Below are 44,117 nucleotides of genomic sequence, written 5' to 3' on the forward strand. Positions count from 1 at the left end.
GATCTTGGGAGTCGGTCCTCGCGCCGATGCTCGACGGGCCCAGGGCGACCGACGGTGAGCACCTGCCGCTCGGAGGGCACCCGCTCGGGCTGGTCGTCGACCTCGTCACGCGGCCCGGACCGCCACCGGCCCGGCTCCCGGAGCGCCGCGTCGTCCTCCAGGCCACCCGCCAGCTCATCGGTGGGCAGTGGGCCAAGCGCCTGCCCTGGAACGAGATCGGTGACGCCCTGCGCCACCCGGCAGTTCCCGCCCAGCGTGAGGCCCTGGTGGCCCTGCATCGGCTCGGCTCCGCCCACCTGCCGGTCTACTCCCAGCTCTCCCTCACCGAGCTCCGGCTCGACCAGCTCGGCGGCGACGGGTGGGCGATCCTCCATCGAGCGGTGCGCGCCGGCGTCGAGCTCGTCGGTCCCCGAGGCTCCGGCCTCGAGGTCACCCTCGAGCCCGACGACGCCCAAATCGCCCTGGTCATCACCGGCGAGGACGACCTCTCCGTCACCGTCGACCTCGGCGACGATGTCTTCCCCGAGCGGGCCGAGCGCGGGCTCATCGGCGCACCGGCGCACGGACTGTGGGCGATGTGGACCGAGGGTGCCACCCGACGCCTCGCCCTGCGCGGTTTCGACCGCCCCCTGCCCGACACCCTCCGCTCCGTGGCCCTCGACCACGTCCCGCTCCACGTGCCGGCCGCGGATGCCGAGCGCTTCCGGCGACTCTTCCTGCCCCGCCTCGGGGGCGCCATCCGGATCCGTTCCGGCGACGGCAACGTCGACTCGCTGCGCGATGCGACCCCGGTGCTCGTCGTCGACGTCCGCACCAATGCCACCAACGGCCTCGACCTCGACCTCGCCCTCGCCTACGACCTCGGTGGCGACGTCCTCGTCCGGCTCGACGATCCCGCTGCCGGCACCCTGCGCGACGAAGCCGCCGAGCGCAGGCTCCTCGCCGCCCTCGACCTGCTCGACGCCCTCCCCGGAAGCCGGCAACGCGGCATGCAGAACGAGCACTGGTGGCTGGCCAAGGTCCGCCACTGCCTGTCGGCGGGCGGTCGAGTCCGCGCGCTTCGCGCTCGACGTGCTTCCCGACCTCGAGACCCATCCGCAGGTGCGGGTCCTCATCCACGGTGAGCTCCCGGCATACCAAGAGGTGACGGAAGCCCCGACGATCGAGATCGGGGCCGACGACGGCGACAACGACTGGCTGGACCTGCGGATCACCGTGCGCGTCGACGACCAGGAGGTGCCCTTCGAGCCGCTGTTCCAAGCCCTCGTGCGCGGCGACGAGGCGATGGTGCTCGACTCGGGCACGTGGTTCCGGCTCGACCACCCCGACCTGATCCGGCTGCGCGACCTCATCGGGGAGGCGCGCGAGCTCGACGACCGGCCACCGCGCGACGGGGCGCGACTCAACCGCTTCCAGGTCTCGCTCTGGGACGAGTTGGCCGACCTCGGTGAGCTGAGCGGTGGTGCCGCCTGGCAGGAGCGGGTCGAGGCCCTCGCCTCGCTCGACCTCGCCGACCGGCCGATCCCGATCGGGCTCAAGGCGACCCTGCGGCCCTACCAGGTGAGCGGTTTCCAGTGGCTGGCGACCCTGTGGGAGGCGCGTCTGGGGGGCGTGCTCGCCGACGACATGGGCCTGGGCAAGACCCTGCAGGCCCTCGCGCTCGTGCTGCACGCCAAGGATCGTGGCGAGCTCGGCCAGCCCTTCCTCGTCGTCGCGCCGACGTCGGTGCTGGAGACCTGGCGGGGTGAGGCCGAGCGTTTCGCGCCGGACCTGCGCGTGGTGCTGTTGGGGGAGACCGAGCGCCGGCGTGGGGTGGCGATCAGCGAGTCGGTGGCGGGCGCGGAGCTCGTCGTCACCTCGTATGCCGTGGCGCGGATCGACGACGTCGCCATCGCCTCGGTGCCGTGGGCGGGTGTCGTGCTCGACGAGGCACAGTTCGTCAAGAACCCTCGCTCCAAGGGACACGCGGCGATCCGGCGCCTGCGGGCGCCCTTCGTCCTGGCGGTCACCGGCACGCCACTCGAGAACTCACTCATGGACCTCTGGTCACTCCTGGCGCTGGCCGCACCGGGTCTCTATCCGCGGGCCGACGCCTTCTCGGCGGTCTATCGCCGGCCGATCGAGTCCGGCCGCGAGCCCGAGCTGCTCGACCGGCTTCGCACCCGCATCCGGCCGCTCATGCTGCGTCGCACCAAGTCCGAGGTGGCCGCCGACCTGCCGGAGAAGCAGGTGCAGGTGCTCGACATCGCCATGAACCCGCAGCACGAGCGCATCTACTCACGCCAGCTCCAGCGCGAGCGCCAGCGCGTGCTCGGCCTGCTCGACGACCCCGAGGCGAACCGGATCGCGATCCTCTCCTCGCTCACCCGGCTGCGGCAGCTCTCGCTCGACCCGGCGCTCGTCGACGACGAGCACGCCGAGGTCGGCTCGGCCAAGATCGACGCCCTCGTCGAGCACCTCACCGAGCTCCGTCGGGAGGGGCACCGGGCGCTGGTCTTCAGCCAGTTCACCCGCTTCCTGCGGCGGGTCGAGGCGCGCCTCGATCGCGAGGGCATCCCCACGGCCTACCTCGACGGCACGACGACCAACCGCCCGGACGTCATCCGCGGCTGGCGCACGGGCGACCAGACCGCCTTCCTCATCTCGCTCAAGGCCGGTGGTTTCGGCCTGACCCTCACCGAGGCGAGCTATGTCTTCGTCCTCGACCCCTGGTGGAACCCTGCCGCCGAGGCGCAGGCGATAGACCGCACGCACCGGATCGGTCAAACGAGCAAGGTCATGGTCTATCGGCTGATCTCCGGCGGCACCATCGAGGAGAAGGTCCTGGCCCTACAGGAGCGCAAGCGCGACCTCTTCGAGCAGGTCGTCGACGACGGTGGCGCACTGTCCGGTGCGATCACGGCCGAGGACATCAAGGCGCTGCTGCGCGAGGACTGAACGGCGCGTCGCTGCGGGTTAGCTCGGCCTGCCAGTGCGGCTCGTGCGCCGGATGTGCCATCGCCGCGCGCAGTCCCTTGACCGCGAGGTGTCCCGCCGTTGCTCCGGCTTTCAGTCGCGCCCCCGAAGCGTTGCGGCCCAGCATCTCTCGCGTCCACGCTGGGACGGTGGCGACAGCGGCCGCCGACAACGCGGCATACGTCCAGCGCTCGGGACCCCTCAGCGGTGGGTCGTCGAGGAGGAAGCTCGCGGTCTCCCGGGCGTCGCTCGTCCCCTCCAGCTCCGGACCGTATGCCGCGAGCGCACCCTCCAGCGCGGCCACCGTCCGCGGCGGGTCGGGCACCCCCAAGCGTGCACCGATCTCGGCCATGCTCGACACATAGGCGTCGGCGTCGCTGGGGGACAACGGTTTCGGACCGAAGCGCTGGTAGCAGGCGAGGAAGGCCCAGGTCTCGGCAACGTGGACCCAGGTGAGCAGGTGGGGGTCGCTCGCGGCATACGAACGGCCGTCGGGAGCGGTGCCGACGACGCGTTTGTGGACGGCGTTGACGATGCGCACCTGCCGTTCGGCGTCGGGGACCGGCGCATAGGTGGTGATGGCGACGTGGTCAGCGGTGATGTGGAGGCGCCGCCACGGGTCGTCGCGGAAGGAGCTGTGCCCCATGACGCCGGCCATCGCCAGTGGGTGGAGGGATTGCACGAGGAGGGCAGCGATACCACCGACGAAGATCGAGGCGTCAGAGTGGGCCCACCAGATCGGGTCGTCCGGAGTGAACCAGCGCTCGCCCGGCGCCCGCCAGATCCGGTCCTCGCGCTCCTGCTGGCTCGCCGCGTCACCGCCGGACACGCGGTCCTTGAGGGTGCGCCGGATGTGCGCTGCGAGTGGGTCGAGCAGACGGTCGCGTGTCAGCAGATGGTGGGTGTTTGCCCGTGGGACCCACCCTCTGTTGACACTCGACTGTCTGTTCACCGGACGGCGAGTGGCCGCGGGTAGCCGCGCAGGACGGCCCGCTCGAGGATGCCCAGGGTCGCCTTGAGGGCTTTGGCGTCGATGACCGGGAAGATCGGCTTCCACTTCTCGTCGATCATCGACCAGTCGCAGTAGCTCTCGACCTCGGTGCCGCCCTCGACCGCCCGCAGCCGGTAGCCGTAGCGGTGGCCGATGTCGAATCGCGGGCTCTCGATCCGCCATTCGATCTGCGTGTCCGGCCGGTATGCCGTGATGCGCACCGTGACGTCGTAGCGGCCCAGGTCGTAGTCGCCGAGCGCCTCGCGGTCCATATGGACGAGGAAGCCGTCGCCCTCCTGCTCGACCCGCTCGCCCTCGGCGGACTGGAGCATGCCGCTGGAGTCGATGGCGACGTGCCCGTCGGGGTCGCGCAGGACGGCCAGGACCCGGTCTGCGGGCGCCGGGATGACGCGGCTGGCGGAGATGCGTTCGTCGGACATGCCGTCCATTCAACTCGACCGGGGCGGCCGAGGTGCTGGTCGGGTGGTCGGGTCGGTCGGATTGTCGGGTCGTCGGATCGTCGTCCGATCGGGAGCGTCGTGCGGTGAGTGCCGCCGGACGCTTGCCGTTTGCTCGGTCAGGGCGAGCAAACCGCGAGCACGTGGCACCGCCGGGTCTGGGCCGGAGACCTTTGGGGAAGGATCAGGCCATGGAGACCCGTATCCGCCCGGCCGAGCCAACCGACATCCCCGCACTGCTGGCCTTCGTCCGTGAGCTCGCCGAGTACGAACGGGCCGTGGAGGAGGCGACCGCGACGCCGGAGCAGTTCGCGGCGGTGCTCTTTCCCACCGATGGTGCGCCCACGGCATACGGGCATGTCGCGGAGGTGCGGGTCGCGGGAGGGGAGTGGGAGGCGGCTGGGATGGCCCTGTGGTTCCTGTCCTTCTCGACCTGGACCGGTACCAACGGGATCTGGCTCGAGGACCTCTATGTCCGGGAGCAGTGGCGCGGCCTCGGGCTCGGTCAGGCGCTGCTCCAGGCGCTCGCGGAGATCTGTGTCGACCGCGGCTACCACCGACTCGAGTGGTGGGTGCTGGACTGGAACGAGCCGTCGATCGGTTTCTATCGCTCGATCGGTGCCGAGGCGATGGACGAGTGGACCCGCTTCCGACTCGACGGTCGGGCGCTGGAGTCCCTCGGACAGTAGGTGATTCAGTCCCCGGGGACCCCTCCGTCGAGCTCGTCGAGCCACGCCTTGGCGCTCGCGTCCGAGGGCATCCGCCAGTCGCCACGCGGCGACATCGTCCCGCCGCTCACGACCTTGGGGCCGTTGGGCAGGGCCGAGCGCTTGAACTGGTTGGCGAAGAAGCGCTTGAAGAAGACCTGCTCCCACCGCTTGATCGTCGCCAGGTCGTATGCCGTGTGGTCGGCCTCCGGGTAACCCGCCGGCCACTCGCCGGAGGACTCGTCCTGCCAGGCGTGCAGAGCCAGGAAGGCGATCTTGCTCGGCCGGTACCCGCGTCGCAGCACGTGGAAGAGGGTGAAGTCGTGCAGGGCGTAGGGGCCGATCGAGTCCTCGGTGGACTGCATCTTCTCGCCCGGCTTGGCAGGGATGAGCTCGGGGGAGATCTCCTGGGTGAGGATCGCGGTGAGCACGTCGTTGACGCCGCCCTTGGCATCGGCTGCCTCCAGCTGTCCCGATGAGACGACCCAGCGGATCAGGTGCTGCATGAGGGTCTTGGGGACGCCGGCGTTGACGCCGTAGTGCGACATCTGGTCGCCGACGCCATAGGTGCACCAGCCGAGCGCCAGCTCGGACAGGTCGCCGGTCCCAAGGACGATGCCGCCGCGCTGGTTGGCGGCGCGGAAGAGGAAGTCGGTGCGCAGGCCGGCCTGGACGTTCTCGAAGGTGACGTCGTAGACCTCCGCGCCCTCGCCGGCGGGGTGGCCCAGGTCCTTGAGCATCTGAGCTGCGGCCGGGCGGATGTCGAGTTCCTCCCACGTGATCGCCAGGGACTCCATGAGGGTGATCGCGTTGGACTTGGTGCCCTTGCTCGTCGCGAAGCCGGGCATCGTGAAGCCGAGGATGTGGGTGCGCGGCAGGCCGAGGCGGTCGCACGCCTTGGCAGCGACGATGAGCGCGTGGGTGGAGTCGAGGCCGCCGGAGACGCCGATGACGATCTTGGGCGCGCGCTGCGGGTCGAGGGGTTTGCCCGCCGAGCCGCCGGCGATGGCGCGCAGCCGCTGCTCGAGGCCGCTGACCTGGATGTTGTAGGCCTCGTAGCAGTCGAGGGCGAGCCGCGCCTCGTCGTCGGGCACGAAGGGGAAGCGGTCGAGCGGGCGACGCAGGCCGAGGTCTCCGCCGGCGGGCTGAAGGTCGAACTCGACGACCCGGAAGAGCTCACCATCTTCGGTGCCGATCAATTCGCTGCGTCGGTTGTCGTCGAACGATCCCTGACGAATTCGTTCCTGCCGCAACCGATCCAGGTCGATGTCGACAACTGTGGAGGCTGCCCCCTCCGGGAAGCGCGCGCTCTGGCCGAGCAGATCTCCCATCTCGTAGGCCATTGTCATGCCGTCCCACGAGAGGTCGGTGGTGGACTCCCCGGCCGACGCCGCGGCATACAGGTAGGCGGCATTGCAGCGGGAGGAGGCCGAGCGCGCGAGCAGGTGGCGATCCTCGGCGCGGGCGACGGTGATGGGGGAGGCCGAGAGGTTGAGCAGGACGTGGGCGCCGGCGAGGGCGGCGCGGGCGCTCGGGGGGATCGGCACCCACATGTCCTCGCAGACCTCGACGTGGATCGTCAGGTCGGGCAGGTCGGTGGCGCGGAAGATGAGGTCCGGGCCGAAGGGGACGTCCCCGTCCTCGTCGGCGCCGGGCCAGTGCGCGCGGGTGAGCATCGTGCCGCGGGCGTCGTCACCGGAGGCGAACCAGCGCTTCTCGTAGAACTCGCGGTAGTTGGGCAGGTTGACCTTGGGCACGACGCCGAGGACCTCGCCGCGGTGCAGGACGACGGCGCAGTTGTAGAGGCGGGCCCCGCTGCGGATCGGGGCGCCCACGACGACGACCGGGCGCAACTTGGTCGTTGCCTTTGCCAGGTTGACGACCGCGGCGTCGACGGCATCGAGGAGGACGTCCTGGAGGAGCAGGTCGTCGATGGCGTAGCCGGAGAGCGAGAGCTCTGGGAAGAGGGCGACGTCGACGCCGTCGTCATGGAGGGCCTGCACCTGCTCCGCGATCCGCGCCGCGTTGGTTGCCGGGTCCGCCATCGCCACCGGCACCGTGCACGCGGCGACGCGGGCGAAGCCATGGGTGTGGAGGTTGCGGAACTCGCGCACCGTGGTCATGACGCCCACCCTAGTTTCCGACAGTCGAGTGAGGAGAACATGCGGTATGCCGTGGCGCTGACACCGCGTGTTCTCCTCACTCGACGGTCTGGGTCCGGGGGAGGACGAGGACCTTGCCGGTGGCCCGACGCTCCTCGAGGAGGGCGATCGCCTCGGCAGTCTGCTCCAGGGTGAAGGTCTGTCCGATGACCGGCGTGAGGGCGCCGGCATTGAGCAGGGGGAGCAGGTCCTCCCATTGGCGGGCGAGGAATTCCGGGCGGCTCATCCAGTAGGCGCCCCACCCGACACCCACCACGCTGACGTTGTTGAGCAGGAGCCGGTTGACCTTGACCTCGGGGATCGACCCGGCCGTGAAGCCGATGACGAGCAGCCTCCCCAAGGTCGCCAGGGACCGCAGCGAGTCGGTGAAGCGGTCACCGCCGACCGGGTCGACGACGACATCGACACCCCGGCCGCCAGTGAGCTCCTTGACCCGGGAGAGGAAGCCGTCGGCGAGGATGGCCTCGTCGGCGCCCGCCTCCAGCGCGACGGCGGCCTTCGCGTCGTCGGACACCACGGCATACACGGTCGCGCCGAGAGCCTTGGCGAGTTGGACGGCGGCCGTCCCGATCCCGCCGGCCGCCCCATGGACGAGGACGCTCTCACCGGCTCGGAGCCCTCCGCGGGTGACGAGCGCGAAGTGCACGGTGAAGTAGTTCATCGGCAGCGCCGCGCCGGCCTCGAAGCCCACCGAGTCCGGCAGGGCGAAGGTCAACACATCGGCGCAGGCGACCTGCTCGGCGAACCCACCGAGGAAGGGGAAGGCCGCGACCCGGTCGCCCACGGCATACCGACTGCGGGGGCCGACGGCACTGACGACCCCGGCGACCTCGCACCCCGGAGTGAAGGGTGGGTCGGGCTTCATCTGGTACTCCCCGCGCGAGAGCAGCACATCAGGGAAGCACACTCCTGCGGCGCGGACGTCGATGACGACACCGTCCTCGGGAGGGGCAGGTGCGTCGAGGTCCTCGGCGGTGATCGAGGACGGTCCGGTGAGTTCGGTGATCCGGGCAGCGCGCATGAGACCTGAGCCTAGATCGGTGTGCGCCCAGCAGGTGTTCCGGCGGAATATCCGCGAGGGTCGCCCGTTGGACCCTTGGTGACCACGCCCAAGCACTCCAGCCTCGCCACGATTGCTCTCATCCTGGGTGGCGTGGCGATCGGCATCACCGAGTTCGTCACGATGGGCTTGCTCCCGCAGATCGCCGGCGGCGTGCGAGTGGACATCCCGACCGCCGGTCACGCCATCAGTGCGTATGCCGTGGGCGTCGTCATCGGTGCACCCGTCCTCGCCGCATGGGGTGCATCCAAACCACGCAAGGGCCTGCTGCTGGGGTTGGTCGTCGCGATCATCGTCGGCAACGTCCTGTCCGCCCTTGCCCCCGGCTATGGCTCGCTCGTCGGAGCCCGTGTGCTCGCGGGCCTGCCGCACGGTGCCTACTTCGGGGTGGCGACGCTGGTAGCCATCGACTTGGCACCTGCCGGGCAGGCCGGTCGTGCCGTGGGCCGAGTGATGCTCGGCATCCCGATCGCAAACGTCGCCGGCGTGCCTCTGGTGACCTGGATGGGGCAGGCGATCGGGTGGCGCAGCGCCTATTGGTTCGTCGCCGTGGTGGCGCTGGGGGCGCTGGCGATGATCGCCGTCTTCGTGCCGCGGATCGTGCAGGCCGACGCGAACTCGGTGATGCAGGAGTTGCGCGCCTTCGGGTCGATGCAGGTGGCACTGACGTTCATCGCGGGGTCGATCGGCTTCGGCGGCATGTTCGCGATGTATTCGTACGTCGCGCCGCTCATCACCGAGGTTGCCGGGCAGCCCGAGCGGTTCGTGCCGGTGGCGCTCTTCGCCTTCGGCCTCGGCGGGATCGTCGGCAACACGATCGGTGGGCGGATGTCCGACTGGTCGGTGCTGCGAACCATCGTCATCGCGTCGGTGGGCATGTCGGTCGTGCTGGTGGTCCTGGCGCTGGTGGCGAAGTGGTTCGTCGCGGCGGTGCTCTTTGTCTTCATCGCCTCGCTGTTCGCCGCGATCCTCGCGGTCGGCGTCATGATGCGCCTCATCACGGTGGCGAACTCGGCCAAGACCTTGGGTGCGGCGAGCGCCCACGCCTCGCTCAACATCGCCAATGCGGTCGGTGCCTGGCTCGGCGGCATCGTCATCGCCCGCGGCCATGGGTATGCCGCGCCCAGCCTGGTCGGTGCCGTGTTGGCGTTGGGTGGGCTGGTCGTCTTCGGCCTGTCGATCCTGTTCCACAAGCGCGAACAGGTGGCGATGGACGTCACGTCCTGACCGGCTGGGCCCGCGGCTGCTGGTTCCTCGCTGCTCGTCCCGGCGCTGCTCGTCTGTCGCGGCTCGTCCCAACAAGCCTCGTCTGTCGCGGCTCGTCGCAGTAGATGTCGCGATCGCCGCACTTACTGCGACGTAGCAGGCGAGGTCACGGTGGATACTGGCGGGTAACCTGTCGGGCATGACCGAACTCGTCACCTGCACGATCCTCGAGCGCGGGGGCGCCCGCCTGGCCGATGTCCGCCTCAACCGTCCGGACAAGCTCAACTCGCTCACCCTCGACCTGCTCGAGCAGTTGCAGGCCGTGGCGGAGTCGCTGGCCGGTGACCTGACCCTGCGCGGGGTGTTGCTCTCCGGCGAGGGTCGCGCCTTCTGCGCGGGGCTGGATTTCGCGACAGTCATGGCCGAGCCGGAGCGCGTGAACGCGGTCTTTGCGCCCGATGCGGATCGCGGCACGAATCTGTTCCAGGAGGCACCGTGGGCCTGGCGGCGGCTTGCCGTGCCGGTCGTCGCTGCCGTGCACGGTCACTGCCTCGGGGGTGGCCTGCAGATCGCCCTCGCCGCCGACTACCGCTTCACGACCCCGGACGCCACGTGGTCGGTGTTGGAGGCCAAGTGGGGCCTCGTGCCCGACATGAGTGGAGTGCAGGCACTCTCGGAACTGGTCCGCATCGATGTCGCCAAGCGGCTGGCCATGACCGGCGAGATCTTCGACGGGACCCGGGCCGTCGCCCTCGGCGTCGCCAGTGAGCTCGCCGACGACCCGTATGCCGCGGGGCTGGCCCTGCTCGACGAGCTCGCCACCCGCTCCCCGGACGCGGTGGCCGCGAGCAAGCGGCTCTTCGACGAGACCTGGACGGCGGACGCCGCGCGCACCTTCGCGCGGGAGCGTGCCGAGCAGTCCGTGCTGCTGTCGGCAGCGAACACGGCCGTGACGCAGCATCGTTCGCTCGGTGGCGACGCGCGACCCTATGGACCTCGACTGCACTGATCGGACGCTCACGAACGCCACGTTGACTCAAGGGTCAATCGACGACGTGTAACTCGATCCGATGGATGAGGGTGTTTGGGCTCAGTCCCTCTGGACCGACCTGATCCTCCTCGCCCGCACAGGAGATATCAACGAGCGATATCATCAAGGCGTGGAGACCGTCCGGGCCCTGCGGGAGCGCGCTGGCATGAGTCAGCGTGACCTCGCCCGAGCGACCGGAATCGCGCAGCCCAATCTCGCGGCCTACGAAGCAGGTCGACGCCCGACGACCGACAAGATCCTGGAGCGGGTCAGGATCGCAACCAGCCGTCGGCCCTCGACCGTCCTCGCGGCTCGCCGAGACGACCTCCTCGCGCTGCTCGAACGGGAGGGGATCGTCGATGTCCGCGTCTTCGGCTCCGTCGCGAGAGGGACCGACCACGCCGAGTCGGATCTGGATCTGCTCGTGGAGTTCCCCCGGGGGACCTCCCTGCTGGACGTCGTCCGGCTGGAGCGGGAGGTCAGTGACCTCCTCGGCATCCCGGTCGACCTGGTCTCCATCGGCGCCCTGGAGGGCCGCTTCGGCGAGCGGGTCCGGCGCGAAATGGTGCCGGTGGCCTCGTGACAAGCCAAGTGCTGGTCGCCGAGCGATTGGCGGACCTGCTCGATTACTGCGACGAGGCGGCGATCCTGGTCGGCGCGGGTCGGGAAGCCTTCTTCGCCAGCGTGATCCACCGCCGTGCTGCGGAAGCGGTCCTCAACCGGATCGGGACGACAGTTTCCGCAGGCCTGCCTGAGGAGCTGCTCGTCCGACACCCCGAGGTGGACTGGGCTGCGTTGCGCGGCATGCGCAATCGGGTTGGCCATGAGCCTCGAGCCATGGACTGGGAGATCGTGTGGACGACGATCGAGCGTGACCTCCCTGCGTTGCGAAACCATGTGGCCGGGCACACGATCGACCCGGCGGCGTCACCTGAGCACGGTCGGAAGGACTGAACCCATGAACGACAGCGCGACCGATCCCGTCGAGCGGACGGCATACATCACCTGCGTGCTCTGCGAGGCGAGCTGTGGCCTCGAGGTCAAACTGCGCGACGAGCAGATCGAGTCGATCCGCGGCCACGAGGGTGACCCGCTGAGCCGCGGCCACATCTGCCCGAAAGCCATTGCGCTGCAGGACATCCATGCTGACCCTGATCGGCTGCGCAAGCCGGTGCGGCGCGCCGGCGACGACTGGGTCGAGATGGAGTGGGACGAGGCGATCAGCCTGGTCGCCACCAGGCTCGCGCAGGTCCAGGCCGAACACGGTCGCAATGGTGTCGGTGTCTACCTCGGGAATCCCAACGTCCACTCGCTCGGGGCATTGACCCACGGCATCAACCTCGTCCGCACCCTGGGCACGAAGAACACCTTCAGCGCCACGTCGGTCGACCAGTTGCCGCACCAACTCATGGCGTGGGCCCTCTACGGCCACCAGTTCCTCCTGCCGGTGCCCGACATCGACCGCACCGACCTGCTCGTGCTCTTCGGCCACAACCCGATGGCCAGCAACGGCTCGATCTGGACGGTTCCGGACTTCCCCGCCCGGCGTCGCGAACTCGCCTCTCGCGGAGGACGATTCGTCGTCGTGGATCCGCGTCGCACGGAGACGGCCAAGGTTGCCGACGAGCATCACTTCGTCCGACCCGGCACCGACGTCTGGGTGCTCTTGGCGATGTTGCGCGAGGTGCTGGCGCTGGGCGCCAGCCCCGCGGCATATGTCGACGGGGTGGAGGCGGTGCGGCGAGCGGTCGAGCCCTTCACCCCCGAGGTGGCCGAGTCCTTCTCCGGTATGCCGGCCGCCACGATCCGGGGGTTGGCGGCGGACCTGCACGGGGCGCGGGCGGCTGCGCTCCACGGCCGGATGGGGGTGTCGACCCAGGCCTATGGCGTGGTGTGCCAGTGGGCGATTCAATGCATCAACATCCTCACCGGCAACCTCGACCGACCCGGCGGGACCATGCTCACGTCACCGGCGATTGATCTCGTCGGGCACAAGATCGTCGCGGCCGGGCACTTCGGGGCGTGGCAGTCGCGGGCAAAGGGGTTGCCGGAGTTCGGATCCGAGCTTCCTGTGTCGACACTGGCCGACGAGATCCTGACCCCGGGGGAGGGGCAGATCCGAGGCTTGGTGTCGATCGCCGGCAACCCAGTGTCGTCGACGCCCGGTGGGCACCGGTTGGACGAGGCGCTGGGCGGGCTCGACTTCATGGTCGCCATCGACATCTATGTCAACGAGACGACCCGGCACGCGGACGTGATCCTGCCGCCGACCGGGCCGCTGGAGCGGGAGCACTACGACCTGATCTTCCACACTCTTGCCGTGCGCAACACGGCGCGCTGGTCGCCCGCGCTCTTCGAGAAGCCGGATGACGCCCGCCACGACTGGGAGGTCGCGCGCGATCTGGCGCTGGCCCTCATCCGGGCCCGCGGCGAGAAGCCGTCGGTCGTGGACCAAGGGCGATTCCGCGTGCCGCCGCGGATGATTGTCGACGGGCTCCTGCGGGTCGGACCGGTGCGCGGTGGGGTCAAGAAGGTCGCGAAGCGACCCGGCGGGATCGATCTCGGGCCGCTGGAGTCGGTGCTGCCTGACCGGCTGCAGACGCCGACGAAGCGGATCGACCTGGCGCACGACGTGCCGATGTCGGCCGTCGCCGAGCTGGCCGATCACCTGGACGTGGGTCCGATCCGGCTGGCGCCCGACGAGCTGCTGCTCATCGGTCGGCGCCACCAGCGCGACAACAACTCGTGGCTGCACAACGCGCCGCGCCTGACGAAGGGCCGAGCGCGCCACCAGTTGCTCGTCCACCCCGACGATCTCGCGAAGCGTGGGATCGTGGACGGTGACGAGGTGTCGGTGCGATCCGCGAGTGGGCAGATCGTCGTCGAATGCGCGGCCAGCGAGGACATGATGCGCGGCGTGGTGTCGCTGCCCCACGGCTATGGGCACGGTCGCAAAGCTGGTGTGCGGATGCGGCACGCGGTGACGCTGCCGGGTGCGTCCATCAACGACCTCACCGACCCCTCACGCACCGAGCAGGTCAGCGCCAACGGCGTCCTCAACGGTGTGCCCGTGACTTTGGCGCCCGGACCGCCCGCCTGATCCGACGGACCCACCGAACTCCTTGCGTCCGCGTCTTCCGTCGTTATGGCAACGGAACACGCGGACGCTGGGTGGGGGTTTCCTGCAGCGCTTCCAGGGCTCGAGTGCAGTGGGCCACCAGGGCCGTGACCTCCACATTCGAGGCGTCCGCTGAGGACTCGATGGCCCGGTCCTCGACGTAGGCGACCCAGGCGTGGACCACGGGTCGCGCCGCCGCGGCATACCCACAACGCTCGATGACGAGGTCGGCGAGGCGGGCGCGCAGGGTGGTCGCGAATTCCTCCTCGCCCTCCGGCGTCGGGATCGACACCGGCCCTTGACCGAAGACGAGGGCGACATAGAAGGCTCGCCGTCGCCGGATCTGCTCGATGAAGCGGCGCGTGACCTGCTCCAGCGCGACCTCGCCGGTTGCGCCATCGTCGGGTCGGGCGTTGCGCAGGAAGCGTCGTCCGGCCGCCGCGACGACGGCCTGGTGGTAGGCCGTCTTGGTCGGGAAGTAGTGGAAGAGCAGTCCGCGCGAGATGCCGGCCTCGGCGGCCACCGCGTCGATCGACACCTCCTGCACCGGCTTGTCGACGAACATCCGCAGCCCGATGCCGAGCAGTTGCCGACGACGTTCGTCGGGGGTGAGGCGCACCATAGTGCTATTGAGCATTGCTCAACAAGACGCTACCGTCAATCCCATGGACTTCGCCCACAGCTCCCGCGCCGCCGACCTTGCCGAGCGTGTCCGCACCTTCGTCGACACCGAGGTGCTGCCCGCCGAAGAGGTCATCACCGCCGACATCCTGGCCCGGCGCGCCCGCGGCGCGGACCCCTGGACGGTGCATCCGCTCATCGAGGAGTTGAAGACGAAGGCCCGGTCGGGTGGCCTGTGGAATCTCTTCCTCCCCGCCGGCCACGAGGGTGCGTATGCCGCGAAGTACGGCACCGATGGCGCGGCGGGTCTGACCAACCTCGACTACGCGCCAGTCGCCGAGGCGACCGGTCGCAGCTATCTCGCGCCGTTGGTGTTCAACTGCAACGCGCCGGACACAGGCAACATGGAAGTGCTGCTCAAGTACGGCTCGCAGGGGCAGAAGGATCAGTGGCTCGACCCCTTGCTGGACGGTCGCATCCGCAGTGTCTTCCTGATGACCGAGCCGGGCGTCGCTTCCTCGGACGCCACCAATATGGAGGCCACCGCGCGCCTGGACGGCGACGAGGTCGTCATCAACGGACGCAAGTGGTGGTCCACCGGCGCCGGCCACCCCGACGCCAAGGTCGGGATCTTCATGGGCCTGACCGACGAGTCGGCGCCCCGCCATCAACAGCACTCGATGGTCGCCGTCCCGCTCGACGCGCCCGGCGTGAAGGTCGAGCGGCTGCTGACCGCCATGGGCGTCTACGACGAACCGATCGGCCACGGCGAGGTGACGCTCACCGACGTGCGCCTCCCGGCCGAGGCGATCATCGCTGGGCCGGGGCGGGCCTTCGAGATCGCCCAGGGCCGACTCGGGCCGGGGCGAGTGCATCACTGCATGCGCCTCATCGGCCTGGCGGAGTACGCCCTGGAACTGGCCTGTGAGCGCTCGGTCCGTCGCGTCGCGTTCGGTAAGCCGATCGCCAACCTCGGCGGCAACCGGGAGCGTCTGGCGAAGGCACGGATCGCGATCAACCAGGCCCGATTGCACGTCCTGCACGCCGCGTGGAAGCTCGACACCTATGGCACGGCGGGCTCGCTCTCGGAGGTGTCCGAGATCAAGGCAGCAGTGCCCCAAATGGCTTGTGACGTCATCGATCTCGCCATCCAACTCCACGGTGGCGCCGGGATGGGTCCGGATTTCCCGCTCGCAACGGCCTATGCGGGCGCGCGCTCGCTCCGCCTCGCCGATGGGCCGGATGAGGTTCACCTCGGCGTCGTGGCAAGGCATCTGCTCAAGCCGTATGCCGCGGCCGCAGCGGCGGAGGCGGGTGCGCGATGAGGGCGCTGGTCACCGGCGGCGCCTCCGGTCTCGGCTTGGCGCTGACGAAAGCCCTTCTCGCACAGGGAGATCTCGTCGTCGTCGGTGACCTCGCGGAGAGCCGCCCCGAGAGCGTGCCGGGCGACGCGGCATACCTCACCTTGGACGTGCGCTCCGAGCGTGACTGGGAAGCCGCCCGGGACTGGGTGGACCGCGAGTGGGGCCGCCTCGACCTGCTGGTCAACAACGCCGGCATCGCGACCGGCGGCCGGATCGACGTCGAGACGACCGAGGACTGGCAGCGCGTCCTCGACATCAACCTGATGGGTGTCGTGCGCGGCTGTCGGACGTTCACGCCAATCTTCAAGCGGCAGAGGGACGGTCACATCGTCAACGTTGCCTCATTGGCCGGCTTCATCCACGGGCCGGGAATGTCGAGCTACAACGCGACGAAGGCCGCGGTCGTTGCCGTCTCGGAGACGCTCGGATTCGAGCTCGACCCTTGGGGGATCAAGGTCTCGGTCGTGTGCCCGTCGTTCTTCCGGACCAACCTGCACGAGAGCATGCGCGGCACCGACACGGCGATGGAATCGACCGCGATCGGCCTCATCACGCAGGCGCCGTTCACTGCGGCCGAGATCGCGACCGCGGTCCTCCATGGCATCGAGGCGGGTGACGCGGTCATCGTGCCCGACGACATCGCGGTCTCGATGGTCGCGATGAAGCGCACCGACCCCGAGGCGTATGCCGTGTGGGGCCGCGACGGCGCCGCGCGCCTGGCGCGTCGGGAGCTCGGCGGATGAGCGCCGACGCCGCTGCCGCAGTCCGCGAGGAAGATGCCTTTGAGGTCGCGGCCGTGACGGAATGGCTTCGGGAGAACGCAATTGATGCCTCTGGCATCGCAGACGAGCCGATCGTCAAGCAGTTCACCGGCGGCGCGTCCAACCTGACCTATCAACTCTCCTACCCCAGCGGTCGGAACCTGATCCTGCGCCGTCCGCCCTCGGGAACCAAGGCCAAGGGTGCTCACGACATGGGCCGCGAGTTCCGGATCCAACAAGCGCTGGCACCGGTCTTTCCTCTCGTGCCACGCATGGTCGGGCACTGCCTCGACGACGCGGTGATCGGCAGCGAGTTCTACGTCATGGAACGGATCGACGGCGTGATCCTGCGCAAGGACATCCCCGTGGGCATTGGCCTCGACGAGTCCGCGACGGTGGATCGTCTGTGCGACAACGCGATTCAGGCACTCGTCGACCTCCACGGGGTGGATCCCCATGCCTCAGGTTTGGCCGAGCTTGACCGGGGTCCGGGTTACGTCGAGCGTCAGGTCGGCGGTTGGATCGAGCGGTATCGCCGGGCCCGTACCGAGGACGTGGGGGACTTCGCCGAGGTCATGGCCTGGCTCGAGGCGCACCAGCCCGCTGAGCAGCCGCACGCGATGATCCACAACGACTACCGCTTCGACAACCTCGTTCTCGACCGTGAGGACCCCACTCGCATCGTCGGCGTCCTTGACTGGGAGCTCGCGACGGTCGGGGATCCCCTGATGGACGTTGGGTCGCTCATGGCCTACTGGTGTCAGGCCGACGATCCGCAGGACGTCCGCAACATCAGGCTCCAGCCCACCGATGCCCCGGGTATGTGGACGCGCGTCCAGGTGTGGGACGCCTATGCCGAACGGCGCGGGATCACCGTGCCCGAGCAGGACCGACGGTTCTACGAGCTCTTCGGGACGTTCCGGTTGGCCGGGATCGCCCAGCAGATCTACTACCGCGCCTTCCACGGCCAGACGACCAATCCCACGGCGCGCTTCATGGGTATCGTCGTGCACGTGCTCGATGCCCGCTGTCGGGAGTTGCTCGGATGAGCCGGATCTATGTGGTGCGCCACGGCGAGGCATCTTGGCACGCAGAGGACTACGACCAGCTCACTGACAAGGGCCACGCCCAGGCAAGGGCGGTGGGGGCCGAACTGGCGGCCCGCGGCATACGCCCCGATGTCGTGGTCTCGGGGACCCTGCGTCGGCACCGGGAGACCGCGGCAGGGCTGCTCGAGGGCGCCGGGTGGGACCACGCCGTGGCCGAGGACGACCGGTGGAACGAGCTCGACGCCGACGACATCGTGCGGGCGCATGCTCCGGAACACGCGACGATGACCGCTGCGCTGGCGCACTTCGCCGGGCGGGGAGCCGCCGGGGACTTCGACGCACTCTTCGGCGAGGCGATGGTGCGCTGGTTCGAGACAGGGTCGGGCTATCTGGAGTCCTATCGCGAGTTCACCCAGCGGGTGGAGGACGTGCTGGGAGCGCTCGTTTCAGGACTCGCGCCCCTGGGTCAGGCCGTCGTCGTCACCTCCGGCGGCGTCGGCAACAGCATCGCCTCCCAGGTCCTCGGCGGGGGCGCCGAGACGTGGATGCGAATCTTCGGCACCTTCCCCAACACAGGCATCATGCGGCTCTCCCACTCGGGTGAGCGGGGGCTGCGGTTGCTCTCGCTGGGCGAGATCTCGCACCTCGAACAACGGCCCGAGTTGCTCTCCGAGCGCTGACGTCCACCGAAGGCAGCTTCTGCGTGACGCAGAAGCTGGGGTCGGGACCGGTCAGACGTGGTCGTGCGGCGGGCGCAAGTGCGTCCACGGCCGCGTGAGCTCGAAGCGGCGACCGTTGATCTCGTCGACGTCGATGGCGATGACGTTGAATTTTGCGGTGTCGACCCACGGTCGCAGCGGCAACTGGTCCAGCGCGTCGAGTTCGTGTCTCTCGAGTTGCCGGGCGCGACCGCGCACGACGACGCTGTGCGCCTCCTCATCGCCGAACTCATCGATCTCGAAGGCCACGTCGTCGTTGATCGTCAGTCCGAGAAGCTTGCTGCCCTCGGCGGTCCGGAAGACGAGGCGGCGATCGGCGTCCACCGCATAGTTCAGCGGCACGATGTGCACCTCGTCGAGCAGGTGGAAGGCCAGCCGCCCGAACTCCTGCGCGTGCAGCAACTCCCAGCACTGCTCCGTCGTGAGGTTGCTGACCGGACTGTGCTCGCTCATGGCGACCCTCCTGCTGCGTTGTCCACCAGCCTAGTCCGGGCCCTCCCCCGATGCAGCCGGTCCCGTGCGTGATGCGCACTACCCTTCGCCTCATGGCAAATGAACCGTCGTCGGTCCGGGCAACACCGGCGCCGAGATCGCCGTGGACCTCGTCGAGGCAGGAGCTCGACGGGTGCGCCTGGCGATCCGCACGATGCCGCACATCGTCCAGCGGACGACCCTGGGCTGGCCTGCGCAGGCGACCGGCATGCTCGTGCGCCATCTGCCGGCATCCAGCCGGACGTGGTCGTGGTCGCCAGTGGCTATGTGCGTGCGCTTGAATCCCTGCTCGGCGAGCACGGCGTCCTCGGAGTCGCCGCGCGCTGAGGCGCCGGTCGGTCAGACGCGCACGCAGTCGAAGGTGAAGCCGTGGGCGCGCAACCGGTCGACGAGCGGCTGGCCGATCCCGGTGGCGGGCGTCAGGACGCCGGCAGCGTCCGGCAGCATGTCGCCGTCGAACGCGAGCGCGAGCGCGGACTGGCCGAGCATGATCGCCGTGCCCGAGTAGCCGGGGTCCTCGTCGGCCGCGACGGTCGTGCGATAGCGCGCGCCGGTCGTCGTGGTCGTCTCGATCTGCAGGACGAACCTGCCACCGGCCATCCGCTCTTCACTCGGGCCTTCGCCGGGCTTGGGCAGCACCCGGTCGAGCACCTGACGGGAGGGCCCGAAGGACATGCCGGTGAAGACGCCGCCGAGCACCGCCGTCGTCAGGCCGGCCTTCACGGCGCCGCCCGGGCCCCGCCCGGTGTCCATGACCTCGTCGTAGCGGAAGTCACGGCCATAGGACCAGTTGGTCAGGGCGTTGCTGCGGCGCACGATGCGGGTGTTGTAGGACGCCATGAAGAAGGGTGCGTTCCACCGGCCGGTCACCGGGTCGAGGTTGACCGGCACCTGGCGCGAGACCTTCTCGAGGACGTTGCGTGGAGCGGGGCGCCGATTGCGGTGCGAGGGCTCCTCGTCTCGCGACGGCGACAGGCCATAGGGGTCACCGGCCCGACGGCGGGCGGACGGGTCGGCCGAGGAGACGATGGCCTGTTGCCGCATCGAGTCGATCGTGCCGCCGCTGATGCCTCCGCGCAGGGTGCGCACGTGGAGCAGGGTCTCGCCGAGCGTCCCCTCGCCGTCTGCGGCGACCTGCTGCGCCGTCACCCAGACACCGAGGTCGGAGGGGATCGAGTCGAAGCCGCACGAGTTGACGATGCGTGCGCCGCTCTCGGCCGCTTCGTCCTGGTAGGCGTCGATCGCGTCCCGGACGAAGAGCACCTCACCGGTGAGGTCGCAGTAGTGGGTGCCGGCGGCGGCGCAGGCCGCGACGAGCGGCATACCGTATTTGGCGTAGGGGCCGACCGTCGTCGCGACGACCCGGGTCGCCGCGGCCAATTCGGCGACCTGGGCCTCGTCCGAGGCGTCGACGACCAGCAGCGGCCAGTCGGCAGCCTTGGAGTCCAGCCCCGAGCGCACCTTCTCGAGGCGCTCCAGGGACCGTCCGGCGAGAGCGATCCGGGCGCCATCAGGGGCGTTGCGGGCCAGGTGTCCGGCCGTCAATCGACCGACGAAGCCGGTCGCGCCGAAGAGGACGATGTCGTGCGTGCGTTCACCGGTGGACGTCATGGAGCCACTCTAAGGACTCCTTGCGTCCGCGCGCGCCGTGCCCATGGCGACCGAACGCGCGGACGCCAGGGCGGGGTCGGCGGTTGCGCGGCCGACGCGGAAGGACTACGCACAAGGTATGACCGCCACTGACGCCTTCCGCGCCGCCCGAGACCAACTCATCGACCTGCGCGAGGACCACGAGCGCGCGGTGGCCGAGTTCGCCTTCCCCGACGTGGGGGAGCGGTTCAACTGGGCGATCGACTGGTTCGACGCCATCGCGCGCGGCAACGACGAGCCCGCCCTGGTCATCGTCGAGGAGGACGGCTCGAGCACCGAGCTCTCCTTCGACGCGATCGCGGCACGCTCGGACCGGGTCGCGGCCTGGCTGAAGGAACGCGGCGTCGGCAAGGGCGACCCCGTCATCCTCATGCTCGGCAACCAGGCCGAGCTGTGGGACCTGATGCTGGCCGTCATGAAGCTCGGCGCCGTCATCATGCCCACCACGACCGCCGCCGGCACGAGCGACCTCGAGGACCGCATCACTCGTGGCCGCGCCACGGCGGTCGTCACCACGCCCGACCAGACGTGGAAGTTCGACGGCATCGCGCCCGACCTGACCCGGATCAGCGTGGGCGAGGCCGACGGCTGGGAGGACATGCACGCGGCATACGCCATCGACGTGCCCCCGACCCCGCACCCGGGCACCGCGCCCGGCGATCCGCTCCTTCTCTACTTCACGTCCGGCACCACCAGCCGCCCAAAACTGGTGGAGCACACCCAGATCAGCTATCCCGTGGGACACCTGTCGACGATGTACTGGCTGGGCCTGCGCCCCGGCGACGTCCACCTCAACATCTCCAGCCCGGGCTGGGCCAAGCATGCGTGGTCCTGCTTCTTCGCGCCGTGGATCGCCGAGGCCACGATCTTCCTCTACAACTACACTCGCTTCGACGCGGCGAGCCTGCTCACCGAGTTGCGCGATCGCGAGGTCACGAGTTTCTGCGCGCCGCCCACGGTCTGGCGAATGCTCATCAACGCCGACCTCTCCGGCGGAAAGGGCAGCCTGCGCGAGGTCATCGGTGCCGGCGAGCCACTCAACCCCGAGGTCATCGCGCAGGTCGACGCGGCGTGGGGGCTCATCCTGCGCGATGGGTACGGCCAGACCGAGATGACGGCTGCGGTCGGCAACACGCCGGGGTCGGTGGTCAAGGCAGGTTCGATGGGTCGCCCCTTGCCGGGGATGCCGGTCGCTCTCGTCGATCCCGCGACCGGCGAGGTGGTGGTGGGTCCCGGCGAGGGGGAGATCTGCCTGGACCTCGCGCAGCACCCGCTGTCGTTGATGACCGGCTACCAAGGTGACGACAAGCGCAATGCCGAGGCCATGGAGGGCGGTTTTTACCACACGGGTGATGTCGCGAGTCGGGACGACGACGGCTACATCACGTACGTCGGCCGGACCGATGACGTCTTCAAGGCGAGTGACTACAAGATCAGCCCGTTCGAACTGGAATCGGTGCTGATCGAGCATCCGGCGGTCGCCGAGGCGGCGGTGGTGCCCGCTCCCGACGAGGTGCGGCTGGCGGTCCCGAAGGCCTACATCGCGCTCGCGCCCGGACACGAGCCGGACGCGGACACGGCCCGCTCGATCCTCGCCCATGCGCGCGAGCACCTGCAGCCGTGGCAGCGCGTGCGCCGGATCGAGTTCTTCGAGTTGCCGAAGACGATCTCGGGCAAGATTCGCCGGGTCGAGTTGCGGGCCCGCGAGGAGCAACTCGCCGATGTCGAGGGCCGGCACGGTCAGGAGTGGCGCGACGACATGTTCGAGGGTCTCAAGGGCTGACCGGCGGATTCGGTCGAGACCGAAGGACCGGCATAGCATCGAGATCATGCCTGACGTCGGCCGTTGCTCCGTGGCCTCTGCCCTTCGCGAGGAAACGCTCGCCGGGACTGCCCCCGAGGCACGCCGGTGGGTCCTCATCGAGCACCCCGGGCCGTGGGCCAAGGCGCCCCTGGACACGCCTCCGCTTGCTGGTTCCCTCGGCCAGCGGCTCGACCAGGCCCTCACCGACTTCGGCGCCAAGGTCCTCCTCGTGCGCCGCACCGGCCGTCAGGAGGACTCGCAGGCGCGCCTGTGGCGGGTCGTCGACACCGCGACCGGACTCTCGCTGAGTGGGCTCTGGCGGACCGAGCGTGACCTCGAGGTGCTCCTTCCGGCTCTCGCCGGGTGCGCGGGCCCGCTCTCCGAGCCCTGCCCCGAGATGGTCCTGGTCTGCACCCACGGTGTGCGCGATGCCTGCTGCGCCATCAAGGGCCGACCGATCGCCGGAGCTGTCGCGAAGGCGCTTGCGTCCTCCGACGTCGAGGTGCTGGAGTGCAGCCACCTCAACGGGCACCGCTTCGCCGGCACGGCGCTCACCCTCCCCGATGGCCTCTGCTACGGCCGCCTCGACCAGAGCGACGCCCCCAAGGTCATGAAGGCCCATGCCGAAGGGCGAGTGTGGCCGGACAGGCTCCGCGGCCAGACCGGGCTCGTCGGCGCGGCGCAGGCTGCGCACGTCTGGGGCCTTCGAGAACTTGCCACCCGCACCGGGAGCACCGACGTCGCCCTGAGCGACGTGCAGGTCGGGTCCGTGGCCGAGGAGTCAGGTGGCGTCACCCGTGTCGAACTCGTGGGGCTGGCCAGGCCCGGCGAGGGCACGTGGGTGGACGTGCGTCGCGAGGACCTCGCGCCCGCTCCGCTGTCGTGCGGCAAGTCGCCGGAGTCCGCTCGCGGTTACACCGTCCTGCCCCAGACCGCCCGCGCCGCGATCTGAGCACGATCAGGGGACGGTCACCCCGGTCCTCGAGAGAGTGCCGGTGGCCGGGCACGTGCGACCGGGCGTCGCCGCGCTGGTGTCGAGCCGGTTCCCGTTGATGATCGACACCTGGTCGTAGGCCGGTCGGCCCTCGATGAGGTTGCGGAAGGTGAAGCGGGTCAGCTCGGCGACATGACAATCGGTGCCGAAGGTCAGCAGGTCGAAGGCCGAGGGCTGCCCGGCCAACTCGCCACCGTCCTCGGTCTGCACGTAGTGGGTGAACGGCCCCCCGCCGGTGAACGTCCCGACCTGGATGCGATTGCCCTCCAGCGACGGCGTGTGCATGTGCCCGTTGACGGTGACCTTGGCCGTGACCTCCCGCGCGCCGAGCGGATGGTGGGTGACGAAGAGGTCGGGCTCATCGCGGCCCACGAAGGCGGATTGGTAGGCCTCGATCGCCGGTCGCTGCCGGTCCGCGGTGCGCTTGCCGTCGTCGCCGAACCAACGCGTGTCGTTGATTCCCGTGATGCGTATGCCGTGGAGCGTCGCCTCGGTGAAGTGGTCGTCGTCTGTATGCAGGAGAACGACATTGGGGATCTTCGCCAAGCGATCGAGCACAGCGCGATCGGTGCTCGACGTGGCGTCGTGGTTGCCCTTGACGAAGAAGTAGGGGACCCCGAGGGAGGCGATGCCGTCGAAGATTCCGGCTGCTTCACCCTCCTCGACCGTGCCGAAGGTGAGCAGGTCGCCCGCGTCGACGACGGCGTCGACCTGCTCCGCGGTGATGAGTTCCTTGGCCAACGGGTACTGGTTGCCGCCGTGCACGTCCGAGATGAGGAGCAGCCGCAGCGCGACGGTGGTGTCTCCGGGGTAGGGGCGGTAGCGCTGCTGGAGGGCGTTGGTGAGGGCCACGAGGTTGGTCAGGTAGGGCGCGACCTCCTTGGAGCGGGCCTCGACATCGGCGAGGAGACCCGAGTTGGCCTGCACGGTGCTGAGAATGCCGGTGCTCGTGAAGCCCGACGCCTGGTCGGGACGATAGGTGAGCGCGGCCGAGGCGCCGGTGACCGCCATCGCCAGCACCGCTGCGCCGAGGGCTCTTGCCGTGGCTGCCCAACCCGCGAAGCGCCGCCGTCGCAAGGACCCGGCCAGCACGACGAGCCCGACGATGAGCAGGGAGCCCACCGCAAAGCGGACCGCCAGACCCGTTGCGGCAGAACGGATCGCGTTGTCGAGTTCAAGCGGGCCCGGCGCCAGGGAGGAGGCCGAGATGTTGGGCCGTGACAGCAGTTCGGTGATGGAAGCCTTGACCTGCGGGGTCGCCCGAATGCCCGGGGCCAATCCCCGGAAGGCGACGTCGATGTCGCCGAAGACCGTCGGCGCGACGAGCGAAGCCGACGCCAAGGGATCGGGGTCCAGGTTCACCGAGGCCGCATAGTGACGGGTCTCCGCACGCACCGGGGCGATCGCCGTCGCACTCACGCCGGTCAGGGCGCAGGCGACCGCGGTGAGGGCGAACGCGAGGATCTGCCGCACCGGCCGCGAACCGACCCGATGCCCTGCGTTCCACCAGGCCAGTCCGGCGCTCGTGGCGAGACCGGAGAGCAGCAGCATGGTCACCAGGCGCTCGGTGGTCCCCTCCGGCCAGTCCATCCGGTCGGTGAGGGTCGCGGCCAGGAGAACGACAGCGAACGCCGAGCCTGCGGCATACCCCCAGTGGAGCGTGCGGTGAGCGGTGACCGCCCACGGCCACGCGCAGAGACCGACGAGCGCTGCGCAGCCCGCGACCACGTGGAGAGCCGAAGGGGATCGTGCGAGGTCGAGCGGGCTGAGGGCGAAGATGCCGACCGAGACCGCTGAAAGCGCGAGGACCGCGCGACCCCACCCCCTGATCCCGGGCAGAGTGAAGGAGACGACGGCCAGCGCTGCGGCGCTCACGAGCAGGCTGGTGGTGAACAGCCACGCGTGGGGCTGTCCGGTGGCCGCCAGAACACTCAGGCCGGTCGTCGTCGCGTCAAAGGGGTCCGCCTGCAGTCGATCGGTCAACACCCAGCCACTGACGTGGGCGAGCAGCGCCACGAGCGCGCTCGCCAACGCCAGGCGTGGTCGGGGTGTCACGCGTGGCATGGGAACCACCCTAAATTGGAGGTATGCCGCCAGCTCCCCCGCCGCTCGACCAACGCACCTTCGGGGCCGTTCTCTTCGACATGGACGGGACGCTCATCGACAGCATCCCCGCGGTCGAACGCTCCTGGCTGACCTGGGCGGCTGAGAACTCTGTCGCACCGGAGCGGCTCCTCGGCTTCCACGGGGTGCCGGCCCTCGGTGTCATCGGGGCGCTCCTGCCGGACCTCGACACGGCCGGGCGACAGGCGTCCTTCCAGCGGATCGAGGACCTCGAGGTGGCCGACGTCGACGGCGTCGCCCTCCTGCCCGGTGCGCAGGAGGCCTTGACGACGCTCATCGACGCCGGCGCCAAGGTCGCGATCGTCACCTCGTGCACCGACCCGCTCTACGAGGCGCGGGTCACGGCGACGGGGCTGCGCCGACCGCCGGTGGTGGTCACCGCCTCGATGGTGAAACGGGGCAAGCCGGCGCCAGACCCCTTCCTCCTGGCCGCAGAACGACTCGGCGTGGACCCCGGGGACTGCCTCGTCGTCGAGGACGCGACGTCCGGGCTGCGCGCGGCGCACGCCGCCGGAGTGACCTCCACGCTGGCCGTGCTGCACACGACTCCTCACGCCCAACTGGCGGAGTTGGCCGACCTGGTCGTGGGAGGCATGGACGGCGTGACCTTCGGTGTCGACGAGGAGAGTCGGATCACGCTCGCCACACGGTAGGTTCGGGCGGCATGGACGCTGATGTCATCGTCGTCGGAGCTGGCCTGGCCGGTCTGGTCGCGGCCCACGAGATCGCCTCGGCCGGGCGCTCGGTGGTCCTCGTCGACCAGGAGAACGAAGCCAACCTCGGTGGCCAGGCCTTCTGGTCCTTCGGCGGGCTCTTCCTCGTCGACAGCCCCGAACAGCGCCGGCTGGGCATCAAGGACTCCGCCGACCTGGCCTGGACGGACTGGGAGGGCAGCGCAGGCTGGGATCGACTGACCGAGGCCGATGGCTCTCCCGGGCCGGACCACTGGGGCCGCGAGTGGGCCAGGGCCTATGTCCACTGGGCTGCCGGTGAGAAGCGCGAGTGGCTGACCGGCCACGGTGTCGCCTTCTTCCCGATCGTCGGGTGGGCCGAGCGCGGTGACGGCACCGCCACCGGCCACGGCAACTCCGTCCCTCGCTTCCACATCCCGTGGGGGACGGGCACGGGTGTCGTCAAACCCTTCGCCACCCTGGCGCGGCAGCACATCGCCGGCGGCCGCATCGCCTACCTGACCCGCCATCGGGTGGACGACCTCGTCGTCAACCATGGCGCGGTGACCGGTGTGCGCGGCTCGGTGTTGGCTCCCGACGACGCGGCCCGCGGAGTCGCCTCCAGCCGCGACGTCGTCGGCGAGTTCGAACTCGGTGCGCAGGCCGTCGTCGTTGCCTCCGGTGGCATCGGCGGGAACCACGACCTCGTGCGCGCCAACTGGCCAGAGCGACTCGGAGCCGCCCCGGCAACCCTCATCACCGGCGTGCCCGCACATGTCGACGGACGGATGATCGGCATCACCGAGGCCGCTGGTGGGGCGGTCGTCAACCGCGACCGGATGTGGCATTACGTCGAAGGGGTGACGAACTGGGACCCGATCTGGCCGGGCCATGCGATCCGCATCCTGCCCGGCCCGAGCTCGATGTGGTTCGATGGAGCCGGTCGCCGCCTGCCGCCGCCCCTGCTGCCCGGCTACGACACGCTGGGCACGCTGGAACACCTGCGGCACACCGGCTTTGACCACTCCTGGTTCATCACCAACACCTCCATCGCTGGCAAGGAATTCGCCCTCTCGGGCAGCGAGCAGAACCTCGACCTCACCGACAACGGACCGCGCCAACTGGCCAAGGTCATGGCCTCGCGGGCGCTGTCCAAGGTGCACCCGGCGGTCCAGAAGTTCCTCGACCACGGCGTCGACTTCGTCCGGGCCGACACCGTCGCCGAACTCGTCGGCAAGATGAACGCCCTCACCCCGCAGGCCCCGCTCGACGCAGCCGACATCGAGCGCCAGGTCCTCGCCCGCGACGCCCAACTCGACAACGACTACGGCAAGGACGCGCAGATCGCGGCCATCCGCACCGCGCGCAACTACGTTGCCGACAAGGTCTCCAAGCGAGCCCACCCGCTCGTCAAGATCACCGATCCCAAGCACGGCCCCCTCGTCGCCGTCCGCCTCAACGTCCTCTCCCGCAAGACACTCGGTGGCCTCCACACCGATCTCTCCGGCCGCGTCCTGGGCGCCGACCGCGCACCCATCCCCGGCCTGTATGCCGCGGGCGAGGTCAGCGGGTTCGGCGGCGGCGGCGTGCATGGGTACCGCGCCCTGGAGGGCACTTTCGTCGGCGGTTGCCTCTTCACTGGGCGGGTCGCGGGTCGAGCGGCGGCCGAGGCGACCGCCTGAGTCTGCCCCGCGGCATACCGGCCGGTCTGCGTCTAGAGGTACTGGCCGGTGCCGCCGTTGGGTGACTTCGGCGAGCTGTCCGAGGGCGCAGCCGGCTCACTCGGCCCGGTCGGGGGAAGGCCGGGGGCGTGGCCCGGGGGCAGCGCACGCATCTGCTGCAGTTGGGCCTGGGCCGCCATCTGCTGCGCCACGAGGGCGGTCTGGATGCCGTGGAAGAGGCCTTCGAGCCAGCCGACGAGCTGGGCCTGGGCGATGCGCAACTCCGCGTCGCTGGGAGCGTCCTCGCTGAAGGGCAGGGCGATCCGGTCGAGTTCGGCAACGAGCTCGGGGGCCAACCCGTCCTTGAGCTCATCGATCGAGCGGTGGTGGATCTCGGCGAGCCGGGCCCGGCCCTTCTCGTCCAGTGGAGCCCCGCGGACCTCTTCGAGGAGCTGCTTGATCATCGCGCCGATCCGCATGACCTTGGCCGGCTCTTCGACCAGATCTGCGGGATTGGTCGGGCGCTTCGCGGCGTGGTGACTGCCAGCGTCACCCGCCTCAGCCTCGGACTCGCGGTTCGCGATGCCCATGCCGTCCGGAGTGACGATGACCACCTTGTCGTCGGCGACGGTGCCCACGACGGGGACCGGCTGCTGGGTCGACTCGTCGTCGGGAGCGGAGGTCGGCTGATCGCTCGAAGTGTCGGACATGCCAGCCATCCTGCCCCACTCAGGGCTGGAGCAGGATCTTGCCGACGTGTCCGCTCGCCTCGAGCTCGCGATGCGCCGCAGCGGCGTCGGCGAGTTGATGGGTCGAGTTGACGATCGGGCGCACGCGACCGCTGGCGATCATCGGCCACACGTGCTCGCGCACCGACGCGACGATGCTTGCCTTCTCCTCGGCCGGGCGGGCGCGCAGGGACGTGGCATGGACGGCGGCCCGTTTACGGAGCAGGGTGGCGATGTCGAGCTCGCCCTTGGCTCCGCCCTGCATCCCGATGATGACCAATCGACCGCCCGTGGCGAGGGCCTCGACATTGCGCGGCAGGTACTTGGCCCCCATGTTGTCGAGGATGACGTCGACGCCGCGTCCCAGGGTGGCGTCCCTGACCACGTCGACGAAGTCCTGCTCGCGATAGTTGACCAGGATGTCCGCGCCGAGCGCGCGGCAGGCCTCGAGCTTGTCCGGGCTTCCGGCGGTGACCGCCACGCGGACCCCCAGCGCGCGCGCGACCTGGATCGCCATCGTGCCGATGCCCGACGAACCGCCGTGCACGAGCAGCGTCTCGCCAGCCGTGAGGCCGCCCACGAGCACGAGGTTGGACCACACGGTGGCCGCCACCTCGGGGAGCGCCGCGGCATCGACCACGCTGACGCCGCTCGGCACCGGCAGGACCTGGCCCGCGGGGACCACCACCTGCGCGGCATACCCTCCACCGGCGAGCAGGGCACAGACCTCGTCCCCGACGAGCCACTGGGTGACGCCCTCGCCCACGGCGTCGATGGTGCCGCTCACCTCGAGGCCGGGGATGGGTGACTCGCCGTGGGGTGGGGCGTAGTGCCCCTGCCGTTGCAGCACGTCCGCGCGGTTGACACCGGCGGCAGCGACGGCGATGCGCACCTGACCGGGAGCGGGATCCGGGGTCGGCAACTCGTCGAGCACCAGGGCGTCGGCGTCGCCGGGAACGGGAATGGTGATGGCCTGCATGTCTCCCACCGTAGCCAGCCGGCCAGGGCCGGGAGACAACAGAGTCCGGACAACGCGGGCCAGACAACGGAAGCCGGGCGCACCCCCTGCCGCGCCCGGCCCCGTCGTCAAACGGTCAACGCCGCCGGCCCCCACCGGCAGATCTTGACAGTGAAAAGATACGGGCAATCTTGACAATGTCAAGTTCATTTCCGAGACTCGGGCCTCGTGACCGAACGCGACCGTTACCACCACGGCGATCTGCGGGGCGCGCTGGTCGACGCTGCGTTGGAGTTGCTCGAGGCCGAGGGATCGGAAGCGGTCACCTTGCGAGCGGTCGCCCGGGCCGTCGGTGTCTCGCATGCGGCGCCCTATCACCACTTCGAGGACAAGGCCTCTCTCGAGGTGGCAATGACCAAGCAGATCCGCCTCGATCTGGCCCAGACCCTCAGCACGGTGGCGACGGCATCGGGCAGCGACTCCCCGGACCTCGCGGTCGCCTACGTCGTCTGGGCAATCGAGCACCCGCAACGGTTCCGAATGCTCAACCGGGCGCACAGCTTCGTCGACAACGTCACGACGACCCCCGCGCAGCCGGCCCGGGGCTTTGCCTTCGACCTCCTCATGGACAGCATGCGGGTTGGCCAGGAGTCGGGCTACTTCGCCGACAATGATCCCCAGGACCTCGCCCTCGCCGCCTGGGCGGCCGTGCACGGCCTGGCCACGCTGCTCCTCGACGGCCGACTGACCGACGGACCACCCACCGTCTCGGAGGCTCGCCGCCTCGCCCTCTCGGTGACGCGAGTGCTCGGATACGGCCTGCTGCGGCGCTGAGGATCACTCCTCGCAGGGCAGGTCTTCCGGTCGGTCGACATCGCGTCCCGCGTTGCCCGCCACGTCCAACGCCAGATGTGGCAGGTCGAGCAGAAGCTTGGCGCGGCGTCCGTGGGCCGGCCGGGGCAGGTGGGCCTCCAGGTCCTCGCGCCGGTATGCCGCGAGCAGTGGGTTCGTGTGGCCGGTCTCGTCGCGAGCGACGACCGCGGCCACGTCCGGCCCGGCCGTGCGGAGACGATCCACCAGGTCGCTGCCGGCGCGACCGACCCAGGGCATGTCACCCGCGATGACGACGACGATCTCGGAACCGAGCGTGTCCACGCCCGCCGCGACGCCGGCCAGCGGGCCACCGTCGGGAGGATCCTCGAGCACCCACCGGACCGTCCGTGCAGTGGATCGTGGCCGTCCGACGACGACCACCTCCCAGTCCGCCGGCACGGCGGCCAACACGTGGTCGATGAGCGGCCGGCCGGCGAGTCGAGCGACGATCTTGTCTCGGCCAAAGCGTTCAGACCGTCCACCGGCGAGGATGACAGCCCCGATGGTGGGTGACGAATTCCCCGGTGCCACAGTGGACTCGGTCATCGTCGGCCACGCACCCGTCGCGTGAGTTCGGTAGCGGCGCGCTGCACGGCGTCGACCACGGCGTCGTCGACGACCGGGTCCTCGGCGCGGTCCGCCCAGGTGACGGCGACGGCGGCCAGCGGATGGTCGGTGTGGTCGCGGATGGGGACCGCGATGGACGACAGGCCGTCGGTCACGAGACCGTGCTCCACGGCATACCCCCTCGCGCGGACCTGTTGGAGCTGAGAGCGGAGCGCGACGCCCGAGGCGACCCCGCGCCCGTCGCGCTGGACGAAGGCGCCGGCGCCGGGGAAGAGCGCGCGGACCTGCTCGGCGGGGAGGGCGGCGAGCAGCGCGAGGCCGGTGGCCGTCAGCGTGGCGGGCAGACGGACACCGACATCGGAGACCAGGTGGGGGCCGCCGGGGGCGCGTTGCTCGAGGACGTAGAGGACGTCGCGGCCGTGCAGGATCGCTAGATGCGCGTTGTGGCCGGTCGCGCTGACGAGGCGGTCCAGGGGGAGCCTGGCGAGTCGAGCCAGGCCTTCCTGTCGTTGGAAGGCGGAGCCCAATTCGTAGGCGGCGATGCCCAGGCCGTATCGGCGCTCATCGGGCAGGTGGGTGACATAGCCGCGCGCAGTCAGCACCGAGAGCAGGTGATAGACGCTTGAGCGCGGCAGGCCCAGGCTGCGCGCGATGCTCGTCGCCGGGACGGGCTCCCCGCGGCTGGCGAGCAACTCGAGAATGTCGAGGGCGGCGGAGGCCGCCGGTGCCGGGGCGCTCACGGCGTTGCCTCGAGGCGGCGACGGATCTCCGCGACCGCGTCGGGCCCGATGTCGGTGTGGTCGTTGCGCATGCCGGTGAGGTCCTTGAACTCGGGGTCCGTGTCGGCGGTGCCGTGGCCCTGGACGCGGTCGGTGGGGATCGAGAACTGCTGCTGCAGTTGACCAATGAGCGCGATGAGCGCATCCATCTGCGGCTGGCGCGCCAGGATCTGGTCGTCAGCCCAGTGGGAGCTGTGGCCCTCGGTCGACTGCACGACCTCGATGCCCAGGGCGACGTGGTTGAGGCCGACAGCGTGTCGGCAGCGGGTGTCGGTGGCAACGAGGTCATAGATCGTGCCGACCTTGTCGATGAGGAAGTGGGTGCAGACGCCGGGCAGGGTGCCGGCGTTCGGTTGGTTGCCGGCGAAGAAGTTGATCGTCACCCAGGGGTCGTCGGGGCTCTCGGTGAAGTGGACGACGATGGCGTGGGGCATGAGGTCAGCGGAGCGTTCGCCGTAGCGCCGCAGTGAGTAGTCCGCCATCTGCTCACGCCGCTCGGGTCCGTAGGGGATGCGCGCCGCCACCATGGCCAGGGGCGAAGGAGTGGGTGTGGTGCTGGGCGTCGGGCTCGGGCTCGCGGGTGGAGCGGGCGTGGAACTGGCGGTGCGGGGGGTCCATGTGGGGGTGACCGCTGCACAACCGGCGGTGAGCGCGGCGAGCAGGACGGCGGCGACCGTCGTCGCCCTCGCTCCTCGCCCTGGGTGCATGGACCCACCCTAGGCGCGTCTGGCATCCGAGACGGTATGCCGCGCGCTCACCTTCCGAGGAGGCCGTGGGGGCGCTTCCATGGAAGGCATGTCCACTCGTGCCCTCCCCCACCCCGTCACCGTCGGTGTCGGGCCGCTGACGATCGACGAGGTCGTCGCTGTTGCCCGCCATGACGCAGCTGTGGTCCTCGACCCCGCTGCCCTCGTCGAGGTGGCGCGCAGCCGGGAGATCATCGAGTCCCTGGCCGACGACATCGAACCGCACTACGGCGTGTCGACCGGCTTCGGGGCGCTGGCGACGCGCCACATCCCGACCGAGTTGCGTCGCCAGTTGCAGCGATCACTGGTGCGCTCGCACGCCGCCGGCTCCGGGCCGGAGGTGGAGCGTGAGGTGGTGCGGGCCCTGATGCTGCTGCGCATCTCGACGCTCGCCACCGGCCGGACGGGAGTGCGGGAGGCGACGCTCGCGGCATACGTGGGAATGCTCAATGCCGGGATCGCGCCGGTCGTGCACGAGTTCGGTTCGCTCGGCTGCTCGGGCGACCTGGCGCCGCTGTCCCACTGTGCCCTCGCCCTCATGGGGGAGGGGTTCGTGCGCGACGCGACCGGCGAGCGCGTCCAGGCGGCGGAGGCTCTGGCGGCGGCCGGGTTGACGCCCATCGAGCTGCAGGAGAAGGAGGGCCTGGCCCTCATCAACGGCACCGACGGCATGCTCGGCATGCTCTGTCTGGCCATCCACGACCTGCGCGAACTCCTCGTCGTCGCCGACATTGCGGCGGCGATGTCGGTCGAGGGCCTGTTGGGCACCGATGACGTCTTCGCTGCCGACCTGCACGCCCTGCGGCCCCAGCCGGGCCAGGCCGTCTCGGCGGCGAACATCCGAAAGATCATGACGGACAGTGCAATTCGTGCCTCTCATGATGTCGAGGAGTGCCCGCGTGTCCAGGACGCCTATTCGCTGCGCTGCTCGCCCCAGGTCGCCGGAGGGGTGCGGGACACGGTCGACCACGCCGCTCGCGTCGCCGGCTGGGAGTTGGCCTCGGCCGTCGACAACCCGGTCGTCACGCTCGACGGTCGCGTGGAGAGCAATGGGAACTTCCACGGCGCCCCGGTCGCCTATGCCCTGGACTTCCTCGCCATCGTCACGGCGGACCTGGCCTCGATCTCCGAACGCCGCACAGACCGCTTCCTCGACAAGGCTCGCAACCACGGGCTGCCACCCTTCCTCGCCGACGACCCGGGGGTCGACAGTGGGCACATGATCGCGCAATACACCCAGGCGGCGATCGTCTCGGAGCTGAAGCGGCTCGCCAGCCCCGCGAGCGTCGACTCGATTCCGAGCAGCGCGATGCAGGAGGATCACGTCTCGATGGGTTGGTCCGCCGCCCGCAAGTTGCGCCGCTCGGTCGACGGTCTGGCCAGGGTGCTGGCCGTCGAGGTGCTCACGGCCTCGCGCGGTCTTCAGCTCCGCGCGCCCCTGACTCCCGCCCCGGCCACAGGTGCCGTCGTCGAGGCGCTCCTCGCGGCGGACGCCAGCCGGCCCGGGACGGACCGGTGGTTGGCACCCGAGATCGACACGGCATACCGACTCGTCGTCGACGGCACGGTCCGCGCCGCTGCCGAGGCCCACACCGGCCCCCTGAACTGAAGAACAACGCCTTGCGTCCGGCGCGATGACGCCATGGCAACCACGATGCCGGACGGAACGAGAGCAAAGGAGAAGGAAATGGAAGGTGCACGACCGGTCCGCGCCCCCCGCGGAACCACGCTGACGGCGCGGCAGTGGTCCACCGAGGCCCCGCTGCGGATGCTCATGAACAACCTCGACCCCGAGGTCGCCGAGCGCCCCGACGACCTCGTCGTCTACGGCGGCACCGGACGCGCCGCGCGCGACTGGAAGTCCTTCGATGCCATGGTGCGCACCCTCACCGACCTGCGGGCCGACGAGACGATGCTCGTCCAGTCGGGCCGGCCCGTCGGGGTGATGCGGACCCACGAGTGGGCACCGCGAGTCCTCATCGCAAACTCGAATCTCGTTCCGGACTGGGCGAATTGGCCCGAGTTCCGACGGTTGGAGCACCTCGGGCTGACGATGTACGGACAGATGACGGCCGGATCGTGGATCTACATCGGCACCCAGGGCATCGTCCAAGGCACCTACGAGACCTTCGCGGCGATCGCCGAGCAGAGGTATGCCGGGTCGCTGGCGGGGACGTTGACCCTCACCGGGGGTTGCGGCGGGATGGGCGGCGCCCAACCCTTGGCCGTGACACTCAACGGCGGCGTCTGCCTCATCGTCGACGTCGACCCGGAGCGGCTGCACCGCCGGGTCGAGCACCGCTACCTCGACGAGGTGGCACCCGACCTCGACGAGGCGATCATGCGCGCCGTGACGGCCAAGAACGAGAAGCGCGCCTGGTCGATCGGTGTCGTGGGCAATGCCGCGGAGGTCTTCCCCGAGCTGCTGCGCCGCGGGGTGCCGATCGACATCGTCACCGACCAGACCTCGGCCCACGATCCGCTGTCCTACCTGCCGATCGGCATCGAGCTCGACGACTGGGCCGAGTATGCCGAGAAGAAGCCGGAGGAGTTCACCGACCGGGCCCGTGAGTCGATGGCTGCCCACGTGCAGGCGATGGTGGAGTTCAAGGACCGTGGGGCGGAGGTCTTCGACTACGGCAACTCGATCCGTGACGAGGCGCGCCTGGGGGGCTACGACCGGGCGTTCGAGTTCCCGGGCTTCGTCCCGGCATACATCCGGCCGCTCTTCTGCGAGGGCAAGGGGCCGTTCCGGTGGGCGGCGCTCTCGGGCGACCCCAGGGATATCGAGGTCACTGACCAGGCGGTCATGAAGCTCTTCCCGGACAACGACCGTCTCCAGAAATGGATGCGCGGGGCCCGCGAGAAGATCGCCTTCCAAGGGCTGCCGGCGCGGATCTGCTGGCTCGGGTACGGCGAGCGCGACAAGGCCGGTGCACTCTTCAACGACCTCGTGGCGCGCGGCGACATTTCCGCGCCGATTGTCATCGGCCGCGACCACCTCGACTGCGGCTCGGTCGCCTCGCCCTATCGCGAGACCGAGTCGATGCTCGACGGCTCCGACGCGATCGCCGACTGGCCGCTGCTCAACGCCCTGGTCAACACCGCCTCAGGTGCCTCCTGGGTGTCGCTGCACCACGGTGGGGGCGTCGGCATCGGCCGCTCCATGCACGCCGGGCAGGTCTGCCTCGCCGATGGCACCCCGTTGGCTGCCGAGAAGCTCGAGCGGGTGCTGACCAACGACCCGGGCATGGGCGTGATCCGTCACGTCGACGCGGGGTATCACCACGCCGACAAGGTGGCCGCCGAGCAGGGCGTGCGCATCCCGATGCGCGAGTCCTGACCCACCCACACCGACACGGGTCAGGCGGGGCGCGCGACCGGGGAGCGAGCGCCGCTCAGGGCGTGCTCGGCCTGGAGCGGCGCGAGCGCGGTCAGGCTCTCGGCGACGACGATCGCGCAATCACCCTCGCGCAACATGAAGTCGGCGGGCGGGCTCGCGTGGCTGATGCCGTCCCGCGTGACCGCGATGAGAGAGGAGTTGTGGTTCGACCGCAGCAAGGTGGCCAGGGCGCCGGGTGTCTCACCGAAGAGGTGGTCGGGCACCCGCACCCGATACAGCTCGGAACCCTGACCGCCGGACACCAGGTCGGTGACGAGGGAGGCCAGCCCCGGATAGAGCGCCGATCGGGCGAGCAGGCGCGAGGCCAGTCGCGGCGTCACGAGGATCTCGTCCGCATGGGCACGCTCGAAGTGCTCGACGTGCTTGGGGTTGTTGACCTCGACGACGGTCCGCACTTCCGGGGCGATCGTCTCGATGGCCAGCACCGAGAGGATCGAGCGCATGTCGGCGTCGTTCGAACTGTCCGACGGGCAGATGACCGCCGCCGCGGCGTCCTCGATCCCCGCGCGTCGCAGGTCGTCCCCTGACGTCGGGTCGCCCCGCACGAAGTAGGTGCCGCTGCCGGCCGGGTTGTGCTCCACGTCGTGGATGATGACGACTCGCGCCTTGAACTCATCGCCCTTGAGTTCCTCGATGAGCTCGCGAGCGGTCGGGTTCCAACCGCAGATGACGATGTGGTCGATGTATCCCGATGCGCCCATTCCCTGGCCCTCCTTGAGGATGAAGTCGATGACGAAACCCGCCACGGCGGCGGTGAGGGCGGCCACGATGGCAACGCCGAAGAAGGCCAGGGCCCACCCGACGAGATAGCCGACCGGGCCGTCGACGTAACTGGAGTCGCCCGAGCCCAGGACCATGGTCATGGCCCAGTAGGCCGACCGGACGAGCCCCGAGATGCTGCGCTTGCTGGGTTCGGCAACGGTCACCAGCAGTGCCGACAGGGTCACGATGATCGCCAGTGAGGTCACGAGACTGCGGAAGAAGTGGATGTCGAGGTCGTCGCGCATGCGGCGGACGTGGAAGATCACGCGACGGATCAGGGGCACGGAGAGCGCACCAGTCAGGCGTCGGCGGAGCGACGCACCCACCCAGCGAGCCATGGGTCTTCCTCTCTTGCTGAAGAGAGTGTGCTCTCTTCCCCGCGATGAGGAGGACCGAAATCGCGCAATGATACGTGCCCGGCTCGCGGCTGAAGGATGCGACGGGACCGGAACAACCGCGGCAGCTCGAAACAACGCCGGCCGGGATCAGTCGCTGATGTCGGCGACCGTCGCGTCGAGCACGCGGATGACGTCGTCGCCCCCAAGGGTGACGGCCACCCCGTGGGCGCCGGCGCCCAGCGAGATCCGTCGCCCCGCGACCGATTCGTCCGCGATGACGGGCAGGGCGCGCAGCGAGCCGAAGGGGGTGATCGTGCCTCGTTCGTAGCCGGTCACGGCCAGGGCTTCGTCCGCCCCGGGCATGCTCATCCGGTTGACGCCGAGGAGGGCCCGCAGCTTGGGCCAGGAGAACTCTCGGTCGCCGGGCACGAGCACGAAGAGGTGGTCGCCCTCGCCGCGTCGCACGACGAGGGTCTTGACGATGTCGCCGGGCTTCACGCCCCGCAGGGCGGCGGCCTCGGCCAACGAACCGACGGGCCCGTGGCGGGTCACCACGAACTCCACCCCGTATGCCGTGAGCGCACCCACCGCGCGCGCCTCACCCTCGGAGGTCATGGCCGCGGCCAGAGCCCGACGGCGGCTAGGGCGGCGTCGATCCGCTCCTCGATCGAGCCCGCGAAGCCGGCCGAGACGTGTTGCTGCAGCGCGGCCCGGATGGCACCCAGCGCGGCATACGCAGTCGCCATGGGGGTGACATCGGTGAGGGGGTCGGCGCCGAGGCGCTCGCAGGCCGCCTGCGCGATTGCCTTCTCCGCCAACGCATTCGCGCCGACGAGCCCTGCGGCAAACTCGGGATGGCGCTGGGAGACGGCGCGGCGCATCTGCCACAGCTCGGCGTCCACGACCAACTCGCGCAGTCGTTCCAGGGTGGCGCCACGCACCGCGGTGACGGTGTCCTCGGTGGCGGGGCGGGCGAGCATGAACTCGCGGGCACGCGCGACCATGTCGGGATCGGTGCCGCTGAGCGCGGCCTCCTTGGCCGGGAAGTAGTTGAAGAAGGTGCGCGGCGACACCCCGGCCCGCGCGGCGATCGCTTCGATCGTGACGTCGCAGAAGTCGCCCTCGTGGAGCAACTCGATGGCGGCGCGGTGCAGCGCATGGCGGGTCTCGCGCTTCTTGCGGGCGCGCAGCCCTTCGTCGAGGGTGATGACGGTCGTCATGACTGCAATCTTACCTGAAATGCAAAGTTGCATGCACTGCAAGTTTGGGCCTACGCTGCATGCGTGACTGTTTCCGCGAAGCCTGAGCCCTTCTCGCTCTCACCCGACGCCAAGCGCGTCTTCGCCGGCCTCATGCTCGGCATGTTCGTCGCCTCCATCAGCCAGATGATCGTCAGCCCGGCCATGCCGCGGATCGTGGCCGAACTGGGGGGCATGGACCACTACTCCTGGGTCGCGATCGCGGCCATGCTCGTGGCTGCCGTGACGACGCCGATCGTCGGCAAGCTCTCCGACCTCTACGGTCGGCGCGGCTTCTACATCGGCGGCCTCGCCGTCTTCATGGTCGGCTCGATCGTGGCCGGCTTCGCGCAGTCCTTCGCGATGCTCATCGTTGGCCGCGCCATCCAGGGCTTCGGCATGGGCACGCTGATGCCGTTGTCGCAGACCATCATCGGCGACCTCATCCCGGCCCGGCAGCGCGGCAAGTATCAAGGCATCATGGGTTCGGTCTTCGGCCTCTCCTCGGTGCTCGGCCCGATCGCCGGTGGCTTCATCACCGACCACTGGGGTTGGCGGGCCCTCTTCTTCGTGGCCCTCCCCGTCGGCCTCGCCGCCCTCTTCTTCATCGTCCGCAACCTCCACCTGCCGCACCAGCGCCGCGACGCCAAGGTCGACGTCGCCGGGATCGTCCTGCTGACCATCGGCCTGACGACCTCACTGCTCGCGACCTCGTGGGGTGGCACGACTCATCCGTGGACCTCGGCCACGATTCTGGGCCTGTTCGCGATCGGCTTCGTCGCCCTCGTCGCCTTCGTCTGGGTCGAGACCCGCGCCGAGGAGCCGGTGCTCCCGCTGCGCCTCTTCACGAGCTCGGTCTTCTCCTGGAGCGCCGTCGCCACCTTCGCGATCGCCATGGCGATGTTCGGCGCGATGATCTACATCCCGGTCTTCGCCCAGGGTGTCGTGGGCGTCGACGCGACCAACTCCGGCCTCGTGCTCATGCCGATGATGCTCGGCATGATCGTGCTGGGCATCATCGCCGGCGCCGTCGTCACCCGCACCGGCCGTTACAAGGCGATCATGCTCTCCGGAGTGGCCATCATGGCTGCCGGCGCCTGGCTGCTCACTCGGATGGACCACACGGCCACCCAGACCCAGCTGACCGTCGCCATGGTCGTCTTCGGCATCGGCCTCGGCATGGCGATGCAGCTCTACACGCTCGTCGTGCAGAACGCTGCCTCGGCCCGCGACATGGGGGTGGCCACCGCCTCGACGCAGTTCTTCCGCAGCGTCGGGTCGACGGTCGGCATCGCCGTCCTGGGGACCGTGATGACCAGTGGCCTGGCCGACGCCATCAAGGGCCACCTGCCGGCGGCGGTGCTCCAGCAGATGGCGGCCTCCGGCAACGGTGGCGGCATCTCGGCCGGATCGGTCCTGGACCCCGAGAAGCTCAAGGCACTGCCGCCGGTCGTCGCGGACGCCGTGCGCCAAGGGCTGGCCGAGCAACTCCACGAGGTCTTCCTCCTCGGCCTGCCCATCCTCGCGGTCGCCTTCATCGCCACGCTCTTCATCAAGCACGTGCCGCTGCGCGAGACCGTGCACGCCCACGAGGACCAGAAGCGCCATGACGTCGAGGACTTCGGGCACGACCTGCTCGACACGATGGGTGCCACCCCGGACGAGCGCGAGGAGCGCGAGCCGGTTCCTGCGCGCTGATCCTTCACCCCGCCACGGGGACCGTCTCGCTTCCGAGACGGTCCCCGTGTCGTCTGCCCCCATGCCCCGCGCGGGTGCGGTGAAATGGGGCCATGGCAGTCGACGACGTCCGCTCCGGGTTCCGCAGGTCGTGGTCAGATCTCGCGTCGGTCGGCCGCAACACCGCCGGCGGCTACGACCGCTTCGCCTGGACCCGCACAGACCATGACCTGCGGGAGTGGTTCGCCGGTGAGGCGAGCGACCTCGGACTCGACCTGACGACCGACCGCGTCGGGAACCAGTGGGCCTGGTGGGGCGATCCGTATGCCGCGGGCGCGGCTCCCGCGGTGGTCACCGGCTCACACCTGGACTCGGTGCCCTCCGGAGGCGCCTTCGACGGTCCGCTCGGTGTCGTCTCCTCGCTGCTCGCCGTGCGGTCCCTCCGGGCCGCGGGCCACCGACCCGACCATCCGATGGCCGTCGTCAACTTCGTCGACGAGGAGGGTGCCCGCTTCGGGGTGGCCTGCGCTGGCTCACGTATCCTCACCGGCGCCCTCTCACCCGAACGGGCCCTCGCCCTGACCGACGCCGATGGAACGACAATGGCCGACGCGTTGGCCGCTGCCGGGCGCGACCCACTGGCCCTCGGCTCGGATCCGGACCTCGTGGCGCGGATCGGGGCGTTCGTCGAGCTGCACGTCGAGCAGGGTCGTGCCCTGGACGATGTGCATGCCAACGTGGGTGTGGGAAGCCACATCTGGCCGCACGGCCGCTGGCGGATCGACGTGCCCGGGGAAGCCAACCACGCAGGCACGACCGCGCTCGATGACCGCCGCGACGCCATGCTGGGTTTTGCCGCCGCCGTCATCGCTGCGCGGCGAGCAGCCCAGAGCCGGGGCTGTGTCGCCACGGTGGGCAAGGTGCGCGCCACCCCGAACGGCGTCAATGCCATCCCCTCCGAGGTCACCGGCTGGCTCGACGCACGTGGCGAGTCCGAGGCTGCCGTCCACCAGGTCGTCGCCGACGTCACCGAGGTGATGGCTGACTTCGAGGCGACCGTGCGGGAGGAGTCGTGGACGCCGACGACCGCGTTCGACGACGCACTGGTGCGGCGCCTCGCGAGCCGGCTCGGCGGCATACCGGTGCTGGGGACGGGAGCCGGCCACGATGCGGGAATCCTTGCCGGCGCGGGAGTTCGCGCGGCGATGCTCTTCGTGCGCAACCCGACCGGGATCTCGCACTCGCCCGAGGAGTTCGCAGAGGAGGCCGACTGCCTGGCCGGGGTCGACGCACTGACCCGGGTGCTCGCCGACCTCACGGGGGCGACGCCATGACGACCTTCTGGTGCGAGCACGCACACCTACCCTCGAAGGTGCAGTGGGGGGTGCGGCTGACGGTCGACGACGGGCGCATCAGCGCCGTCCGGGAGCGAGTGAAACCCGCCGATGACGACGTGCGATTGCACGGCGTCGTGGTCCCCGGCATCGCGAATGCCCACTCGCACACCTTCCACCGCGCCTTGCGTGGTCGCACCCACGCCGGCGGCGGCAACTTCTGGTCGTGGCGCGACGAGATGTATGCCGTGGCCCGGCGGCTCCAGCCCGAGAGTTACCTCGCGCTGGCGCGGGCAGTCTTCCTCGATATGCTCGCGGCGGGCTACACGGCTGTTGGCGAATTCCACTACCTGCACCACCAACCCGGCGGGCGGGGCTACGACGAGCCCAACGCCATGGGTGAGGCGCTCGTGCAGGCGGCACGCGACGTGGGGATCCGGCTGACCCTCCTCGACACGATCTACCTGCACGGCGGGCTGACTCCGCAGGGACACCTGCCCCTCGACGAGGTGCAGATCCGGTTCGGTGACGGCACCGTCGACCAGTGGGCCGAGCGGGTGACGCCGTTCCGCGACGCCCTCGGCGGCGATCCGCTGGTCCGCGTGGGGGCGGCCGCACACTCGGTGCGAGCCCTCACGCCGACCGAGTTGGACGCCTTCGGTGAGGTCACCGATGGCTGGACCCTGCACGCTCACGTCTCCGAGCAGCCAGCGGAAAACCTTGCGGCACAGGCTTTCTATGGGCGCACCCCGACCGAGATCCTGGGCTCGTCCGGCCTCCTCGACGAATCTTTCACGGCAGTCCACGCCACCCATCTCTCCGAGCGTGACCTCTTGCTGCTGTCGCGCTCCGATGCCCGGGCCTGCATCTGCCCGACGACCGAGCGCGACCTCGCCGACGGCATCGGGCCGACCACCGACCTGCGTCGGCGCGGCGTGCCGCTGTGCGTCGGCTCTGATCAACACGCCGTCATCGATCCCTGGGAGGAGTTGCGCGCCCTCGAGATGCATGAGCGCTTGATGAGCCATGAGCGGGGCCGGATCGACCCCGCCGAGTTGGTCCGGATCGGCGCGACGGAAGGCTATCGGGCCATCGGGTGGGCCGAGGGTGGCCAGCTGGCTGTCGGAGCCCTCGCCGACTTCGTCGTGCTGCGCGAGGACAGTCGGCGGACCGCTGGCAGCGACCCCGGTCAGATCGTCTTCTCGGCCGGAGCTCCGGATGTCACCGATGTCGTCGTCGCCGGCCAGCACCTCATCCGGGCCGGTGCGCATCGGCTCGGTGAGGTCGACCCCTTCGTCTCGGAGGCGTTGGTCCTGCTGCGGGAGGCGCGATGAGCCTGCTGGTCACGGGGATCGGCGAACTCGTCACCAATGGGCCTGACGGTGACGGCCCGTTGGGCATCCAGCACGATGCTGCCCTGGTCGTCGAGGACGGTGTCCTCACCTGGGTCGGGGCGCGGCGCAATGCGCCCGCTTGTGACGCCCGGATCGACGTCGAAGGGCGAGCGGTGCTCCCCGGCTTCGTCGACTCGCATTCCCACCTCGTCTTCGCCGGCGACCGGGCCGGTGAGTTCTCGGCACGGATGACCGGCGTGCCCTATGACGGTGGCGGGATCGCCACCTCGATGGCCGCGACCCGCGGCGCCCCCGACGACGAGCTGCGATCGCTCGTTGCAGCACGTGTCGAGGAGATGCGACGTCAGGGCACCACCACCGTCGAGATCAAGAGCGGCTACGGGCTCACCGTTGCTGACGAGGCGCGGGCGCTTCGCATCGCGTGCGAATTCACCACCGAGACAACCTATCTCGGTGCGCATGTCGTGCCACCGGAGTGGCGAGGTGACCGTGCGGCATACGTCGACCTCGTGGCGGGAGACATGCTGGCCGCCTGTGCGCCACACGCCCGCTGGATCGACGTCTTCTGCGAGCCGAACTCACCCCACGCCTTCGACGAGGCCGAGTCGCGTCGGGTGCTGGCGGCCGGTGTCGAAGCCGGGCTGATGCCCCGCGTGCACGGCAATCAACTCGGCCCGGGACCGGGGGTCCGACTCGCGGTCGAGTTCGGTGCGGCGAGTGTCGACCACTGCACCTTCCTCGGTGCAGACGATGTCGCGGCCCTCGTCGACGCGGCCGACACGACGGTTGCGACCCTGCTGCCCGGGGTCGAGTTCTCGACGCGCTCGCCCTATCCCGACGCGCGCAAGCTCATCGACGCGGGTGTGAGTGTCGCGATTGCCACCGACTGCAATCCGGGCACCTGTTACTCGTCATCGATGCCGTTCATGATCGCCCTCGCCGTGCGCGAGATGCGCATGTCGCCGGCCGAGGCGGTGCAGGCCGCGACCCGGGGCGGAGCAAAAGCGCTGCGCCGTAGCGATATCGGGCGCATCGAGGTCGGAGCCAAGGCCGATCTCTGTGTTCTCGAAGCGCCCAGTCACGAGCACCTCGCCTATCGACCCGGCGTCCCGATCTCGCGCGTCCTTGGGGAGGAGCGCTGGGTCTGAGCGAGTCGCTGGCACCAGCAGGGCGAGGGACTCAGCAGCCGGGGATGGCCTCGTAGCGCCACCCGGCAGCATCGAGTCGGGTCAGGGCGGCATCGAGCGCAGCCACGGTCTGCGAGCGGTCGTTGCCGCCGTCATGGAGCAGCACGACGGCCCCGGGGCGCGCACCGTCCACGATCCGTTGGGTGATGACATCAGCGCCTGGCCGCGACCAGTCGCGGGTGTCGATGTCCCACAGTTGCACGCGATAGCCCAGACCCGTGGTGACCTGACGAACGGTGGCGTTGACCGCTCCATAGGGCGGTCGAGCGCACGGGGTGCCCCCGATGACGTTCGCGGTCCGCTGCCACTGCGACGTGATGTCGGCCACGGAGAGTTTGGTGAGATCAGGGTGAGTGGTCGTGTGATTGCCGACCGAATGACCCGCGGCGCGCTCGTCGGCGACCAGGCCCGGGTGCGCGCCGGCCGCCCGGCCGAGGACGAAGAACGTGGCGTGGGCGTTGTGCTTGGCCAGGACGGAGAGCACCTGGGGCGTCCACGTCGGGTCCGGGCCGTCGTCGAAAGTCAGGTGCAGCACCGATCCGGGGGGTGCCGGGGGGGCGGGGGCAGGTGGGGCG

The 44,117-nt window shown here is 69.8% G+C and carries 39 protein-coding genes and 1 pseudogene; 23 read left to right on the top strand and 17 right to left on the bottom strand.

The annotated features are described in order from the left end of the window. A pseudogene (locus tag BN10_RS17110) lies at positions 1-1,124 on the top strand (hypothetical protein); the annotation flags it as partial. Beyond that, the gene (locus BN10_RS01950; protein ID WP_010849469.1) at positions 1,072-2,937 is read left to right on the top strand and encodes a DEAD/DEAH box helicase; all 1,866 of its coding nucleotides are present in this window, start codon (positions 1,072-1,074) and stop codon (positions 2,935-2,937) included. The pseudogene BN10_RS17110 and the gene BN10_RS01950, both read left to right, overlap by 53 nt. Here the strand turns inward: BN10_RS01950 and BN10_RS01955 are convergent. Both BN10_RS01955 and BN10_RS01960 read right to left on the bottom strand, forming a co-directional pair. Continuing rightward, positions 2,912-3,784, bottom strand: a complete 873-nt coding sequence (locus BN10_RS01955; RefSeq protein ID WP_198013986.1) for an oxygenase MpaB family protein — start codon at positions 3,782-3,784, stop codon at positions 2,912-2,914. The genes BN10_RS01950 and BN10_RS01955 overlap by 26 nt on opposite strands. A gap of 119 nt (positions 3,785-3,903) precedes the next feature. Then, positions 3,904-4,386 carry an SRPBCC family protein gene (locus tag BN10_RS01960; protein WP_040752288.1) on the bottom strand — a complete coding sequence of 161 codons (483 nt, stop codon included), beginning with the start codon at positions 4,384-4,386 and terminating at the stop codon, positions 3,904-3,906. Between the two features lie 209 nt (positions 4,387-4,595). On the opposite strand from BN10_RS01960, the gene BN10_RS01965 reads away from it, so the two are divergent. Then, complete coding sequence (locus tag BN10_RS01965) at positions 4,596-5,093, top strand: GNAT family N-acetyltransferase (RefSeq protein WP_010849472.1); 498 nt, start codon at positions 4,596-4,598, stop codon at positions 5,091-5,093. A gap of 5 nt (positions 5,094-5,098) precedes the next feature. Here BN10_RS01965 and BN10_RS01970 read toward each other — a convergent pair whose 3' ends face one another. After that, positions 5,099-7,234, bottom strand: a complete 2,136-nt coding sequence (locus tag BN10_RS01970) for an NAD(+) synthase (protein ID WP_010849473.1) — start codon at positions 7,232-7,234, stop codon at positions 5,099-5,101. 76 nt (positions 7,235-7,310) lie between these two features. Further along, positions 7,311-8,294: an NADPH:quinone oxidoreductase family protein gene (locus tag BN10_RS01975; protein WP_010849474.1), complete on the bottom strand. Its 984-nt coding sequence runs from the start codon at positions 8,292-8,294 to the stop codon at positions 7,311-7,313. A gap of 78 nt (positions 8,295-8,372) precedes the next feature. On the opposite strand from BN10_RS01975, the gene BN10_RS01980 reads away from it, so the two are divergent. The 5 genes from BN10_RS01980 to BN10_RS02000 all read left to right on the top strand — a co-directional run bounded on the left by BN10_RS01980 (position 8,373) and on the right by BN10_RS02000 (position 13,669). Further along, positions 8,373-9,560: an MFS transporter gene (locus BN10_RS01980; protein ID WP_010849475.1), complete on the top strand. Its 1,188-nt coding sequence runs from the start codon at positions 8,373-8,375 to the stop codon at positions 9,558-9,560. 178 nt (positions 9,561-9,738) lie between these two features. Next, positions 9,739-10,548, top strand: coding sequence for a crotonase/enoyl-CoA hydratase family protein (locus BN10_RS01985; protein ID WP_010849476.1), 810 nt, complete (start codon positions 9,739-9,741; stop codon positions 10,546-10,548). Between the two features lie 151 nt (positions 10,549-10,699). Beyond that, entirely contained in the window at positions 10,700-11,152 is a 453-nt protein-coding gene (locus BN10_RS01990; protein WP_233354239.1) for a nucleotidyltransferase domain-containing protein, read from the top strand. After that, positions 11,149-11,523: a HepT-like ribonuclease domain-containing protein gene (locus tag BN10_RS01995; RefSeq protein ID WP_010849478.1), complete on the top strand. Its 375-nt coding sequence runs from the start codon at positions 11,149-11,151 to the stop codon at positions 11,521-11,523. The genes BN10_RS01990 and BN10_RS01995 overlap by 4 nt, the downstream gene beginning before the upstream one ends. 4 nt (positions 11,524-11,527) lie before the next feature. Beyond that, positions 11,528-13,669, top strand: a complete 2,142-nt coding sequence (locus BN10_RS02000) for a molybdopterin-dependent oxidoreductase (RefSeq protein WP_010849479.1) — start codon at positions 11,528-11,530, stop codon at positions 13,667-13,669. Between the two features lie 43 nt (positions 13,670-13,712). On the opposite strand, the gene BN10_RS02005 is transcribed toward BN10_RS02000, so the two are convergent. After that, the gene (locus BN10_RS02005; protein ID WP_010849480.1) at positions 13,713-14,309 is read right to left on the bottom strand and encodes a TetR/AcrR family transcriptional regulator; all 597 of its coding nucleotides are present in this window, start codon (positions 14,307-14,309) and stop codon (positions 13,713-13,715) included. A 43-nt stretch (positions 14,310-14,352) separates the two neighbouring features. Here BN10_RS02005 and BN10_RS02010 point away from each other — a divergent pair, with 43 nt between their 5' ends. From BN10_RS02010 to BN10_RS02025, 4 genes are read left to right on the top strand one after another with little or no spacing between them, the layout of a single operon-like run. Continuing rightward, the gene (locus BN10_RS02010; RefSeq protein WP_010849481.1) at positions 14,353-15,633 is read left to right on the top strand and encodes an acyl-CoA dehydrogenase family protein; all 1,281 of its coding nucleotides are present in this window, start codon (positions 14,353-14,355) and stop codon (positions 15,631-15,633) included. Continuing rightward, positions 15,630-16,415, top strand: a complete 786-nt coding sequence (locus BN10_RS02015; protein WP_010849482.1) for an SDR family NAD(P)-dependent oxidoreductase — start codon at positions 15,630-15,632, stop codon at positions 16,413-16,415. The genes BN10_RS02010 and BN10_RS02015 overlap by 4 nt, the downstream gene beginning before the upstream one ends. Next, the gene (locus tag BN10_RS02020; RefSeq protein WP_010849483.1) at positions 16,412-17,482 is read left to right on the top strand and encodes a phosphotransferase family protein; all 1,071 of its coding nucleotides are present in this window, start codon (positions 16,412-16,414) and stop codon (positions 17,480-17,482) included. The genes BN10_RS02015 and BN10_RS02020 overlap by 4 nt, the downstream gene beginning before the upstream one ends. Continuing rightward, positions 17,479-18,162 (top strand): histidine phosphatase family protein, encoded by a 684-nt coding sequence (locus tag BN10_RS02025; protein ID WP_010849484.1) that lies wholly within the window; start codon positions 17,479-17,481, stop codon positions 18,160-18,162. The genes BN10_RS02020 and BN10_RS02025 overlap by 4 nt, the downstream gene beginning before the upstream one ends. 51 nt (positions 18,163-18,213) lie before the next feature. Here the strand turns inward: BN10_RS02025 and BN10_RS02030 are convergent, their stop codons facing one another. Together BN10_RS02030 and BN10_RS02035 are read right to left on the bottom strand one after the other, a co-directional pair. After that, positions 18,214-18,654, bottom strand: coding sequence for a pyridoxamine 5'-phosphate oxidase family protein (locus BN10_RS02030; protein ID WP_010849485.1), 441 nt, complete (start codon positions 18,652-18,654; stop codon positions 18,214-18,216). A 378-nt stretch (positions 18,655-19,032) separates the two neighbouring features. Next, positions 19,033-20,304, bottom strand: a complete 1,272-nt coding sequence (locus tag BN10_RS02035; RefSeq protein WP_010849486.1) for a saccharopine dehydrogenase family protein — start codon at positions 20,302-20,304, stop codon at positions 19,033-19,035. A gap of 118 nt (positions 20,305-20,422) precedes the next feature. Between BN10_RS02035 and BN10_RS02040 the strand changes: the two genes are divergently transcribed. Together BN10_RS02040 and BN10_RS15455 are read left to right on the top strand one after the other, a co-directional pair. Beyond that, entirely contained in the window at positions 20,423-22,126 is a 1,704-nt protein-coding gene (locus tag BN10_RS02040) for an AMP-binding protein (protein ID WP_040750745.1), read from the top strand. 46 nt (positions 22,127-22,172) lie between these two features. Further along, positions 22,173-23,099 (top strand): sucrase ferredoxin, encoded by a 927-nt coding sequence (locus tag BN10_RS15455; RefSeq protein WP_051369600.1) that lies wholly within the window; start codon positions 22,173-22,175, stop codon positions 23,097-23,099. A 6-nt stretch (positions 23,100-23,105) separates the two neighbouring features. Here BN10_RS15455 and BN10_RS02050 read toward each other — a convergent pair whose 3' ends face one another. Beyond that, positions 23,106-25,205 (bottom strand): metallophosphoesterase, encoded by a 2,100-nt coding sequence (locus BN10_RS02050; RefSeq protein WP_010849489.1) that lies wholly within the window; start codon positions 25,203-25,205, stop codon positions 23,106-23,108. A 23-nt stretch (positions 25,206-25,228) separates the two neighbouring features. Here BN10_RS02050 and BN10_RS02055 point away from each other — a divergent pair, with 23 nt between their 5' ends. After that, on the top strand, positions 25,229-25,918 hold the full coding sequence (locus BN10_RS02055; RefSeq protein ID WP_010849490.1) for an HAD-IA family hydrolase: 690 nt from the start codon (positions 25,229-25,231) through the stop codon (positions 25,916-25,918). 11 nt (positions 25,919-25,929) lie between these two features. Further along, the gene (locus tag BN10_RS02060; protein ID WP_010849491.1) at positions 25,930-27,618 is read left to right on the top strand and encodes an FAD-binding dehydrogenase; all 1,689 of its coding nucleotides are present in this window, start codon (positions 25,930-25,932) and stop codon (positions 27,616-27,618) included. 32 nt (positions 27,619-27,650) lie between these two features. Here BN10_RS02060 and BN10_RS02065 read toward each other — a convergent pair whose 3' ends face one another. After that, on the bottom strand, positions 27,651-28,307 hold the full coding sequence (locus tag BN10_RS02065; RefSeq protein ID WP_010849492.1) for a bacterial proteasome activator family protein: 657 nt from the start codon (positions 28,305-28,307) through the stop codon (positions 27,651-27,653). 19 nt (positions 28,308-28,326) lie between these two features. After that, a complete protein-coding gene (locus BN10_RS02070) occupies positions 28,327-29,304 on the bottom strand; it encodes an NAD(P)H-quinone oxidoreductase (RefSeq protein ID WP_010849493.1) in 978 nt (325 codons plus the stop codon). 207 nt (positions 29,305-29,511) lie between these two features. On the opposite strand from BN10_RS02070, the gene BN10_RS02075 reads away from it, so the two are divergent. After that, positions 29,512-30,117, top strand: a complete 606-nt coding sequence (locus BN10_RS02075) for a TetR/AcrR family transcriptional regulator (protein ID WP_010849494.1) — start codon at positions 29,512-29,514, stop codon at positions 30,115-30,117. A 3-nt stretch (positions 30,118-30,120) separates the two neighbouring features. Here BN10_RS02075 and mobA read toward each other — a convergent pair whose 3' ends face one another. From mobA to BN10_RS02090, 3 genes are read right to left on the bottom strand one after another with little or no spacing between them, the layout of a single operon-like run. Next, complete coding sequence (gene mobA / locus BN10_RS02080) at positions 30,121-30,702, bottom strand: molybdenum cofactor guanylyltransferase (RefSeq protein ID WP_010849495.1); 582 nt, start codon at positions 30,700-30,702, stop codon at positions 30,121-30,123. Further along, entirely contained in the window at positions 30,699-31,463 is a 765-nt protein-coding gene (locus BN10_RS02085; protein WP_010849496.1) for an IclR family transcriptional regulator, read from the bottom strand. The genes mobA and BN10_RS02085 overlap by 4 nt, the downstream gene beginning before the upstream one ends. Then, entirely contained in the window at positions 31,460-32,209 is a 750-nt protein-coding gene (locus BN10_RS02090; RefSeq protein WP_010849497.1) for a peptidoglycan recognition protein family protein, read from the bottom strand. The genes BN10_RS02085 and BN10_RS02090 overlap by 4 nt, the downstream gene beginning before the upstream one ends. Before the next feature lie 79 nt (positions 32,210-32,288). On the opposite strand from BN10_RS02090, the gene hutH reads away from it, so the two are divergent. After that, the gene (gene hutH, locus BN10_RS02095) at positions 32,289-33,857 is read left to right on the top strand and encodes a histidine ammonia-lyase (protein WP_010849499.1); all 1,569 of its coding nucleotides are present in this window, start codon (positions 32,289-32,291) and stop codon (positions 33,855-33,857) included. Between the two features lie 78 nt (positions 33,858-33,935). After that, positions 33,936-35,591, top strand: a complete 1,656-nt coding sequence (gene hutU, locus BN10_RS02100) for a urocanate hydratase (protein WP_010849500.1) — start codon at positions 33,936-33,938, stop codon at positions 35,589-35,591. 20 nt (positions 35,592-35,611) lie between these two features. Here hutU and BN10_RS02105 read toward each other — a convergent pair whose 3' ends face one another. The 3 genes from BN10_RS02105 to BN10_RS02115 form a co-directional block, all read right to left on the bottom strand. After that, entirely contained in the window at positions 35,612-36,751 is a 1,140-nt protein-coding gene (locus tag BN10_RS02105) for a potassium channel family protein (protein ID WP_010849501.1), read from the bottom strand. A gap of 147 nt (positions 36,752-36,898) precedes the next feature. After that, on the bottom strand, positions 36,899-37,366 hold the full coding sequence (locus BN10_RS02110; RefSeq protein WP_010849502.1) for an aminoacyl-tRNA deacylase: 468 nt from the start codon (positions 37,364-37,366) through the stop codon (positions 36,899-36,901). Then, complete coding sequence (locus BN10_RS02115; protein ID WP_010849503.1) at positions 37,363-37,971, bottom strand: TetR family transcriptional regulator; 609 nt, start codon at positions 37,969-37,971, stop codon at positions 37,363-37,365. The genes BN10_RS02110 and BN10_RS02115 overlap by 4 nt, the downstream gene beginning before the upstream one ends. Positions 37,972-38,007: 36 nt before the next feature. On the opposite strand from BN10_RS02115, the gene BN10_RS02120 reads away from it, so the two are divergent. The 4 genes from BN10_RS02120 to hutI all read left to right on the top strand — a co-directional run bounded on the left by BN10_RS02120 (position 38,008) and on the right by hutI (position 43,503). Then, positions 38,008-39,687 carry an MDR family MFS transporter gene (locus tag BN10_RS02120; RefSeq protein ID WP_267878880.1) on the top strand — a complete coding sequence of 560 codons (1,680 nt, stop codon included), beginning with the start codon at positions 38,008-38,010 and terminating at the stop codon, positions 39,685-39,687. Between the two features lie 92 nt (positions 39,688-39,779). After that, on the top strand, positions 39,780-41,000 hold the full coding sequence (locus tag BN10_RS02125) for an allantoate amidohydrolase (protein ID WP_010849505.1): 1,221 nt from the start codon (positions 39,780-39,782) through the stop codon (positions 40,998-41,000). Further along, complete coding sequence (locus tag BN10_RS02130; RefSeq protein ID WP_010849506.1) at positions 40,997-42,334, top strand: formimidoylglutamate deiminase; 1,338 nt, start codon at positions 40,997-40,999, stop codon at positions 42,332-42,334. Before BN10_RS02125 ends, BN10_RS02130 begins: the two co-directional genes overlap by 4 nt. Beyond that, positions 42,331-43,503, top strand: a complete 1,173-nt coding sequence (hutI, locus tag BN10_RS02135) for an imidazolonepropionase (RefSeq protein ID WP_010849507.1) — start codon at positions 42,331-42,333, stop codon at positions 43,501-43,503. Before BN10_RS02130 ends, hutI begins: the two co-directional genes overlap by 4 nt. A gap of 31 nt (positions 43,504-43,534) precedes the next feature. On the opposite strand, the gene BN10_RS17115 is transcribed toward hutI, so the two are convergent. Then, on the bottom strand, positions 43,535-44,117 hold a 583-nt coding region (locus tag BN10_RS17115), incomplete at its 5' end, for a polysaccharide deacetylase family protein (RefSeq protein ID WP_084310877.1).

This window comes from Phycicoccus elongatus Lp2 (assembly GCF_000367525.1).
Lineage (GTDB): Bacteria > Actinomycetota > Actinomycetes > Actinomycetales > Dermatophilaceae > Phycicoccus_A > Phycicoccus_A elongatus.

Coding starts and splice junctions, on each gene's coding strand:
- BN10_RS02070 (WP_010849493.1), bottom strand. CDS start 29,304: ATGCAGGCCATCACCATTCCCGTTCCCGGCGACGCCGACGCCCTGGTG.
- BN10_RS01975 (WP_010849474.1), bottom strand. CDS start 8,294: ATGCGCGCTGCCCGGATCACCGAACTCACCGGACCGTCCTCGATCACC.
- BN10_RS02110 (WP_010849502.1), bottom strand. CDS start 37,366: ATGACCTCCGAGGGTGAGGCGCGCGCGGTGGGTGCGCTCACGGCATAC.
- BN10_RS02090 (WP_010849497.1), bottom strand. CDS start 32,209: ATGCACCCAGGGCGAGGAGCGAGGGCGACGACGGTCGCCGCCGTCCTG.
- hutU (WP_010849500.1), top strand. CDS start 33,936: ATGGAAGGTGCACGACCGGTCCGCGCCCCCCGCGGAACCACGCTGACG.
- BN10_RS02035 (WP_010849486.1), bottom strand. CDS start 20,304: ATGACGTCCACCGGTGAACGCACGCACGACATCGTCCTCTTCGGCGCG.
- BN10_RS01985 (WP_010849476.1), top strand. CDS start 9,739: ATGACCGAACTCGTCACCTGCACGATCCTCGAGCGCGGGGGCGCCCGC.
- BN10_RS02025 (WP_010849484.1), top strand. CDS start 17,479: ATGAGCCGGATCTATGTGGTGCGCCACGGCGAGGCATCTTGGCACGCA.
- BN10_RS02115 (WP_010849503.1), bottom strand. CDS start 37,971: ATGACGACCGTCATCACCCTCGACGAAGGGCTGCGCGCCCGCAAGAAG.
- BN10_RS01960 (WP_040752288.1), bottom strand. CDS start 4,386: ATGTCCGACGAACGCATCTCCGCCAGCCGCGTCATCCCGGCGCCCGCA.
- mobA (WP_010849495.1), bottom strand. CDS start 30,702: ATGACCGAGTCCACTGTGGCACCGGGGAATTCGTCACCCACCATCGGG.
- BN10_RS02050 (WP_010849489.1), bottom strand. CDS start 25,205: ATGCCACGCGTGACACCCCGACCACGCCTGGCGTTGGCGAGCGCGCTC.
- BN10_RS02020 (WP_010849483.1), top strand. CDS start 16,412: ATGAGCGCCGACGCCGCTGCCGCAGTCCGCGAGGAAGATGCCTTTGAG.
- BN10_RS02010 (WP_010849481.1), top strand. CDS start 14,353: ATGGACTTCGCCCACAGCTCCCGCGCCGCCGACCTTGCCGAGCGTGTC.
- BN10_RS02000 (WP_010849479.1), top strand. CDS start 11,528: ATGAACGACAGCGCGACCGATCCCGTCGAGCGGACGGCATACATCACC.
- BN10_RS01965 (WP_010849472.1), top strand. CDS start 4,596: ATGGAGACCCGTATCCGCCCGGCCGAGCCAACCGACATCCCCGCACTG.
- hutI (WP_010849507.1), top strand. CDS start 42,331: ATGAGCCTGCTGGTCACGGGGATCGGCGAACTCGTCACCAATGGGCCT.
- BN10_RS02125 (WP_010849505.1), top strand. CDS start 39,780: ATGGCAGTCGACGACGTCCGCTCCGGGTTCCGCAGGTCGTGGTCAGAT.
- BN10_RS02055 (WP_010849490.1), top strand. CDS start 25,229: ATGCCGCCAGCTCCCCCGCCGCTCGACCAACGCACCTTCGGGGCCGTT.
- BN10_RS02030 (WP_010849485.1), bottom strand. CDS start 18,654: ATGAGCGAGCACAGTCCGGTCAGCAACCTCACGACGGAGCAGTGCTGG.
- BN10_RS02065 (WP_010849492.1), bottom strand. CDS start 28,307: ATGTCCGACACTTCGAGCGATCAGCCGACCTCCGCTCCCGACGACGAG.
- BN10_RS02105 (WP_010849501.1), bottom strand. CDS start 36,751: ATGGCTCGCTGGGTGGGTGCGTCGCTCCGCCGACGCCTGACTGGTGCG.
- BN10_RS02005 (WP_010849480.1), bottom strand. CDS start 14,309: ATGGTGCGCCTCACCCCCGACGAACGTCGTCGGCAACTGCTCGGCATC.
- BN10_RS02040 (WP_040750745.1), top strand. CDS start 20,423: ATGACCGCCACTGACGCCTTCCGCGCCGCCCGAGACCAACTCATCGAC.
- BN10_RS01970 (WP_010849473.1), bottom strand. CDS start 7,234: ATGACCACGGTGCGCGAGTTCCGCAACCTCCACACCCATGGCTTCGCC.
- BN10_RS02060 (WP_010849491.1), top strand. CDS start 25,930: ATGGACGCTGATGTCATCGTCGTCGGAGCTGGCCTGGCCGGTCTGGTC.
- BN10_RS15455 (WP_051369600.1), top strand. CDS start 22,173: ATGCCTGACGTCGGCCGTTGCTCCGTGGCCTCTGCCCTTCGCGAGGAA.
- BN10_RS02015 (WP_010849482.1), top strand. CDS start 15,630: ATGAGGGCGCTGGTCACCGGCGGCGCCTCCGGTCTCGGCTTGGCGCTG.
- hutH (WP_010849499.1), top strand. CDS start 32,289: ATGGAAGGCATGTCCACTCGTGCCCTCCCCCACCCCGTCACCGTCGGT.
- BN10_RS02130 (WP_010849506.1), top strand. CDS start 40,997: ATGACGACCTTCTGGTGCGAGCACGCACACCTACCCTCGAAGGTGCAG.